This is a genomic window from Stenotrophomonas sp. 22692, from assembly GCF_052045015.1.
GTDB lineage: Bacteria > Pseudomonadota > Gammaproteobacteria > Xanthomonadales > Xanthomonadaceae > Stenotrophomonas > Stenotrophomonas geniculata.
Map to the genome: position 1 here is coordinate 56777 of NZ_JBQEMR010000006.1, position 57671 is coordinate 114447.

The following is a 57671-nucleotide window of genomic DNA, read 5'->3' on the forward strand; positions in this document are numbered from 1 at the left end:
CTTCACTTTCCTGCCGGGCAAGTGGTCGAACCTGGGCGTGCAGCTGAACTACACCTGGGTCGAATCGAAGATCCAGTACATCAACTCGGCTGGCCAGCCGGTGATGAAGAACGATCTGCTGGGCCTGTCCAAATCGTCATGGAACGCAACGCTGTTCTACGAAGGCGAGACCTTCGCTGGCCGCGTCTCCGCCACCAACCGCGATGACTACCTCACCCAGGTGCCCGGTCAGGAAACCGGCTTCAACCTGGACGGCTACCACGGCATGACCGGCACCACGGTCATTGATGCGTCCATCCGCTACAAGATCAGCGACCAGCTGGAACTGAGCCTGGAAGGCATCAACCTGACCAACGAAGCCTCGGATGAATGGGTGTACTCGCCCGCCACCGGCCGCCTGCCACTCCAGTACACCGAAACCGGCCGCCAGTTCCTGCTGGGCGTGCGCTACAAGTTCTGAGCAACGCCGGCGGCGCGTACCGATACGCGCCGCGGTTCGCCATGACCGCTGCTGCGCCGCAAGGTGCCGCTGCGGCGTGGCCTTGCTACGGTCCGGCGGCCCGCCGCCGGCCGTCGCCCGTTGAAAGGAAATGTCTCCATGCCGCACCGCACGACCGTGTCCCGCTGCCTGCTGCTGGCAGTGGCCCTGGCTGCAGGCCCCGCGACGGCCGCCGCCGATGTCCCCACCCTGCTCTTCGATGTGGATGCCAATCACGGCCTGCAGGCCGTGACCGCTCACGGTGAGGCCGTAGCGAACTTTCGCGACAAGGTCGCGGTGGTCGACGACGGCGAGCATGGCAAGGCCATCCAATGGGAAGACGACGGCGTGCTTGCCTGGGACGCGCCGGGCAACATCCTGGCCCAGCGCGGCACGCTGGCCTTCGACTGGCGTTCACGCTATGCGGTGGGTGAAGCGCCGTTCGTGATCTTCCGCGTCGGCTACGCCGACCACAGCAGCTGGGACATGGCCTGGCTGCGCATCGACTGGAACGGGCACGGCTTCGATGCCTTCGTCACCGATGCCAACTTGGCACGCACACGCGTGTCGTTCCGCATGGATGCACTGCCGCGTCCCGACCAGTGGTTGCACCTGGCCTTCGCCTGGGATGAGGACCACGGCGTGCGCCTGTTCATCGATGGCCGCGAAGTGGCGCGTGCACAAGCCACAGGCGATTACGATGCGGCGCTGGACCAGCTCGGCCTGGCCGGGCGGGTGATGGCGCCCTACCAGGTGCAGAGCCGCTACAACTTCCTGCGTGGCAGCGACTTCCAGCACATCCGGGTGTACGACCGCATGCTCGACGCCCCCGCCGTGCAGGCACTGGCAGGCGGCAAGGCGCCGGCCAGCGCGGTGGCGCCGGCCAGCGACGAGCGCGCGTGGCGCCATCGCTTCGGGTGGGAAGGCGCGGCACCGCCTGCGCTGGCGTCGGCCGGCACCCGCATCCGCAAGATCGAATTCGCCGACACCCGCGACCTGAAGGCGTGGATGTGGAAGGCCACCGATGGCATCGCCGAAACCACCTGGCCGGGCGTGTACAACCGCTCGCGCCTGCCCGGCCGCAATGACTACTTCCAGCTTCCGGACTGGAACACCTATGTGGAAGGCGGCCAGCACCTGGACCTGACCCTGCCGGCCACCGAAACGGTGAACCGGGTGGAGATCCGTGGTGCGGCCTTCGGCACCCTTTCCCACGGGCCCGACGCCGAACATGCCACCGACGTGCTGGTCACGCGCCCGCGCGGCGTGGTGCGCAGCGTCGACGACATTGCCGCGCAGCGCGGCGGCGTGCTGCGTTTCAGCAACGTCGAGCAGGAAACACCGATCCAGGAAATCTGGGCCTACCACGTGAGCAAGGGCACCGAGCCGGAAGGCACGGTGAAGCAGACCTACATCATCGACAGCCGGGCGCTGCCCGACTACACCAACCTGGACGCATTGCGCCGCTACATCGACGGACGTTTCCCGGCCGCCGAACGCAGCACGGTGATGGCGCTGCCGAAGGGCGCCGGTTCCCGCCGCCGGGATGCCGGCACCCTGCCCGCACATCCGCAGCCGATCGTGCACGTGCTGATTCCTTCCGGGGTGGGTGACGCGCCGGCCAACCAGCCGCTGATCCGCAGCTGGGCCTACAGCTGGGAGAACATGCACGACGGCCTGGACGGCGTGGCCATCGACCTTCCCGCGCTGGACCTGCCGCCCACCCACGATGGACTGATCCCGCTGAACATCCGCATCAAGGATCCGATCTGGCCGGCGCGCGACATGATCGATGTATCGGTGTCGGTGCCGCCACGGCAGGCGCGCACGCTGTGGCTGGACCTGCGCGATCGCATCCTCACCCCGGACAGCCTGTGGCTGAGCATCGCCTCGGCCGCACCAGGCTTCGATGCCGATGCCCTCGACGGTGCGCAGGTCCGGCTGGTGTTCAAGCCGCGTGCCGACGCGCTGAAGGAGCACGTGGCCGACCGCTTCAACCAAGTCCGCGACAACTGGGGCTTCCTGGTGGAAGAGCACACCACGTCCAAGCGCCAGCGCCTGTACGCGCGCGTGTACGCGGACCTGAGCGACCTGCTGCGGGTGGACCCGGACCATGAACTCGGCCGCCTGTACTGGAACTACATCAGCTACAACAGCCAGGGCCGCCCGCCCTACACGGCGCCTGCCGTGCCCAGGGGCGTGCCGGCGTGGGCATTCAACCAGGTGCAGGACCTGGCGCAGGTGCGGCAGTTCGTCGACTGGTGGATCGACGAACGGCAGGGGGCCTACGGTGACTTCGGTGGTGGCATTTCGGACGATTCCGACCTGACCCAGCAGTGGCCGGGGCTGGCCCTGATGGGCGTGCAGCCGGATCGATTGAACGCCTCGCTGACCGCGCTGTCCGACGCGGTGTACCGCAACGGCATGTTCAGCAACGGCTTGAGTACCATCGAGACCGACGAGCTGCATTCCTATGAGGAAGGCATCAACACCAACAGCGCCATGCTCTACCTCAACTGGGGCGATCCGCTGACGCTGGAACGCCTGATGGAAACGGTGAAGGCCTTCGACGAGCGCATCATCCTGCGCAACCCGCAGGGCCACCTGCTGTTCTCCAGCAACTGGTTCGGTGGCAACAAGGTCTACCGCGAACCGAACTGGCAGTGGCAGAAGCCGTATTCGTTCCCGGTGCTGCACCCGGCGTTCCTGCTGGGCCAGTACAACGCCGACCCCACCGGCCGCGGGCTGGTGATCGGCCTGGCCGATGGCTATCTGGCCCACGCAGGCAAGGACGACAAGGGACGCTTCACCCTGCCCAACGAGATCAACTGGGCCAGCGGTGCCACCCGCGGCGGCGAGTTGAACAACGGCTCCGGCAGTGGCGACACGATGCACACCTTCTGGGCGGCGTGGCGCTGGAGCGGCGATGCGAAGTACCTGCAGGCACTGGACTACCGCGTGGCCCGTGGCGGTCCGGGCGCACTGGCCAACCTGGGCGAGAACGTCGTGGACGTACTGGGCCGGCAACAGGACTGGTATCCGCTGCTGCGCGCCGAGGCTGACGCGGGAAAAACCGGCTTCGCCAGCCTGATGGCCTGGCAGGCCAGCGGCGACAGGTCATACATCGCCGCCCTGCATGCCGACGGCCTGCAGGCGAAAGTGCAGCGCGCGTACATGAACACCGAGGGCCACTGGTGGTCCGACCGCGTGGAAGCGCCCAGTGAATTCCTCCAGCGCGCACGCCTGGGTGGGATCGCGCTGAAGCGCAACCAGAGTTGGCCCGGCCACACCGTCAGCTGGCGCTTCGACCGCGATGGAGCGGCCGAACAGGTCGCCCTGCTGGTGCATGCGCCGTCGCGTGAACGTTTCACCGTTACCAGCTACAACCTGGGCACGCGCACCATCGGCGCCGACATGACCGGCTGGAACGTGGCCAGCGGGACCTGGCGGATACGCAGCGGCGTGGATGCCGATGGCGATGGCCACATCGACGGCACGCCCGCCGAACGCCGCGTACAGCTGGAAACCAGCGCTTCGGTGGCGCTGCAGTTCCGTCCCGGGCGTACCGAGGTGTTCGAGTTCGAACGCGTGTCCGAGGGAACACCGGTGGAAACACGGCCGGACCTGGGCGTGGGTCGCGGCGACGTACGCATCGACGGCAGCCAGCTGCAGGTGACCGTGCACAGCCTGGGCCATGTCGGCACCGGCGTGGCCGTAGCAATGCTGGAAGACGCGCGCGGTCGCGAGATCGCCCGCACGGACGTGCCGGCGCTGGGGGCACCCAGTGACCTGCAGCCGAAGACCGTGCAGGTCTGGCTGCCGTTGCCGGCCGGTGACCGCAGCGGCCTGCGCGTGCGCGTGGCGCTGGCCGACGGTGGCGAGGAAGTGACCCGGCTCAACAACGTGGTCGGCGTGCCGCGATGATGCCTGCATTACGCCGGGCGTGATCCGGCGTGGGTCAGGACGCCTCGGTCTCCAGCCGTTTCATCCGGCGCTGGTACCAGCCATCATCCAACGGCTCGAACACCGCGCTGCGTTCCATCACGCCCTCGTAGACATGCAGCGACACGGCCACGTCCGCTTCGCTGGCGTTGCACAGCGTGTGGTACTCGTGCGGCGGAATCAGGCTGCCGGCACTACCGCGGTGGCCGTACAGCGTGGGCTGGGCGGCAAAGCGATGACGTTCGCCATCCTGTTCAATCAGCGCATAGGGAGTGACGATGAGTTCGCCCTGCCAGACGCCTTCCACGCACCACATCGCATCGTGGTCGTGCAGCGGCGTGCCCTGGCCCGGGCCCCAGCACATGGCGATGACGCTGTAGCCCAAGGTCGGGCTGCGGTGCAGTTCACGGCGTGCGTAATGCCCTTCGACCGGGCGCCGCACGCAGGGGGGCAGCTGGATGGACGGATCGACGATGGCCTCGCGCAGCACCTGCTGCAGCGCACCGGTGATGGCCTCCGGCGTGCCCAGCATCACCGCGGCATCGATCGCAGCGAACAGCCGCTCCCGGCCGGTGAATGACGGTGGCAAGGACATCGTTCCCATGCCCCGACTCTAGCCGAGAGGGGTTAACAGAATGTTTGCACCGCGGTGTCATCACTGCGTGCCGCGCTGCACGAACGGTACTTTCGCGTACAGCGCACGTTCGCCGGCACGAGGATCGTCCACCACGCCGCTCTGGCGATCAAACAGCATGGTCTGCCGCCGGGGCAGCGCGTAGGGGGGCCATTGCGGCATTCCGCGATGATTGGGGTCGCCGTTGCGCGCGAAGGCGATCAGTGCGTCGCTCATTGTCGCCGCCAGCGTATGCGCGTCCGCGCCGCCACCGGTGCGTGCGCCGGGCAGGCCGGCGTTGTCGAACACCAGCGGGATGTCGAGCGTGTGGAAGGCGCGCAGCCGGCCTTGCTCCACCGGTGAGCCCCAGTCCAGCTGGTAGGCCCAGGTGGGCGCGGCCCCGCTGGGCTGGCGCGCACGCGCTTCCAGCTCCTCCACTGCGCCGCGCCAGGAACGTCCTGCGGTAGTGGCCGCGAAGAACACCTCCGAAGGCGTGTAATGCGGGTACAGGCGCCGGTACTCGGCGATCACCGTCTGCGGCAGCAGATCCACGAACTGCTGGCGTTGCAGCTGTGCCGGCAGCGTCTCCCAGGTCAAGGTGAAGTTGGCCGGATCGTTGCCGAGGAAGGCACGGGTCTCGTCGCGCGTATTGCCGATGACCATCGGAATGCTGGCCGACTGCCGCGGCGCCTGCGGCCAGAACGGATGCACCGGGAGGGAGACTTCGTCCAGTACCGGCCCGAAGTACAGCGACGTGCTTTCCACCCGCGATGGATCGCGGGCACGGGTGGCTGCAAGCAGATCCGTGGCCGGGAGCCGCAGCAGGGCAGACAGGTCCTTTGCACCCACTGCCTCCATTGCGATGGCAGCGCGCTGCGCGGCGGCACGCGGGCCGGCCGCGGTGACCTGCTGCCCGCTCATCGTCCACGCGCGCTGGAACAGGCCGCGTGCCGCCGGCATCGCCATCAGCGTGGCGATCTTGGCGCCGCCCCCGGACTGGCCGAACACGGTGATGTTTCCAGCGTCACCGCCGAAGATCGCCGCGTGCTCGCGCACCCACTGCAGCGCCTGTACCAGGTCGAGCTGGCCGACATTCCCCGACGCGGCGTAGCGTGCGTCGCCAAGTGCGCCCAGGTACAGGTAACCGAAGGTGTTCAGCCGATGATTGAGGGTCACCACCACCACATCGCCGCGGCGGCACAGCGCACTGCCGTCGTACAGCGGATCGCTGCCGGAGCCGTTGTTGAACCCACCCCCGTGTATGTAGACCAGCACCGGGCGGCGGCCGCCATCCCCCAGTGCGGGGGTCCAGACGTTGAGGAACAGGCAGTCTTCGCTGCCGGGGCCTTCCGCGCCGCCCTGCGGTGCGGCCGCGCCATAGTCCAGTGCATCGGCGATCCCGTTCCATGCCGCTTCCCGGCGTGGTGGCTGGAAGCGATGGGTGCCGGTATCGGCGCCGTAGCGCACGCCGCGGAATACCAGCACGCCTTGTTCATGCTGGCCGCGCAGGCGCCCCCCGCGCACGCGGACGATCGGCAGGCGTTCGTCGCGTGCACCGGGCATCGCGGCTGCCGGCAGTGCCACCAGCGTGGCCGTGGCCAGCGCCCAGCGCGCGCTGTCGCGCAGGAAACGGCGGCGCTGCAGATCGTCGGGTGCTCTCGTCATCGGCTGCCCTCCGCATCCTTTCCTGCTGTCAGCCATGCCTGCGCCAGCGCTGGCCACTGCGACAGGGTGGAGCCGGGCTGCAGGCGCATGCCGAAGCCGTGGCCGCCATGGGCGAACACATGCAGTTCGTGCTCGACACCCGCCCTGGCCAGCGCCTGCGCCATCACCTCGCTGTTGTGCACGCTGACCACGCGATCGTCGTTGGCATGGATCAGCATCGTCGGCGGCATGTCCGCATGCACGTGCTCCTGCACCGAGTACTGCGTCGCCAATGCGGGGTCAGGGCGCTCGCCCAGCAATCGCCCGCGCGAACCACTGTGCGCATGCGCGCCCATGTCGATGACCGGGTAGACCAGCACCGCCCGTGCCGGGCGCGCGCTCAGCTGATCGATCGCATCGCGTGCGGGATAGACCGGTGCATCGAAGCCGGTGGCCAGCCGCGCAGCCACGTGGCCGCCGGCGGAAAAGCCCATGACCGCCACATTGTCCGCCTCCAGGCCGCGGCGCGCGGCCTGGTCGCGCACGACCCGCAGCGCACGCTGGGCATCGGCCAGCGCCGCCTGGCGGTCCCTGCCCGGCTGCGGCAGGCGGTAGCGAAGCACGAACAGGGTGAAGCCTGCCCGCTGCACCCAGTCCGGCACCAGCGCGCTGCCCTCCTTGTCGATTACCACCCGCTGGTAGCCGCCGCCCGGAATGACCAGCACCGCCTGCCCGTTCGGACGTGGCGGCGCGTGCACGATCATGTATGGCGCATCGATCCCGTCCACGAACCGGTCCGGATGGGCCGGATCGGGGCTGCGCTCAACCACCCGCGCCTTCCGCGCCGGAGCGCTCTGGCCAGGTACCTGGCCGTCCGGCCACAGCGGCAGGCGTTCGCCCGCCACCTCCCCGGCAAGCCGCTGGCCGTCGCGCAGCGGGACGTCGCTGGCACGTGCCGGGGCAAGCGTCAACAGAACGCACAGGAACAGCACAAGAGGGGGCAGACGCATGGCGGACCGGGCTCCAGCGAAGGGTGGGCAGCGTGCCGCAGGCGCCCCGGAAGCGGGTGTGATGCGCTGCGGCTTGCGTGATGACACCGGTTTACCATATACACCTCCTGCAGACGCTGTCGATGGGCAGTGCAACAACGCAGAGGGAGACCGTTCTTGAGCAACGAACACGGCACACAGGGGCAGAGGCCGGCGCCGGACGGTGCAGCCGCCATCGCCCGCGCCTTCACCGATGCACGCCGCGCAGGCAAGGCCCTGCCCGCGTTCCCCGGAGAGATCCCCGTCGATCTGGTGGCTGCCTACCACGTGCAGGACCAGGCCATTGGCCTGTGGAGCGATACAGTGGTCGGCTGGAAGGTGGGTTACATCGCTGCCGAGCGCCGCGACGGCTCCGGCGATGAGCGCCTGCTGGGGCCGATCTTCAAACGTCAGCTCTGGAATGATACCGGTGGAACAACCGACATCCCGGTCTTCGTCGGGGGCTTCGGCGCAGTCGAAGCAGAGTACGTGCTGGAGCTGTTGGAGGACGCGCCGGCCGGACAGCTGGACTGGTCCCCGGAACAGGCCGAAGCGCTGCCTGCGCGCCTCTATATCGGCGTGGAAGTGGCCAGCAGCCCGCTGGCCACCATCAACGAACTTGGTCCGCGCGTGGTGGTGTCCGACTTTGGCAACAACAACGGCCTGGTGCTGGGCCCGGAGATCGTCGACTGGACCGCACGCGACGAAAACTCGCTGCGTGCCGAGACACTGATCGAAGGTGAGGTGGTCGGCACCGGTGGCGCCACCCGCCTGCCCGGTGGCCTGCGCGCGGCCTATGCCTTTGCGCTGTCCCGTTCGGCCCTGCGTGGCCGGCCGCTGCGCAAGGGCGACCTGATCGCCACCGGCAATGCCACCGGCATCCACGATATCGAGGCAGGACAAACGGCGCTGGTGCGCTTTGCCGGCTTCGGTGACATTGCCTGCCGGGCCGTGCCCGCGGGATGACCGCGGGGCTGCCCTGGTGAACACGCGCGGGAGGGCGCAGATGATCACACGACGTAACTTCCTGGCCGGGGGCGCTGCTGCCCTGGCCACCCCGATGCTCGCCGCCTGTGGCCGCGGGCCGGGCGGCGATATGGCCGGTGGCGCGCTGTTGACCGCCACCGACGTGCATGTGGCCGACTACCCTACCGTCACCGCGGTGAAGTGGATCGGCGAAACGCTGCAGCGCGAAACCAACGGTCGCCTGCGCCTGCGCCAGTACCACTCCGGCCAGCTGGGCCGCGAATCCGAGGCGATCGACATGGCGCGCTTCGGTGCCATCGATATCACCCGCGTGTATGCCGGTGCGCTGAACAATGCCTTTCCGCTGACCCAGGCGCTGTGCCTGCCCTACGTGTTCACGTCGGTGGCGCACCAGCGTGCCGCGTTGGATGACGGCGTGGCCGAAGCCGTGCTGCGCGGCTTCCAGGGCCGCGGCCTGGTCGGCCTGGCGATCTACGATTCCGGTGCACGCTGCTTCTACAACACCAAGCACCCCATCGTTTCGCCCAAGGACCTGCACGGCCTGAAGCTGCGCGTCGCCTCATCGGACATCTTCATCCAGCTGATGCGCCTGCTCGGCGCCAACCCGACGCCGATGTCGCTGGGCGACACGTTCTCCGGGATGGAAACCCACATGATCGACGGCGCCGAGAACAACATGCGCAGCTTCCATTCCAGCCGCCACTTCGAAGCGGCGCACTACTGGTCGCAGAGCGACCATTCGTACGCGCCGGATGTGTTGCTGATGTCGCGTGCCAGTTTCGAACGCCTGTCGCCTGACGACCGCCAGCTGCTGCTGCAGATCGCGCGCGCGTCGGTGAAGGTGATGCGCGAGCAGTGGGATGCGTCGGAGGACGCCGCACGCCGCGCCGTGCTGGCCTATGGGGTGAAAGCCAACGAGGTGGACATGCCCGCCTTCCGCACCGCCGCCCAGCCGCTGCTGCAGCAGTACCTGCAGCAGCCGGAGATCGCCGCGCTGGTCGACCGCATCCGCGCCGCCTGAGGACACTGCCATGATCGAGACGACGACGCCCGCCACCGGGCCTGGCCAGCGCCTGCTGGACCGCATCGCCGACATCGCCATCTACGGCGCCGTTGCTGCCCTGCTGGGGCTGGTGGTGGTGCAGGGCTGGCAGGTGTTCGCGCGCTACGTGATCAACGATTCGCCCAGCTGGACTGAGCCGGTCACGCTGCTGCTGCTGGCCACGGCGATGAGCCTGGGTGCCGCCTGCGGTGTGCACACCAACCGCCACTTCGGCTTCTTCCTGCTGCATGCCTACCTGGGCCCCGGCCTGCGCCGTGCGGTGGACGTGCTGGTGCAGCTGGTGGTGGCGGTGCTGGGAGGCTTCATCGCCTTCTGGTCGGGTGATCTGCTGCTCGACGGCCTGGACATCAAGACCGCCGGCGCCGATCTGCCGCAGAGCATCAACTACCTGCCACTGGCGGTGGGCGGCGGGCTGATGCTGCTGTTCGCGCTGAACCGTGCGTGGAACGCGCTGCAGGCCCGCGCCACCGGCGCCGAAGACGCTGAAGGAGATCGTTGATCCATGGGTATCACCATCCTGTTCTCCGTGTTTGCCGTGCTGCTGCTGCTCGGCGTGCCGGTGGCCTACGCGCTGGCCGCTGCCGCGCTGGCCACCCTGCTCTACCTGGATATCCCCAGCATCGTGCTGGTGCAGCAGATCTCGGCCGGTACCGGCTCGGCCTCGCTGATCGCCATTCCGTTGTTCATCTTCGCGGGCGAGATCATGATGCGCGGCGGCATCTCCGAGCGCCTGATCGCCTTGGCCTCGTCGCTGGTGGGGCGCTTGCGCGGTGGCCTCGGCCAGGTCTCGATCCTGTCCTCGCTGTTCTTCGGCGGCGTGTCCGGCTCGGCCATTGCCGACGTTTCGGCGGTCGGCGGCACGATGATCCCGCAGATGGTCAAGCGCGGCTACGACCGCGATTTCGCCGTCAACGTCAGCATCACCGCCGCGCTGGTGGCGCTGCTGGTGCCGCCGTCGCACAACCTGATCCTGTTCTCGGCCGCTGCCGGTGGGGGCCTGTCCATCGCCGATCTGTTCGCCGCCGGCATTGTCCCCGCGCTGCTGATGACGTTGGCGCTGATGGTCACCGGCTATGCGGTGGCGCGCCGCCGCGGCTATGGCGTGGAGGTCTTTCCCGGCTGGCGCGCCGTGGCCCTGCGCATCGTCTCCGCCCTGCCCGGCCTGGGCCTGGTCGCGCTGATCTTCATCGGTATCCGTGCCGGCATCTTCACCGCAGTGGAAAGCGCAGCCATCGCCGTGGTCTACGCCTTGCTGGTGACCACCGTGCTGTACCGGCAACTGCGCTGGCGCGAGTTCTTCGACACCGTCATCCACGCGGCGCGCAGCACGGGCGTGATCCTGTTCGTGATCGCCACCGCCGCCGTGTTTGGCTGGCTGCTGGCCTACCTGCAGGTGCCCGCGGCCGCCGTCGAGTTCCTGCAGTCGTTCGCGCACAGCCAGTTCATGGTGCTGCTGATGATCGTGGTGATGCTGCTGCTGCTGGGCACCTTCATGGACCTGGCGCCGATGATCCTGATCTGCACGCCGATCTTCCTGCCGGTGGCCCGCGCCTACGGCATCGATCCGATCCACTTCGGCCTGGTGCTGGTGCTCACCGGTGGCCTGGGTCTGGTCACGCCCCCGGTGGGCTCGGTGCTGTTCATCGGCACGGCCATCGGCAAGATCAGCGTGGGCCAGAGCATGCGCACGATCTGGCCGTTCTGGTTCGCCGCGCTCGCCGTGCTGCTGGTCGTGGCCTTCTTCCCCTCACTGTCGTTGTGGCTGCCCGCCGCGCTGCGCGGCTGAGCCACAAGGAGACTGCCATGCGTGCACTGTGTATCGCCGCCACCATCACTCTGCTCGTGCTGTTGCTGCCGGCACGGCCTGCACCCGCGGCGGAGCCCGCGCGCGCCCCGGCGCAGTGGGCGCGGGGGCTGGAACACCAGCGCCAGGCGGACCGGGGCGATGGCACGTTCCTCAATCCGGTGCTGGCCGGTGACCATCCGGATCCCTCGGTGCTCAAGGACGGGGACGATTACTACCTCACGCTGTCGTCGTTCGACGCCTACCCCGGGCTCCCGATCTGGCACTCGCGCGACCTGGTGAACTGGCAGCCGCTGGGACATGCGGTCACCCGCAACGTGGGGGCGATCTGGGCGCCGGACATCGTCAAGCATCGGGGGCGCTACTTCATCTACTTCCCGGCCCGCACCGGCGAGCGCCGCAGCAACTTCGTGGTCTGGGCCGATGACATCAAGGGCCCGTGGAGCGCGCCGATCGACATCGGCCTGGGTGGCTACATCGATCCCGGCCATGCAGTGGGTGAAGACGGCAAGCGCTACCTGTTCCTCAGTGGCGGTGATTACGTGCAGCTGGCCGACGACGGGTTGAGCGTGGTCGGCACGCCGAAACACGTCTATGACGGCTGGCGCTACCCGCAGGACTGGGACGTTGAGGCCTACGCGCAAGAAGGCCCGAAGATCCACGTCCGCGACGGCTGGTACTACATGACCACGGCAGTGGGCGGCACCGCCGGTCCGCCGACCGGGCACATGGTGATCACCGCGCGCTCGCGTTCGATCCACGGACCATGGGAGAACGCGCCCAACAACCCGATCACGCGCACGCAGTCGGCGGCCGAGCCCTGGTGGTCACGCGGCCACGCGACGGTGATCGAAGGGACCGATGGACGCTGGTGGATGATGTACCACGGGTACGAGAACGGCTTCTGGACGCTGGGTCGGCAGGCCCTGCTCGAACCGATCGAATGGACCGCTGACGGCTGGTTCCGGGCCACGGGCGGAGACCTTGGTCAGCCACTGCGCAAGCCGGCCGGACAGGCGCTGTCGCCGCATGGCATGGCGCTGTCGGATGATTTCCGCGGCAGCACGCTTGGCCCGCAGTGGGCGTTCTTCAACCCGGCGCAGGATGAGTACCGCCGGCTGGGTTTCAGTGGCAACGGCCTTGTCCTGCAGGGCAAGGGCAGCACGCCGCGCGACGCCTCGCCGCTGACCACCATCGCCGGCGACCGGGCCTATCAGTTCGAGGTGGAGATGGAGATCGCCCCCGGTGCCGTGGGCGGCGCGCTGCTGTTCTACAGCGACCGGCTGTACGCGGGCGTGGGCAGCAACGGCGAGTCGTTCATCATGCATCGCTACGGCGAGGAGCGCCCTGCCCGACCGGCCCCGGGCCGCGGCGGCCGGCTGTGGTTGCGGGTGACCAACAACCGCCACATCGTCACCTTCCACTCCAGCACCGACGGGCACACTTGGCAGAAGTATCCGGTTCAGATGGAAGTGTCCGGTTACCATCACAATGTCGCGGGCAGGTTCCTGGCGTTGAAGCCGGCGCTGTATGCGGCCGGCGACGGTGCGGTAACCTTCCGCAACTTCCGCTACCGCGCGCTGGACTGAGCGCGGAGCCGGAATCCCCAGACTTACCGGGTTCAAAACATGTCAGTGCGCAACAAGAACGATGCCGCTACGCCGGCATTGGCGAAGGGCAAGGCAGCCACCATCAACGACATCGCGCGACTGTCGGGTGTATCCAAGAAAACGGTTTCAAGAATCATCAACAACTCGCCACTGGTGCGCAAGGACACGCGCGACAAGGTGGAAGCGTTGATGCGTGAAGTGGGCTACACGCCCGATCCACTGGCCCGCGGGCTGGCGTTCCGCCGCTCCTTCCTGATCGGCATGGTCTACGACAACCCCACCGCGCAGTACATCGTGGACATGCAGTACGGCGCGCTGGATGCATTGCGTGGATCCAGTTTCGAGCTGGTGGTGCATCCCTGTGACAGCCGCAGCCCCGGCTACATCGAAGGCGTGCGTCGCTTCGTGCAGCAGCAGAAGCTGCACGGCGTCATCCTAGTGCCGCGTGCCTCGGAAGACCAGGCGCTGGCGGACATGCTCGATGAGATCGGCTGCCGGTTTACCCGCGTGGCAGCGCTGCCGCTGGACGAAAGCTCGCAGATGGTGGTTACCCATGACCGCGATGGTGCGGCCGAAGCCGCCGACTACCTGCTCTCGCTCGGCCACCGTGACATTGCCCTGGTGACCGGTCCCAGCGCCTACCGTTCGGCCCATGAACGTACCGCCGGCTTCATCGACGCACTGTCGCAACGCGGTATCGAGCTGCCGAAGGACCGCATCATCGAGGCCGGCTACACCTTCGAATCCGGTGTCGCCGCTGCCGAGAAACTGCTGCTGGGCAAGCGCCGCCCGACCGCCATCTTCACCGGCAACGATGAAATGGCCGCCGGTATCTACAAGGTGGCGCTGCGCGCGGGCATCAACATTCCGCGCCAGCTGTCCATTGTCGGCTATGACGACAGCCCGCTTGCCTCGCGCCTGTGGCCCTCGCTGACCTCGGTGCGCCGGCACACGCGCGATACCGGACGCACCGCCGCGGCGATGCTGATCCAGCCCGAAGGCCAGGCCGCGCTGCCCATTGCCAGCGTGCGGCCGCACCTGATCGTCCGCGATTCCTGCCAGCCGCCGGAGGATTGATCCCCAAGGATCAATCCTGCAGGTCACGACCTCTGGTCGTGACACGCCCCTGCCCCATCCACCCGATCCACCGCGCCCTGCCCGGGCCATCCCGGCATCGTGCGACGCAAAATGACACCGGTTTCCTGTCTGGCTAGAATCGACCGTGAACCGCGCCGGGGCCGACCCGTCGGCCCGCCCCCCGCTCTGGAGACGCCATGTACAGCAAGACCCATTACGCCACCCATCCCGATGCCATCCACGGTGCCAGCAACGACCAGCTGCGTGACCTGTACCTGCTCGATGGCCTGTTCAACGCCGGTGCGGTGACCCTCAAGTACACCCACTACGAGCGCTTCGTGATTGGTGGCGCCGCCCCGGTGGACGCACCGCTTGCGCTGCCGACCCAGACCGAACCCGCTTCGGCCGCAGGCCACCCGTTCCTGGAGCGCCGGGAACTGGGCGTGATCAACGTCGGCAGCGGCACTGGTACGGTCACCGTGGATGGCACCGGCTACACGCTGGGTCCGAAGGACGGTCTGTACGTGGCCATGGGCAGCAAGGAGGTCGTGTTCGCCTCGCAGGACGCCGCCAACCCCGCCCAGTTCTATCTGGCCTCGACCCCGGCCCATGCCCGCTTCGAAACCAGGCAGCTGTCCATCAAGGACGCCGTTGCACTGGACCGCGGCGCGCTGGAAACCAGCAACGAGCGCACCATCTACCAGTACATCGTGCCGGCCACCTGCCAGTCCTCGCAGCTGCTGCTGGGCCTGACCGTGCTCAAGCCGGGCAGCGTGTGGAACACCATGCCGCCGCACCTGCACGACCGTCGCAGCGAGGTCTACTTCTACTTCGACCTGGGTGACAGCGACCGCGTCTACCACTTCATGGGCGAGCCGGCCGCGCAGCGTCACATCGTGATCCAGAACAACGAAGCGGTAGTGTCGCCGCCGTGGTCGATCCACATGGGCGCCGGCACCAGCAACTACGCCTTCATCTGGGCGATGGGTGGCGAGAACCTGGACTACACCGACATGCACGTGCTGGACATCTGCCAGCTCAAGTAAGCCCGCCTGGCCGCCGCGCACCGTGTGCCGGCCGTCGACACCGCTCGTCTCTATCAAGGAACGCATACGCAATGGCTAATCCCTTCAGCCTGGAAGGCAAGGTCGCTCTGGTAACCGGTGGCAATACCGGTCTGGGCCAGGGCATCGCCGTGGCACTGGCCGCCGCTGGTGCCGACGTCGCCGTGGCCGGCATCGCCCCGCCCACCGATACCATCGAAAAGATCACCGCGCTGGGCCGCCGCTGCCTGGCCATCGAAGCCAACCTGATCAGCATCGAGCCGGTGGCGCGCGTGGTCCGCGAGACCATCGAAGGCCTGGGCGGGTTGGACATCCTGGTCAACAACGCCGGCCTGATCCGCCGCGCCGATGCGGTGGACTTCAGCGAGCAGGACTGGGACGACGTGATGAACGTCAATCTCAAGTCCGCGTTCTTCATTTCGCAGGCCGCCGGCCGCCACTTCATCGAACAGGGCCACGGCAAGATCATCAACATCGCTTCGATGCTGTCCTTCCAGGGCGGTATCCGCGTGCCGTCGTACACCGCCAGCAAGAGCGGCATCGCCGGCATCACCCGGCTGCTGGCCAACGAGTGGGCGGGCAAGGGCATCAACATCAATGCCATCGCCCCGGGCTACATGGCGACCGACAACACCGCCCAGCTGCGCGCCGACGAAGCGCGCAACAAGGCGATCCTGGAGCGCATCCCGGCCGGTCGCTGGGGCACGCCGGATGACCTGGCCGGTGCGGCGGTGTTCCTGGCCTCGTCGGCGTCGGATTACATCAACGGCGCCGTGCTGCCGGTCGATGGTGGCTGGCTGGCGCGCTGACGCGTGATCCGCGGTAGTGCCGGCCGCTGGCCGGCGTCCTGGCAATGCTTCCGCCGTTCATGAGGTTGCCGGGCAGCGGCCGGCACTACCGGAGACCGGACATGCGCACCCTGTTGCCTTTGTTGTTGCTGCTGTCGTGCACCACCGCGCAGGCGGCGCCCGTGCGGGTCTTCATTGCCGGTGACTCCACTGCGGCCGCATACGGCCCCGAGCGCGCGCCGCAGGCCGGCTGGGGCCAGGCGCTGCAGAGCTACCTGGACCCGGCGCGCTTGGAGGTGCACAACCACGCCAAGGGCGGGCGCAGCACGCGCAGTTTCATCGAGGAAGGGCGCCTGGAGGCCATCGCCGCCGAGCTGCGCCAAGGCGACGTGCTGCTGATCCAGTTCGGCCACAACGATGCGAAGTTCGAAGACCGCACGCGCTACACCGATCCGGACAGCGACTACCCACGCCTGCTGATGCGTTACGTACAGGTGGCCCGCGCAAAGGGCGCCACGCCGGTGCTGGTCACGCCGGTGGCGCGGCTGCTGTACGACTTCGGTTCACTGCTGGATACGCATGGCCGCTACACGCAGTCGATGAAGGCGTTGGCCGCGCGCGAGCAGATTGCGCTGATTGATCTGAATGACCGCAGCATGCGCTGGGTCCGCGCGCTGGGTGAGGAGGGCGCGCGACCCTACTTCCTGTTCGTGCCCGAACAGAACAAGGCCGACGGCACCCATTTCAGCGTGGCCGGCGCACATGCGGTGGCCTGCCTGGTATTGCGCGAGGCGGTGCCGCTGCTACCCGCGCTGCAGCCGGCGCTGGTGCGGGATATCGACTGCGACGTGGTGGCGGAAGGGCAGGGTAGCGACCCAGCCCTGCCCTCGCAGGTGGTGCACGAAGACAGTGTTGTGCGCACGCAAGCAGGCCCGCACGGCGGTGCCGGCCCGACCACGGCGTATCCGTTCTTCGCCGATGCCGAAGGGCTGCCGTTCGTGCTGCGCAAGCGTGTGCTGCACAAAGGCGCGGGCATCGGCCTGCATCCGCAGCACAAGGACGAGATCTATTACATCGTCAGTGGGCAGGGCAGTTATGTGCTGGATGGCAGGCAGTACGACGTGCACGCCGGGCACGCGCTGCTGACCCGCAAGGGCAGCCACCATGCGCTGCAGCAGGTGGGTGAGGAGGATCTGGTGGTGCTGCTGGTGTACCCGCGCTGATTGAAACGTAGCCGAGTATGGGCTCGGCTTTACAGAACAGCGCCGGCGTGCATGGTCATCGTCGTTCGACAGGCTCCGGGCCGAAGTGCTTCAGCCCCAACCTGGCCAGGTCTTCCGGTCGCTCGAAATAGGCTTCGTCGAAGGCGTGCAGCGCCTCCTGCTCCTGTTCGGTCATCGCGCCGTACAGGTCGGTCAGTTGCTTGACCGCCGGGTCATCTTCCAGCCGGTCGACCAGCCCGCGCATGCCGGCCAGGATCGCGTGGGTCTTCGCCGCGCCCATCGCCTGCAGCGCACGTAACGCCAGCTGGCAGGTCGGGTCGCCCCAGTTGCACAGGAACTGCATGAAGCCGCCGTTGTTGATGTCGGCCTCCATGCGCCACAGCGCCACCAGCTGCTGGTCTTCGTCGGACAGCGCATCACACGTCGCCGCCGTCCGCCCAGCCTTCACCCGTGCCGGCCTGGAACACGTGATCGTCAGCCTGCACGTCACCGGCAGGCAGGTGCGCCTGGTCGGCCAGTGCCGCGTAGATTGGGGTGAAGTCCGGCGACGTCGCCTGCATCAGCTGTTCAAAGCTGTCGATGACGAAGTAGGTCTTCTGGAAGGTGTCGATGCGGTACTTCGTTCGCATGATCCGCTGCAGGTCGAAACCGATGCGGTTGGGTGCGGCCGATTCCAGCGAGTACAGCGACTCGCCCTTGGACGACACGATGCCGGCACCGTAGATGCGCAGGCCGTCGGGCGTGTCGATCAGGCCGAACTCCACCGTGTACCAGTACAGGCGGGTGAGGTTCTGCAGCGCGTCCGGGCCGATCGCGTGGGCTTTGACGCCGCCACGGCCATAGGCCTCCATGTAGTCGGCGAACACCGGGTTCATCAGCAGCGGCACGTGGCCGAACAGGTCGTGGAACAGGTCCGGCTCGGCGATGTAGTCGATCTGGTCCGGGCGACGGATCCACCAGGTCACGGGAAAGCGGCGGTTGGCCAGGTGGTCGAAGAAATCCAGTTCCGGCAGCAGGCCTTCGACGCCGACCAGGGTCCAGCCGGTGGCCGCGCCCAGCACTTCGTTGAGCTGGTCGAAGCGCGGAATCATGTGCGCGTTCATGCCCATCTCGTCCTGCGCGTCCAGGAATTCCTGGCAGGCACGGCCGACCAGCAGCTCGCGCTGGCGCTGGTACAGCGTGCTCCAGGTGGCGTGGTCGTCGGCGCTGTAGGTGTCCCACGGCTGCTCGACGAGCGCGGTGGTGTACACCGGCACGTAGCCCTTGTCGGTCTGCTGGTGTTCGACGCGGCGGGGCTGGGCGAGGTCCATGGGGCACTCCTGGATGGGATACCCACGATGCTAGGGCAGGGTGCGCGCAACAGGGTTGCAAAAGTTGCGCCGATTGGCCTTGTTGGCGCAATATCCTTGCGTACTCACCATGTTTCGGGGCAACAATGGCCGGAGAAGTCCAGTTCGATCGCACGGATATACGTCTGCTGGCTGAAATCCAGCGGGATGGGCGCGCCACCAACGCCGAGCTCGCAACACGGGTGAACCTCTCGTCCTCGGCCTGCCTGCGCCGCCTGCAGCGGCTGGAAAGCGAGGGCGTGATCGTCGGCTATGGCGCGCGGCTGGAGCCACGGCAGCTGCGGCTGGGCCTGCAGGCCTTCGTGCGCGTGCAGCTGGAAAAGCACGACCAGGCCGCCATCGGCCACTTCGTGGACAGCGTGCAGGGCTGGGATGAAGTGGTGGCCTGCCATGCACTGACCGGCGACATGGACTATCTGCTGCACGTCTACGTGCGCGACCTGGAGCACTTCTCGCACTTCCTGCTGGACCGGCTGCTCAACGCCGGTGGCGTGGCCGATGCCAATTCCAGCTTCGTGCTGCGCACGGTGAAGGGATTCCAGGCATTGCCGCTTTCACAGCTGGAATAAGCGCGCCGCCGCGATTTGACGCAGCCGGGCGGGTAGCTGAGCATCACCGCCCTGCGCTCGCCGCAGCGTTCCTTTCCGGTTCCACGCATGTCCGAACTCCAGCACCCGGTGCCCACCACCACCTTCCTGCCGCTGCAGCGCAAGTCGCTGGCGCGCTACATCGCCCATGGCACGCCACCGCAGACCGCAGTGGAGCAGGCTGGGCTGATGGCCGCGCAGCTGTGCCGGACGCGCCTGCATCCAGCCGCCGAGATCGAGCGCCTGCTGCATGATGCCTGCGCACTGTTTGCCGGCAACGAAGGCGCGGCCGCTCAGCTGGCTGGCCCCGGTGGCGGTGGCCAGCCGGAGCTGGATGCCTGGTTGACCGCATTGGCCGCCCACGGCGTGCTGCTGGCGCCGGCGGAGATCCTGCAGGACTTCATCGTCCAGTCGCCCAGCGAGTACCCCGGCCTCGACCTGCAGCAGGCCTGCCAGGAAACCCTTGCCGAACACGAGATCCGCTTCCCGGCCGCGTTCGCCAGCGACGATGAGGACGACGTCCAGGACGAAGCCGTTGCCAGCGATGCGCGTGCGGTCGAACACCATGGCCTGTACACCTCCGAGCAGGCCCGCGTGCTGCGCGCCATCGCCGCCAACCCCGATGAACTGATCGACCTCGATGGCTATGCCGGCACCGGCAAGGGCCACCTGGTGCTGGCGCTGATGGAGGCGCGGCCGGGCCGTTACACCTACGTGGCGCCCTCGCGTGGGCAGGTGGAAGCCTTCCGCAGCCGCGTGCCGGCCAGCACCGCGGTGCGCCTGCTGACCCAGATCGAGTTCGCCAACCGCGTGGCGCAGCATGCCGCGCGCAGCGGCCACACCGGGGGCTTCGTTGCCAGCTACCGGCGCAGCACCCGCACGCCGCGCGAGATTGCCGGCCGCATCGGCCTCCAGGGCATCGGTGGGCGCAGCCCGGAGCAGGTGCTGCTGACTGCGTTCGAGGCCATCAACCGTTGGTGCGCGTCGTCGGCACCGGGCTTGGCGTTCCAGCATTTCGACCGTTCGGTGCCCGCCGCGATGCTCGACGTGTCGCCGTACATGGCGGCCGCCGAGCACGTCTGGCGCTGCATGTTCGACGCCGAACTGCAGCGGGGCACGCTGCTGAGCCTCAGCCCGGCGCACATCGGCAAGTGGCTGGCGCTGCGCGGCGTCACCCCGCCGCTGGACATGGGCATGCTGCTGGTGGACGAGGCGCATGACCTGAGCCCGTCGTGGAAGCAGTTGCTGGCCGGCCATGCGCCTGGCGTGGTCAGCCTGGGGGATCCGCACCAGTGCCTGTCCGGCACGGTGCCGCGCTGGGCCGCGTCGAAGGTGCTGGAAATGCACCAGTCGGTACGCCAGGGCAACCAGGTTGAGGGTCTGGTCAACCAGACCCTGGCGCTGGATGGGCTGGGCCAGGACAGTGGGCCGTTCGTCGGTGCCGCCGACCGCGCCACCGGTGTGCTGCATTACCGCCACTGGGCGCAGGTGCCGAGCGAGGGCCTGCGCATCCATGGCAGCGTCGCCGATCTGGCCCTGGATGCGGCACAGCTGCACGCGCTCGGGCTGCGGCCCTATCTGCATCCGGCATCGCTGCGCGCGCTGCGCAGCGTGCTGCAGCGGCCGCTGGATGCGTGGCGCCGGCGCCACGACAGCGCCTCGGACCCGGCACAGGAGCGCTTCCTGGCCACGCAGGCCGACGAAGGGCAGGGCGCGCTGGTCGAACTGTTTGCGTCTGCCGATCGGGTGCAGTCACTGCTGCAGGCGCTCGACGACCAGGACACGCCTGCTGAAGGGCGGGTGGCGCTGTGCCTGGCCGAACACGCGAAGAACCTGCAGTTCGACGTGGTCTCGCTGTCACCCGGTTGCTTCCGTGCGGGGCAGGGCGGGCGCATCTGGCACAACCCGGTGCGCGCGGTCTATCTGGCACTCACCCGTGCGCGACGCCAGCTGCATGTGCCGGCCGATGGCATGGAACAGCTGCAGCACACGGCGACACTGCAGGAGCAGGCCCGTCAGGCGCGCAGGCGCGAGCGGCAGCAGGCCAGCGGTTACCGGCCTGCGCGCTAGAACGCGCGCGTCGCTGTCTGGCAGCGACACGCTGGCTCAGGTCAGCATTTGTCCTTGCGGCCCATCAGCTTGCCCAGGCGAGAGGCTTCCTCGCACTTCGGCGCGGCCACGGGTGCCGGTGCGGCGGCCGCGGCGCGTGCACGCTGCAGCTGCTGGATCTTGGCGCGGATCTGCGGCATCGCGGCCATTGCGGCCTTTTCGCCCTCCAGGATCGCGGTGCCACGCTGGCTGAAATCGGCGGCGCCGATGTCCAGCACCTTCGGGCGGATGACGATGTCGGCGCGTGCCAGTTCCTGCTCGCCCAGGCGCTGGCCCATGATCGAGATGGACTGGTTGACGATGCCCAGCATGTCGGTCGGCGCCTTGCCGCTGGCCTTGCTGGAGATGTCCACGGCGATCACGAAGTCGGCGCCGAGCTGGCGCGCGGCATCGACCGGCACCGGGCTGACCACGCCGCCATCGATGTAGTTGCGGCCACCGATCTTCACCGGTTCGAACACGCCGGGAATGCTGCTGGAGGCGCGCACGGCCTGGCCGACGTTGCCGCGCACGAAGATCGCGCGCTCGCCTGTTTCCAGCTGGGTGGCGACGGCGGCGAACGGCTTCTTCAGGCGCTCGGCGGGGCGGTTGGCGACCTGCTCGTTGACGTAGTCCTGCAGCTTCTGGCCCTGCACCAGGCCACCGGAGAACAGGCGCACGTCGCGGATGCTGGCTTCATCCAGCGCCACTGCCTTGCTCTGCATCTGGAACGCATCCATGCCGCTGGCATACAGCGCGCCGACCACGCTGCCGGCACTGGTGCCGGACACCACGGCCGGTTCGAAGCCATTGGCCTCCAGCATCTTGATCACGCCGATGTGGGCGAAGCCCTTGGCTGCACCACCGCCGAGGGCGATACCGATCTTCACTGGCTTGGCCTGCGGCACCACGGTCGGTGCCGGCGGCGGCGTGGGGCGGACCGGGTCGCCACCGCAGCCGGCCAGCAGGCCGATCAGGGCGAGGGACAGCAGCATGCGGGGGCGGAACAGGCTCATCGGCAGTGCGCTCGCGGCGCCGGATTCGGGAAAGGGCGCCAGCATACCGAAGCGGTGGCGGGGCGGGCAGGGTGGGGGAGTGGCCTATTCAGGAAAAGGAGCGCGGGGGGGGGGGGGGGGGGGGGGGGGGAAGAGAAGGGAAGGGGGGGGGGTTTTCCTCTCTTTTTCCCCCCCCCGCCCGGGCGAGGGGCTCAGAACCGGTTGTCGCCGTCCAGCATCCGGCCCAGGCCGCCCAGCACCGAGCCTTCGCCGCGGCTCTGGCCGCCGCCCTGCGGCGCCGCCATCCACATGCGCCCGGCCAGGCGCGAGAACGGCAGCGACTGCAGCCAGACCTTGCCCGGGCCGGTCAGCGTGGCCAGGAACACGCCCTCGCCTCCGAACAGCATGCTCTTGATGCCGGTGACCCGGCGTACGTCCATGTCCACGGTCGGGTGGTAGGCCACCACGCAGCCGGTATCCACGTCCAGTCGCTCACCTGCGGCCAGCTCGCGCTCGACCACGCAGCCACCGGCGTGGATGAACACCCAGCCGTCCCCCTCCAGCTTCTGCATGATGAAGCCTTCGCCACCGAACAGGCCGGTCATGATCTTGCGCTGGAACTGCACGCCGATCTGCACGCCGCGCGCGCCGGCCAGGAAGCTGTCCTTCTGGCAGATCAGGCGGCCGCCATGCTGGTCCAGCTTCATTGCCAGTACGGTTCCGGGGTAGGGGGCGGCGAAGGCGACCTTGCCCTTGCCGTGGCCGCTCTGGGTGTAGACGGTGGCAAACAGGCTCTCGCCGGTCAGCACGCGCTTGCCGGCGGCCATCACCTTGCCCATGAAGCCGCCGCCCTGGTCGCCGTTGGCGGCGCCGAACACCGTATCCATCTGCACGGTGGCGTCCTTGAACATCAATGCGCCGGCCTCGGCAATGGCGCTCTCACCGGGGTCGAGCTCGATTTCCACGAACTGCATTTCATGGCCGACGATGCGGAACTCGATGTCGTCGGCGCGGCTGCTGGCAGCGGCGGGGACCGGCGGCGGGGTGTTCGGCATGCCCGGGGCCGCGGACTGCAGTTCGGGCACCTCGGCGATCGAGGTCCACCCGCTCATGCCCTGGCACCAGGCCAGGGAGCGCGGGTTGGCCTGGGCGTAGCGGCGCGCGGCCTCGTCATCAAGCGGGCCGATACGCTCGGCCTGGGCGGAGGCGTGGAAGTACCACTGGGTCATGGCGGCGGGTCCGTCGCGGTGGAAACCCCGAGTCTAGCGAGCGCCCGGGGGCGTCGGCGACGGGGCCATGAACGGCGGGCGTTTGCGGCGCAGGTGCTGTATTGCAACAATTATCTGGTAGCGCCGTTTTACCACCCCTCCAAACACAGCCTACCGCCATGTCCCCGACCCGTACTTCCCGTGGCCGCCTTCCGGTCGCGCGCCCCCTCGTTGCCGCTCTTTCCGCCCTGCTGCCGCTGGTAGCAGCCGCCCAGGAAACCCCCGCTGCCAAGGATCCAGTTGCCCTCGATGCCCTGCAGGTGACCGCGCAGCGCCGCGTCGAGAACGCTAAGGACGTACCGGTCGCACTGAGCGCGATCCAGGGCGAGAAGCTGGATGTGCTCGGTTCGGCCGGCGATGACATCCGCTTCCTGGCCGCGCGCGTGCCCAGCCTCAACATCGAGTCGTCCTACGGCCGTGCCTTCCCGCGCTTCTACATCCGCGGCCTGGGCAACACCGATTTCGACCTCAATGCCTCGCAGCCGGTGTCGCTGGTGTACGACGACGTGGTGCAGGAAAGCCCGCTGCTGAAGGGCTTCCCGCTGTTCGACCTGGCCAACGTGGAAGTGCTGCGTGGCCCGCAGGGCACCCTGTTCGGCCGCAACACCCCGGCCGGCGTGGTCAAGTTCGATTCGGCGCGCCCGTCGCAGGATGCCGACGGCTACGTGCGCGTGGGCTACGGCAGCTACAACAGCTGGAACGTGCAGGGTGCCTACGGCGGCCCGCTGACCGATCGCTGGTCGGCACGCGTCTCGGCCATCTACCAGCGCCGCGATGACTGGGTCGACAACACCCGCGCCGGTGCGCCGAACAGCGGTTTCGAAGGCTATGACGAAGCCGCCGGCCGCGTGCAGTTCCTGTACGAAGGCGATGACTTCGAAGCGCTGTTCAACCTGCACAAGCGCAAGCTCAACGGTACCGCCCGCCTGTTCCGCGCCAACATCATCCAGAAGGGTGGCAACGGCCTGGTCGAGAACTTCGACCGCGACAAGGTGGCCAACGACGGCGTCAACTTCTCCGATCTGGAAACCTGGGGCGGCAGCGCGCGCCTGCAGTGGAACCTCGGCTCGGTGACCCTGCACTCGATCACCGGTTATGAAACCGCTGAATCGCTCAACCGCGGCGACATCGACGGTGGCTACGGCGAGGCATCGCTGGGTGCCGGCAACTACGGCCCGGGCCTGATCCCGTTCGCGTCCGAGTCGGCCGACGGCCTGCCGCATCACCGCCAGTGGACGCAGGAGTTCCGCGTCGAATCCAACGAATGGGGCCGCTTCGACTGGCAGGCCGGCGTCTTCTATTTCGATGAAGACGTAACCATTGACAGCTTCAACTATGACTCGCTGAAGCCCGGCAACCCGCAGACCGGACATGCCGTGCAGAGCCAGCGCAACAAGGCGTGGGCGGTGTTCGCCTCGGGCGATTTCGACGTCACCGACCGCTTCAAGCTGCGCGGTGGCGTGCGCTATACCCAGGACAAGAAGGACTTCACCGCCCGGGTGCTGCAGGCCGTGCCGTTCGGCACCCCGGTCAGCGGCCCGTATCTGGCCAACACCGACGTCAATGACGTCAGCTGGGATGTCAGCGGTGTGTACAAGCTGACTGACGACATCAACGCCTACGCCCGCGTCGCCAAGGGCTTTCGTGCGCCGTCGATCCAGGGCCGCTTGGCGTTCGGCGGCGTTTCGCAGGCCGATTCGGAGAAGGTCATCTCGTATGAAGCCGGCATCAAGGCCGACCTGTTCGAGCGCCGCGCGCGCCTGGGCCTGAGCGTGTTCCGCTACAACGTTGACGGCCAGCAGCTGATCGCCGTGGGTGGCACCAACAACACCGCCACCCTGCTCAACGCCGACAAGACCATCGGCCAGGGCGTGGAACTGGACCTGGAAGCCTACCTGGCCGACAACGTCCTGCTGACCTTCGGCAGCAGCTACAACGACACCGAGATCAAGGACAAGGATCTGGCGGTGGCGGTCTGTGGTGGTGGCTGCACTGTTACCGACCCGATCACTATGATCGGCGGCAAGCCCTATGCGCTGGTCAACGGCAACCCGCTGCCGCAGGCGCCGAAGTGGATCCACAACGCCACCCTGCGCGTGGGCTTCCCGCTCAGCGACGGCAGCGAGCTGTACGCCTACACCGACTGGGCCTACCGCAGTGCGGTGAACTTCTTCATCTACGAGTCGCCGGAATTCCGCGGCCGTAGTTCGCTGGAAGGTGGCCTGCGCCTGGGCTACAACTGGGATTACGGCCAGTACGACGTGGCTGTGTTCGGCCGCAACCTGACCAACCAGACCCGCGTGGTCGGTGCAATCGACTTCAACAACCTGACCGGCTTCCTCAACGAGCCGCGGACCTGGGGCGTGGAGTTCACCGCGAAGTTCTGATGCGGTGACTGCGGTAATGCAATGAAGAAGGGCCGGCGCAATGCCGGCCCTTCTGTTTCCTGCTTCCTGTAGAGCCGAGCATGGCTCGGCTCTACAGAGGCGTGGCTTACAGCGCGCTCTGCGGGCGCACCTTCAGCACCGCATTCTCGGTGGCGCAGTCGCGGCTGGAGTGCCGACCAGCCTTGCGCGCCGCTTCGATCTCCTTGCGTGCGGCCAGCAGGTCCTTGTTGAACGCAGCGTTGTCGTGCAGGCGGGCCACGGCGGCGGCGCCCATGAAGCGGCCTTCGAGGATGTCGCTCTGCCAGTGCACGTTGCACACCAGGCGGCTCTCGCCGTAGTTGCGGCCGCGCGCCTGGATGGCATCGGCGCGATCCGGTGCGATCTCCGACAGGATCAGGGCCCAGGCCCAGCCGATCGAGGTGTGGCCAGAGGGGTAGGAGCCGTTCTTGCGCAGGCCGTCCTCGTCCTTCGGCGAGCAGGTCGGCTCACCATTGACCATGAATGGGCGCGGGCGCTGGTAGTGATTCTTGGCAGCCTTGGTCGCCGCGCTGGCGTCGATCCGGCTGCGCTCCAGCAGTCGGTACAGCGCCGGTGTCTTCACCGCATCGATGTCGATGTCGGCGGCGCAGGAGAAGTGGTTGGCGCCTTCGGGGAAGCCGAGTTCCGCATCGACACCGGCCTGGGCGAAGCGCGGGCTGCCACGCAGCGCGCGGGCTTCACGGCTGACCTGTTCGTCCAGGGCGAGGGCGGCCGAACCGGCCACCGGCGGTGCCGGCACCAGGTCGAGGCTGGCCGGTACCGCGCTCTTGTCCAGATAGCCCACCGCCTTGGTGGTGGTGTTGGCTTCGACGGCGGTCGGCTTGGCGACGGTGGCGGCACAACCGGCCAGGGCCGCGATGACGGCAAGGCCGAGCAGCGGGCGGGCAGGGTGGGAAATCAGCGACATGGACAGGCTCCGGGAGAGAAAAACAACGCGCCATGATCGCAGCCCGAATACGACACCGCAGTGGCCATCGGTCATATGGCCAGACCCGGCATGGTCATCGCAGCAGTATCAAAAGCGTCATCAAGTGACGTCAGTCTTCTGAATCCGGGCGCAGCGCACGGACTTTCACGCGACTGCGCCGCGAGCATCGGCACAACGGCACGCACCAGGAGCCGTCAGTTCCAGCCGGGTCGGGGGGATCCGCAGACAGAGGGAGAGAAGCGATGCGCAGCACCGCAACAGGAAGTACCGTCCTGGCCCTGCTCCTCGGGCTGGCAGCAACGCCGGCGCAGGCCGCCGACGTGGTCGGCGTGGCCTTCGTGCATGGCACCGGCGCGCAGACCAACGCCACCCAGGACTACTGGCAGCCGGCCATCATCGACACCGTGCGCCAGGGCCTGCCGAACAGCAGCAACTATGTGGTCATCAACTGCGACTTCACCCAGTACATGTGGAAGCCGGAGGCCGCCGGCTGCCTGGCCAACCAGCTGACCCGCTTCATCGACAGCCGCGGCATCACCCAGCTGGTGGTGATCACCCATTCCAACGGCGGCAACGTGGTGCGCTGGATCCTGTCCAACCCGACCTACGACAGCCGCTACCCGAAGATCATCCGCACGGTGCGCAAGGTCACCGCGCTGGCGCCGTCCTCGGCCGGCACGCCGCTGGCCGATGCGGTGCTCAACGGCAACACCTTCGAAACCTCGCTGGGCTGGCTGCTGGGCTACAAGAACGACGCGGTGCGCCAGCAGCAGGTGGCGAGCATGGCTACCTACAATGCGCAGAACCTGTACGGCACCGCAGGCCGTCCCGCCCTGCCCAAGCCGTTCCGTGCGGTGGTCGGCAGCGACGTGGAATCGGCGGTGTGGGACAGCAACAGCTACTGCGGTGGCTACGCCGCCAATGTCGGCCTGGAGTTCACCCAGAACTGGCTGTCGTCCTGCTCCGATGGCTTCCTGGAGTGCAGCAGCCAGAAGGCCGCCGGCACCACCTGGTTCACCGACAAGGCGCGTACCCAGGGCGCGGAACCGCTCAGCCACAACCAGAGTCGCCGCGAGTGCTTCGGCCTCGGCACCCTGCTGCGCAACGACCTGACCCAGTGAGGGAGACGACCATGACGATTCATTCCACCCTGCTGGCCGGCGCCGTCCTGGCAGTGCTGTCCCTTCCCGCAGCGCAGGCCGCGCAGCTGCTGCAGGCCGCCCGTGCAGGCGATCAGGTGCCTGCCGCCCTGGTGGCCGCGCCGCTGCCCGCCGATGAAAGCGAACACGCGCCGTTGTCCTTTGCCTGGGCGCTGGACCCGGCACAACCGCTGCAGGCGGCCACGCCGTATGCCTCGGTCAGCCGCAGCTACTGGCAGCAGGTCGATGGTACGCAGCTGCAGCGCGGCGTGGACTTGCCGCTGACCGCTGCCGATGCGGTGATCCAGCTGAGTCCGGCCGAAGGCGCGCGTGCAGTGCCGGCCAACACGTTGCAGGTGCGCGACCCGGCCGGCCGCAGCAGCGTGGCGCGCAGTGTCGACGCGCGCGCGCTGCAGCAGGCCGGCATGCCGGTGAGCGATGGCAGCAGCATGCTGCGCACCGGCGCGACCAGTGCGGCCGGTGCGTACACGCTGCAGAGCACGCAGGCACAGGGCCGCTACGTGGTGCAGGTGCTGGAGCCGAACAGCCCGCTGCGGCTGGAAGTGCAGGCCAACCAGGCGCAGGTGCTGGCCGGTGGCAACGTGCAGCTGCAGGCACGCTTGCTGGAAGACGGTGCCACCACCGCGCAGATGGCCTCGCGCCGCGGCAGCCTGGGCGGTGAAGCCCTGCTGGTCGCACCGGATGGACGCAGCTGGCCGCAGCGGTTGCTGCGCACCACTGATGGCAGCCTGCGCGCGCAGGTGCGGATCCCGGCCGACGTCGGCACCGTGCAGGGGCTGTGGGAACTGCAGGTGTTCGCCCAGGCCGATGGCGTGCTGCGCGATGGCAAGGTGGCCTTCGCGGTGGCACGGCCGACCGCGCGCTTCAGTGGCCAGGCGGTATCGGACCCGGCCAGCCGCCAGGTGGCGCTGCCGCTGCAGGTGGCTGCAGCGGGCCGCTACGAGGCGCGTGGCACGCTGTATGCCACTGCCCGCGATGGCCAGCTGAAGCCGGTTGCACAGGCGCACGCGGCGGCGTGGTTCGATGGCCCGGGCGCAGGCCAGCTGGTGCTGCCGTTCGGCCAGGCCGCATTGCCGGCTGGTTTTGGTGCGCCGTACGAGCTGCGCGACCTGCAGCTGCAGGACCAGAGCCGGATGGCACCGATCGAGTCGCGCGCGCTGGCGTTGAAGTTCTGAGCAAGGGTGCAGCGGGCCGGGTTCCGGCCCGCTGTACCGTTTTCTGTAGAGCCGAGCCTATGCTCGGCTCTACAGTGGCATGTCGATTATCCCGCGTACGCGGTCAGCCGGCCTTCCTGCTCGCATACGGTGATCGCGCCACCGAACACCGCCGACAGCGGTTCGTTGCGCAGCAGCTCGGCGCGGGTGCCATCGGCCAGCACACGGCCATCGCGCAGCAGCACCACCCGCTCGATTTCGGGAATGATCTCTTCGATGTGGTGGGTCACCAGCACCAGGGTGATGCCCTGCTGGGCCAGTACCCGCATGGTCGCCACCAGCTGTTCGCGGGCGACCAGGTCCAGCCCGGTGGACGGTTCGTCCAGCAGCAGTGCCTGTGGCCGATTGACCAGCGCGCGCGCGATCAGCACGCGGCGGGTCTCGCCGGCCGACAGCTCGGCGTAGGCACGCTCGCGCAGGGACAGCGCGCCGGTCATCGCCAGTGTCTCGCCGACGCGTGCACGCATGTCGGCGGTCACCTCGCGGAAGGCGGGCACCACGTAGCTGGCAAAGAAGCCGGACAGCACGGCCTGTTCCACGGTCAGCCCCGGCATGTCGGCCAGGTTGCTGCTGAGGTCGCCGGTGACGATGCCCAGCTGCGAGCGCAGCCGGTCCACCTGCCAGCGGTTCTGGCCCAGCACCTTCACTGCCACCGAGCCGTCGCCCTGCGCCAGCGGGTACAGCTCGCGGGTGATCAGTTTGATGAAGGTCGACTTGCCGCAGCCGTTGGGGCCGAGCAGGGCGGTGTGCTGGCCCTGTGCAATGCGCAGGCTGAGCCCGTGCAGCACCTTCACCTGGCCGCGCACCACGGTGGCGCGGTCCAGTTCGATCAAGGGGGGCAGCTCCGCGATGGGCGGGGCCGCAGTCATGGTGCTGGCGCGTGGATCAAGGCTCGACAACTCAGGTCCCCAACTGTGAACGGTGCCACGGATGGCGATGCGAAGCACCGCCGCAGGGATGCAGTTTGCAACGCAAGCGCCCATGATGTCTGCCATCCCCGCGTCGATCCGGAGCGCTGCCATGCCTGATGCCCTGATGTCCCTGTTGACCGGTGGTGTGCTCGGCCTGGGCGGGTGGGCGATGCTGGCGGTGCTGCTGGTCTTCACCCAGATCACCATCTTCTCGGTGACCCTGTACCTGCATCGCAGCCAGGCCCATCGCGGGGTCGACTTCCACCCGGCGCTGGCCCATGTGTTCCGCTTCTGGCTGTGGCTGACCACCTCGATGATCACCCGCGAATGGGTGGCCATCCACCGCAAGCACCACGCCAAGGTGGAGACCGAGGACGACCCGCACAGCCCGGTCACCCGTGGCATCGGCAAGGTGTTCTGGCATGGCGTGGAGCTGTACCGCGAAGCGCGCGGCCAGCGCGCGGACATCGAGCAGTACGGGCGCGGCACCCCGGATGATGCGATCGAGCGCCGCCTGTATACCCCGCATGCCACGCTGGGGCCGGTGCTGTTGTTCGCGATCAATACCGTGTTGTTTGGCCTGCCCGGCGTGGCCCTGTGGGCGGTCCAGATGGCGTGGATCCCGTTATGGGCAGCCGGCGTGGTCAATGGCCTGGGCCACTGGTGGGGCTACCGCAACTACGAGTCCGCCGATACCTCCACCAATCTCACGCCGTGGGGGTTCTGGATCGGTGGCGAGGAGCTGCACAACAATCACCATGCCTTCCCCAGCTCGGCGCGCTTCGCGATGCGGCGCTGGGAGTTCGACATTGGCTGGAGTGCGATCCGCCTGCTGCAGGCGCTGCGCCTGGCCAAGGTGCTTCGCGTTGCACCGGCCATGGACGTACGCCCGAACATCGCGGTGCCCGATGCCGAAACCCTGAAGGCGCTGCTGTCGCACCGCTTCCAGGCGATGACCGACTACCAGCGCAACGTGTTCATGCCGGCCCTGCGCGAGGAAGCGGCACAGGCCGGGGCCAAGCTGCGCCGCCTGCTGCCGCGCCGGCTGCGCCGTGGCCTGGTCAACGACGGTCGCTGGTTGAAGCCGGACAGTCGTGCCCAGCTCAGCGCATGGGTGGCACAGCGCCCGCGCATCCGCACCCTGGTCGAGTACCGGGGGCGCCTGGCCGCGCTGCTGGAAGCGCGCGGCCACGATGCGGCCGAGCGCCTGCATCAGCTGCAGGCCTGGTGCCACGAGGCCGAGGAAAGTGGCATCGCCGCGCTGCAGGCCTACGCCGCGCGATTGAAGGGCTACAGCCTGGTGGGCGCGTGAGGGCAAGGTACCGACTTCTGCTGGTGGCGCTGTTGCCGGGTGCGGCGCTGGCCCAGGTCACCGATACCGCCAGCTATCTGCAGCGGATGGACAGCGATGGCGACGGCCGGGTAAGTGAATCCGAGTACGTGCAGTGGATGCTGTATGCCTTCGACCGCATGGACCGCAATGGTGATGGCGTGCTGACGGCCGAGGAGCTGCCCGGTGGCAAGGGCAGGGCGATCAGCCGCGAGCAGCAGCGGCAGGTGATCGTGAAGCGCTTCCACACGCAGGATGCCAACGGTGATGGCGTCCTGGATGCCCGTGAACTGGCGGCGCCGCCACGCTGACTCTGCACCGTCGCCGGTGCCATGCCCGGCGGCTTCGCATGGCCCGGCGTAGAATCACCGCATGCCTGAACTGCCCGAAGTCGAAACCACCCGCCGCGGCCTGGCGCCGCACCTGCAGGGTCGGCGCGTGCATGGCGTGATCCTGCGCCGGGCCGATCTGCGCTGGCCGATTCCGCCGGAAGTGGCCGAGCTGCTGCCGGGCCAGCGCATCGAGGAGATCCGTCGCCGCGCCAAGTACCTGCTGCTGGACACCGCCGTCGGCAGCGCGGTGCTGCACCTGGGCATGTCCGGCAGCCTGCGCGTGCTGCCGGGCGATACCCCGCTGCGCGCCCACGACCACGTCGACATCAGCCTGGACAACGGCCGCCTGCTGCGCTTCAACGACCCGCGCCGCTTCGGCAGCCTGCTCTGGCAGCCGGCCGGCGAAGTCCACCCGCTGCTGCAGGGGCTGGGCCCGGAACCGCTGGACGACGTGTTTGACGGCGACTACCTGTTCGCCCGCAGCCGGGGCCGCAGTGCGCCGGTGAAAACCTTCCTGATGGACCAGGCGGTGGTGGTGGGCGTGGGCAACATCTACGCCGCCGAAAGCCTGTTCAAGGCCGGTATCAGCCCGCTGCGCGAGGCCGGGAAGGTCTCGCGCGAGCGCTACCAGCGGCTGGCCGACGCGGTGAAGGAGATCCTCGGCTACGCCATCACCCGTGGTGGCACCACGCTGCGCGACTTCATCAGCCCGGATGGCGCGCCGGGCTACTTCGAGCAGGAGCTGCTGGTATACGGCCGCGATGGCCTGCCGTGCCCGAACTGTGGCCGCGCGCTGAAGCACGCCACCATCGGCCAGCGCGCCAGTGTCTGGTGCAGCCACTGCCAGCGCTGAGCCGGGCGGCCAGCGGCAGCTGAACGGGCAGGGGACGTCTCCGCTGCCCGTTAACGTTTGTCTGCCTATGATGGCCGACCTTCCCTCTGTGCCTGACGCGCCTGCATGCAACGACGCGACTTCATCCGCAATGCCTCCCTCGCCCTGGCTGCATTCGGCCTGCCGTCCCTGCCCGCGTGCGCGGCCAGCAGGAGCGGCCAGATGGGCCTGCGCCGCCTCGGCCAGCCGCAGCCGTTCGACTTCGCCACCCTGAAGGGCCAGGCGCGCGCGCTGGCGCAGGCGCCCTACAAGAGCCACAAGCGGGTGCTGCCGGGCCGCCTGGAAGGCCTGGACTGGGACCAGTACCAGTCGATCGGTTACCGCCAGGACCATGCGCTGTGGGCCGACCAGCCGGGCAAGTTCCAGGCCAAGTTCTTCCATCTGGGCCTGTACTTCCACTCGCCGGTGCGCATGTTCGACGTGGTCGACGGCAAGGCGCAGGAGCTGGCCTATGACGGCGCGGCGTTCAACTACGGCAAGAGCGGGATCAAGGACGGCGAGCTGCCGGCCGATCTGGGCTTCGCCGGGTTCCGCCTGAACACGCGCAAGGACACCGACCGCGACTTCGCCGCCTTCCTCGGCGCCAGCTACTTCCGCGCCGTTGGCAAGGAGGGCCAGTACGGTCAGTCGGCGCGTGGCCTGGCGATCGACACCGGCATGGGCAAGCCGGAGGAATTCCCGGACTTCATCGCCTACTACCTGGAACAGCCGTCGGCCGATTCGGAAACGATCGTGGTCTACGGCCTGCTGGATTCGCCCAGCGTTGCCGGCGCCTATCGCTTCGCGATCACCAACGGCGACGTGCTGCTGATGGACATCGACAGTGCGCTGTACCCGCGCAAGGCGATCGAGCGGTTGGGCATCGCCCCGTGCACCAGCATGTACCAGGTGGGCGAGAACGACCGCCGCATGGCGTGGGACTGGCGCCCGGAGATCCACGACACCGACGGCCTGTCGCTGTGGACCGGTGCCGGCGAATGGATCTGGCGGCCGCTGCTGAACCCGCGCAACCTGCGCTTCAACATGTTCGTGGACCGCAATCCGCGCGGTTTCGGCCTGCTGCAGCGCGACCGCAACTTCGACCACTACCAGGACGACGGCGTGTTTTACGAGAAGCGCCCGTGCCTGTGGGTGGAGCCGAAGGGCGAGTGGGGCGAGGGTTCGGTGCAGCTGGTGGAGATTCCCACCGTGGACGAGACCTTCGACAACATCGTGGCGTTCTGGAACCCGAAGGAAAAGCCGCAGCCGGGCCAGGAGCTGCTGGTCGGCTATCGCCTGTACTGGGGCGCCGAACCGCCGGCACGGCCGCCGCTGGCGCACTGCGTGGCCAGCCGCACCGGCCTGGGCGGCGTGGTCGGCAAGAAGCGCGAGTACTTCAGCTGGCGCTTTGCGGTGGACTTCGAAGGCGGCGAACTGGCCGGGCTGATCGACAAGGGTGAGGTCGAGGCGGTGGTTGAAGCCAACCGTGGCCGGGTCGAGATCGTGTCGGCGCGCCCGCTGCGCGAGATCAACGGCTACCGCGCGATGTTCGACCTGGTGCCGCCGGAAGGCAGCACCGAGCAGATCGACATCCGCCTGTTCCTGCGCAGTGGCGGCAAGACCCTCACCGAGACCTGGCTGTACCAGTACACCCCGCCGCCGGCGGGCGCGACGGAGCGCACGCTGTACTGAACGGATGCGGCTCGGTGCCGGCCACACGCTGGCACCGTTGCTTCAAGGCTTGCTGTCGGTGGCGTGCGACTGGGTCGGCACACCCACTTCCACCGTGCCCCGGCGGATCTTCATCCAGGTTTCGTCCTGCCAGCGCTCGTACTGCTTCGGATCCCAGTACTTGGGGTCGTACAGACGGTCAGCCTTGATGGTGCGGGAGATTCCGCCGTCCATGTACACGATGTCGACGTTGTTGGACATTGAGCCGACGCGGCTGCCGGTCATCTCGCGGCGCCCCTTTCTGAGCACTTCGGCCATGCGTGGGCGCGCGACCTCGTCGCCATACTCGGCGCGCAGCGCGCTTGCCTGCGCACGCGCCGCATCATGCTGCTCCAGCGGCAGCGTGGCCCAGTACTCGTTGCGCAGCTCGACGAACAACGGATAGCCACGTTCGGCGGCCACCTCCATCCAGGCATAAGCCATGACCGGATTGCGCGGCTGCTCTACCCCGTACCAGTACATCTCGCCGAGGTAGCCCTGGGCAGGCTTGTCCGCGTACCGCGCGGCCAGCCGGAAGTTGTCCATCGCGCCGTTGACATCGTTGCGACGCAGCGCGTTGACGCCCCATTGCCGGTACATCATGTCCGGGTGGCTGTCCATGAAACCGGCGCCGATCACCGCCGCATCGTCTTCACCGGACGGGCGTTCGGCCGCGATCACCAGCGGAGGCAGCAGGAGCAGCAGCGGCAGCAGCAGGAGGGCGGAACGCATGTCGGACTTCCAGTTCGGCAGCAGGAGTGCCGCAGCCTAGGCGCGACAGCGCTTGCTTGTAAACCGCTGGAGGTCATGGCGCACCGGCGCGCCTGCTACAACGGCAGCGGGGCCTGCGCCGGATCGATACGCCCTTCACCGCGGGTGATCTTCTTGAACTCGGCGCGGCTGACCGACACGTAGCGGTCGTTGCCGCCGATCTCCACCTGCGGGCCGTCCTGTACCGCGTGGCCATGCTCGTCCACGCGCACGGTCATCGTCGCCTTCTTGCCGCTGTGGCAGATGGTCTTGATCTCCTGCATCTCGTCGGCCCAGGCCAGCAGGTACTGGCTGCCTTCGAACAGCTCGCCGCGGAAGTCGGTGCGCAGGCCGTAGCACAGCACCGGAATGCGCAGCTGGTCGACCACCTCGCTGAGCTGCCAGACCTGGGCGCGGGTCAGGAACTGCGCCTCGTCCACCAGCACACAGCCCATCGGCCCGTTCGTCGCCAGGTCCTGCTCGACCCAGCGTTGCAGGTCGGTGTCACGATCGAAGGCCATGCCCTCGGCGCGCAGGCCGATCCGCGAGGCGACCACGCCGGCGCCGGCACGATCGTCCAGGCGCGGGGTCAGGATCGCCACCCGCATGCCGCGCTCGCGGTAGTTGTGAGCGCTCTGCAGCAGGGTGGTGGTCTTGCCGGCGTTCATCGCCGAATAGTAGAAATAGAGCTTGGCCATCGGCCGATTGTACGCCGCTGCCCCGGCACGCCGAAGCCGTTCAGCATCCCCATCGGCCGGCGGCTGTGGCCGTCACCCGGGCCCGCTACAATCCCCCTCCAATGCACGGTCTCAATCCTCCCCAAGCCGCCGCCGTCCTGCACATCGAGGGCCCCCTGCTGGTGCTCGCCGGTGCAGGCAGTGGCAAGACGCGCGTGATCGTCGAGAAGATCGCTCACCTTATCGGCTGCGGGCGCTATCCCGCGCGCCGCATTGCGGCGATCACCTTCACCAACAAGTCGGCCAAGGAAATGCGCGAGCGCGTCGCCAAGCGCCTGCGCGAGCAGGATGCCGACGAGGTGACCATCTGCACCTTCCACGCCCTGGGCCTGAAGTTCCTGCAGATCGAGCACGCCGCCGTGGGCCTGAAGCGTGGATTCTCGATCTTCGATGCCGACGATGCCGCTGCGCAGATCAAGGACCTGATGTATGGGGCCAAGCCCGACGACATCGAGGACATGAAGAACCTGGTGTCGCGCGCCAAGAACGCCGGCCTGTCGCCCGAACAGGCGATGGCCGCCGCGCGCAGCAACCGCGAGAAAGAAGCGGCCAGTGTCTACGAGCGTTACCAGCTGCGCCTGACGGCGTTCAACGCGGTCGACTTCGATGACCTGATCCGTTTGCCGGTGCAGATCCTGGAGGAAAATCCGGAGATCGCGCTGGCCTGGCGTGAGCGCATCGGCTACCTGCTGGTGGACGAATGCCAGGACACCAACGACGCGCAGTACCGCCTGCTCAAGCAGCTGGCCGGTGAGAAGGGCAACTTCACCTGCGTGGGCGATGACGATCAGTCGATCTACGCCTGGCGTGGTGCCAACCCGGAAAACCTGCAGCAGATGGGGCGTGACTACCCCGCGCTGGAAATCATCAAGCTGGAGCAGAACTACCGCTGCTCCAACCGCGTGCTGCGCGCCGCCAACGCGCTGATCGCCAACAATCCGCATGAGCACCTGAAGAAGCTGTGGAGCGACCAGGCCGACGGCGAACGCATCCGCGTGTGGGAATGCCGCAACAGCGAACACGAAGCGGAAAAGGTCGCCGCCGAAATCGCCTTCGTGGCGCAGTCGCGCAACGTGCCGTGGAGTGATTTCTGCATCCTGTTCCGTGGCAACTTCCAGTCGCGCCCGCTGGAAAAGGCGATGCAGCTGCTGCGCATTCCCTACCACCTGACCGGCGGCACCATGTTCCTGGAACGCCAGGAAGTGAAGGACACGCTGGCCTGGCTGCGCCTGCTGGTGAACCCGGACGACGACACCGCGTTCATGCGGGCGGTGCAGTCGCCCAAGCGCGATGTGGGTGCCGGTACGCTGGCCAGGCTGGCCGAGCTGGCGCAGGAAAAGGACATGCCGATGGCGCATGTGGCCGAGACCATCGGCGCCCTGCAGCAGTTGCCGCCGCGCGCGGCCAACAGCCTGGCGCGCTTCACCGACATCCTGCGCGACCTGCGGGCGCAGATGCGCCAGGTGACGTCCGGCGACATGATCCGCAAGGTGGCCAAGGAATCGGGCCTGCTCAGTGAACTGCGCCAGCAGGCCAAGGAAGAGGCCAGCTATCAGCGCCGTGCCAACAACATCGAGGAGCTGGCGCAGTGGTTCGAGGGCGGCCCGCGTGGCGCCACCGCCGCCGACCTGGCCGGGCAGCTGGCGCTGCTGTCGCGCAGCGACAAGGACGAGGGGGGCAATCAGGTGCGCATGATGACCATGCACGCCTCCAAGGGCCTGGAGTTCCCGTATGTGTTCATCGTCGGCTGCGAGGACGGCGTGCTGCCGCACCAGGTCAGCCTGGACGAGGGCAACCTGCAGGAAGAACGTCGCCTGCTGTACGTGGGCATCACCCGCGCCAAGATCCAGCTGTGGATGAGTTACAGCAAGCTCACCCGCAAGTTCGGCGAGCATGTGCGGTTGAAGCCAAGCCGGTTCTTCGAGGAGATTCCGGCCGAGGAGATCCAGCGCGATGGCGCGGACCCGGTGGCGGATGCGGCGCGGAAGAAGGAGCGCGCGACGGCGGGGTTGGCCGCGATCGAGGCGCTGTTCGATTGAGGATCGGAAAGCCACTAAAGTGGTATTCCAATCCGTCCGATTGACGCTTCTGGCCTTGAGCCTGCATCGGGTTAAGGCCTAGTGTGAGCGCACCCGAAGTGCGCGCCGTGTCTTTCATCGTGTCCAACGATATCCCTGCTGTTCTCACCCGTACCTTCCTCGGGCTGGGCCTGGTCCTGCTTGTTTCAGCGCTTCTGGCCTACGTTGGGGCCAGGCGCTTCCTCGATGCGGCGGTCATTGCCGATGGCAGGATCACCCATGTGGATGCCGTCAGCGTTGATCGCGGTGGTTCGCGCACTTCAGGGGTGAAGTTCCTGTACTGGGTGGACTTCACTACCAGCAGCGGGCAAGTGATGCGGTTCTTCGCAGGTCGTACCCGCCATCGTGCCTACATGACGGGCGATCATGTAGATGTGCTGTACCTGCCGGACCGCCCGGACAAGGCCCTGGTGCGTTCGCTCTCATCACCCTGGGGCCTGAGCGTCATACTGGGAGTGACCGGCGGCCCATTCTTGCTGGGGGTGGGAATTCTGCACCTGCCGCAGGCGGCGAGGGCATGGCGGCGCAGGCAGCTCCTTCGCCACGGGACACGGGTGCAAGCCAAGGTCCGGGCGATCAAGCGCGATCGCGGAGTATTTTCGGGGGGAAGGCATCCGTTCGTCATCGTCTGCGCCTGGCGCGATCCTGAAACCACTCGATGGCATGTCTTCCACAGTGCGTATCTCTGGGCCGATCCCCGTGCACAGGTGAGTGGGCGTGAACTGGATGTCCATGTCATGCCGGGCAAACCGCGCTACTACCATGTCGATATCTCCTTCATTCGATCAGCGCCAGCACCTGCACGCTGATCGATCAACCCGGCCAGCACCATGCCCACCCTCCTCAGATGTTTTTTGCTGTTTTTCTTTGCCGTGGGCCTGCTGATCCTTCTGGCCGCCGCCTGGCTGTTCGTGGACGTCCAGCGTTTCGCGAGCAAGGCCGTTTCCGTAACCGGAACGGTGGTGGCCGTCCAGGCAGAGGATGCCCGGTCGGAAATGGAGGGGATGCCCGCACGTGACATCACCCTGCATCGCCCGGTGGTGAGGTTCCAGACCGCACAGGGGCAGATGATTCAGTTCACCGCGTCCTTTGCTACCGGGGCACCACTGTACGTGGTCGGCGAACAGGTACAGGTGCTATATCCCGGCGGCATGCCTTCCAAGGCTCGTATCCAGCACCCGGGATTGCGCTGGGGCGCACCGCTGCTGTTGGCGCTGATGGGCATGGGGTTCTGCCTGATCGCCGCATGCGTCCATCGCCTGTGCGTGCGCTACTGGCCGATCCTGTTCGGCCAGCGTGACGGGGCATGTGGCTAGGCTGGGCATCGTAGTGGCCCACGTGGCCTGAGCGTGCTGCACGGCGGGCGCTGGCGTTGCAAAATCGAGGTATTCCTTCCGGAGCCCACCCATGCATCCCATCGAAAGCGAACGCCTGCGGCTGCGCCGCCTGGAACCAGACCGGGATGCTGCGCCGATGCTGGCATTGCTCAATGATCCAGGCTTCGTGCGCTTCATCGGCGACCGCAACGTGCGCGACGAAGAACAGGCACGCGAGTACATTGCGCTGCGGGTGCTGCACAGCTATGCGTTGAATGGCTTCGGCATGTATGCCATCGAGCGGTTGTCCGATGGTGCCTGGCTGGGCAACGCCGGGCTGGTGCGGCGGGATGGCCTGCCGGGGCCGGACATCGGCTATGCGGTGCTGTCGGAATTCGCCGGGCAGGGCTATGCCGGTGAGGCGGCACGCGCGGTGTTCGCGCATGCGCGTGGAGCGCTGGGCCTGCACGATCTGTATGGCATCACCGATCTGGACAACGTGGTGTCCGGGAAGATCCTGCAGGGCCTGGGTATGCAGACGCGCGGGGTGATCCAGTTGCCGGGCGTGGACAGCCCGAGCCGGTTGTATGCAACGCCCGGTGCGGCGCAGGTCTGACCCTTGATGTTGGTAGGTGCCGACTGCTGGCCGGCACAGTAGCGGCTGATGGTAGGTGCCGACCGTTGGTCGGCACTATTCAGATGCAGTGCCGACCAACGGTCGGCACCCACCCCCTCAACCGCGCAGTTCGGCCAACTGTGCCTGCAGTTCGGCCACCGCCGCTTCCAGCTGGGCCACGCGCTCGGCCAGGCCCGGGTCGGCCGCATCGCTGCTGCCACCGCCGCTGCTGGCGTACTTCGCCGCCAGCGCCGCGCCGTCCACTTCGCCGCACAGCAGGTGCATGTAGCGGTCTTCGCGCTGGCCGCTGGCGCGCGGCAGCACCACCAGCAGCGCGCGCTGCTGCAGGCGATCGATGGCGTGGCGGGCCTCGTCGGTGTCGGCGAAGCGGTGCAGGCGTTCGCTGCGCGTGATCAGTTCGCCCAGGGTCTGCGGCCCACGCAGCAGCAGCAGCGCCAGCAGCACGGTCTGCTGCCGGGTCAGGTCCAGCGCGGCCTGCAGGCGGTGCTCGTAGCGGTCCGCGCGCGAGGAGAAGTGCTGGCGGGCCAGGCCCAGCGCCTCCAGCTGGCGCAGCGCATGTTGCACGCTGCCGGCATCGACGTTCATCACCGGCTCGCGGGCGGTCTTCTGGTTGGCGGCCGATTGGGCGGCATTGACGGTCAGCGGATAGGTGTCCGGGGTGGTCGCCTCCTTCTCCACCAGGCAGCCCAGCAGGCGGGCCTGCACGGCGTCGAGCAGGGGGACGTCGGGGGTCTGGGTGGAATCGGTCATGGCGGCCTCCGGAAGGGCAACGGGTCAACCGCCAAGCATAGCCGTCCCGGGACCGCCTTTGCCGGTAAAATGCGCCGGTATATCTGATTGCCGGTGAATCCATGCGTCGTCCCGTTTCCCTGTCCCTGACCCTGCTCGCCACTGCGGCGCTGGGCCTGTCTGCCTGCAAGCGCGTGGATGCGCCTGCCGCTGAAGCCGCTGCACCGGAGGCCCCGGCCGCCGCTGCCAAGGCGGACGGCGCGCTCGATCCCACTGCCAATGACAACCTCAATGCAGTGCTGTGGATGCAGCGTGCGCAGGAGTACAGGGCGATCACCGAGCAGACCTACCGCGCCGCCGCCGACCACCTGGACGCCGCGCTGAAGGAAGCCCACTGGGATGCGCTGGTGCCGGAAGAACGCGGCAACGAGGCCAAGGGCCTGAAGCCGGCCGTGGTGCTGGACGTGGACGAGACCGTGCTGGACAACTCGCCCTACCAGGCGCGCCTGGTGCGCGACGGCAAGGAATACGATGAGTTGAGCTGGGACCAGTGGGTGGCCGAAAAGAAGGCCAAGGCGATCCCGGGCGTGGTCGATTTCGCCAAGGCCGCCAACGCCAAGGGCGTGACCCTGCTGTACATCTCCAACCGCGCCGTGCACCTGAAGGACGCGACCCTGGCCAACCTGCGCGAGCAGGGCCTGCCGGTGGCCGACGACAGCGTGTTCCTGGGCCTGGGCACCGTGGTCGAAGGCTGCGAGCAGGCCGGCAGCGAGAAGAACTGCCGCCGCCGCCTGGCCGGGCAGAAGTACCGCGTGCTGATGCAGTTCGGCGACCAGCTGGGCGATTTCGTCGAAGTGACCGCCAACACCAACGACGGCCGTGACGCGCTGCTGCAGCAGTACCACGACTGGTTCGGCGAGCGCTGGTGGATGCTGCCGAACCCGACCTACGGCGGCTTCGAGCCGGCGCAGTTCAACAACGACTACAGCCAGTCGCGCCAGGCCCGCCACGACGCCAAGCGCGCCGCCCTGGACTACGCACCATGAACCGCGCGCCGCTGCCGCTGCGCGACGACGAGCGCCTGATCTTCGCGCTGGACGTGCCTGACCGCGTGCAGGCGCTTGAGTGGGTCGACCGCCTCGGCGACAGCGTGGCGTTCTACAAGATCGGCATGGAACTGCTCGCCTCCGGCGAGTACTTCCAGGTGCTGGACGAGCTGGCCCGCCGCGACAAGCGCGTGTTCGTCGACCTGAAGTTCTTCGACATCCCGGCCACCGCCGCGGCGGTGATCAAGCGCCTTTCGCAGTGGCCGGTCAGCTACGCCACCATCCATGGCTGGCACCCGGCCATGATGGAGGCCTGCGCGGCCGCCAACAGCGGCGACATGCGTCTGCTGGCGGTGACCGTGCTGACCTCGATGGGCCGCCCGGACCTGGCGCAGATGGGCATCGACCGTGAGCCGGTGGACGTGGTGGTCGAGCGCGCGCTGGCCGCGCAGGCGGCCGGCATCGATGGCGTGATCGCCTCGGGCCAGGAAGCCGGCCCGATCCGTGCCGCTACCGGCGCCGGCTTCTCGATCGTCTGCCCGGGCATCCGCCCCGGTGGCCCGGTCGGCGATGACCAGAAGCGTACCGTTGGCGTGGCCCAGGCGTTTGCCGATGGTGCCGATGCCATCGTGGTTGGCCGTCCGATCCGCCTGGCCACCGATCCGCAGGCCGCGGCCCGGGCCATCCAGCAGGAAATCGCGTCGGCACTGGGTGCGCGCTGAGGTTCCGTTGCGAAGGCTGCAGGCCCGAACGCCATCCCGGCCCGCGCGGGATGGCGTTTTTGCATCTGTCTACCGAGCGGTTGTGCCCGAATCGCCGCAAAACCTGCCGTAGATTTCATTGCTTCCACCCCCATCATCAGGTGGATCAATAAAATCAATAGTTTAAGGCGCACTACGTGAAGTGTTGCCTTAACTTGAGCGGCAGCGTAGGATCGCCGCCATCCGGTCCTCGGACCGGACATGTGCCACAACACTGTCCACCGGCCCCGCGCCGGCTTGAAGAGCCTGTGATCCCCGTGATCCCGGCTCTTTTTTTATTCTGATCAGTGACTTGCACAAGCAACAGCGGAAACCGTGACGTCCCGGCTTGCCGCTGTCACGTCGCAGGCCGCAAGATGCGGACCGGTCCGGGGAGTCCGAGTGCATGAGCGTGGCAGTGCGAGGAAGGTCTGCGCGTGGATGGGGGCTGGCAGCCATGCTGCTGCTGGCGGTGGCCGCGTGTCGTGAATCGGCCAACGATCCGGCCAGGCCGGCGGCCGAACCGGTTGCGGCGGTGCAGGCGATGGCCCTGCGCCTGGCCGAAGACGATCTGGTCGGCTATGCAAAGCTGTCGGTACCGCCGAGCCAGTACCAGCGCCTGCAGCAGGCTTGGGCCGAGGGCCGCAGCCAGTGGCCGCTGACCGAGCTGCCGCTGGGTGACCAGCTGCTGCCGATGCTGGCCGCGCTGCGCGCGCCCAATGCCAGCGCCGAACTGCAACGCAGCTTCGACCGCCAGCTGGCAGGCCAGGCCGGTGCCGTGCGCCAGGCCGCGCAGTCGATGGGCAACTTCGGTGTGCAGTACCTGCGCCATCAGAAGGGCTACACACCGGGCCAGCAGGCGCATTACATCGCCCTCGTCGAAACCCTCGCCAGCTGGGCGCAGGGGGCACCGATCAGTGACCGCGCCCGCGCGCGCAGCACCATCGCCGCGCTGGTCGGCGCAGCCAGCAAGGTCGGCTTCGAGGATGAGGCCGGCATGCAGGCCGCGGGCATGGAAGGCAGCCTGCAGCAGCTCGCGCCGTTCATCCACACCCTCAAGGCGGTGCTGGGCAGCTACGGGCTGGGCGTGGACGATGCGCTGCGCAGCGTGCGCGGTGAGCTGCTCTCGGTGGAGGGTGACAATGCGCTGGTACGCCTGCACTACGACCTGGCTGGCCGCGAAATGACCCTGCAGCTACCGCTGAGCCGTCGCGAGGGCCACTGGTACCTGACCCGCACCCTGGCCGACACCGACGCGTTGCTGCGCAAGGCCGATGCGGCCCGCGCTGCGGCGGCCCCCGCCCCGGTTGAAGCCCCCGCCGAGGGTGGGGAAGCGGCAACGCCGCCGCCTAAGCCATAATGGCGCCGATGTCGAAACAGAACCCGCTGCCGTTCCCCGGCGAAGAATCCCAGTCGACGCCCGCCGATACGGTGCCGGCGTCCCCCTCGACCGGTACCGGCCCGAACCCGGTACCGCCGCCCGCGCATGCGCGTCCGGCCGGCCGCCGCCCGCTGTGGGCACGGTTGCTGGGCCGCCTGGTCGAGCCGTGGCTGTCGCTGAAGATCGAGCCGGAAGACCCGGGCCAGTACAACGATGGCCGCCCGGTCATGTATGTGCTGGAAGACTACGGCCTGTCCAACGCGCTGATCCTGGACAAGGCCTGCCGCCAGGCTGGGCTGCCGTCGCCGCTGGTGCCGCTGGCCGGTGATCCGACCGGCCGCAAGCGCGCCTACCTGGCGCTGTCGCGGCGCAGCTCCAGCAACTCGCTGATCCCTGAGCAGCGCGGCGCCAAGACCCATTCCGATTCGCTGGCCAAGGTGCTGCAGGCCCATCGCGTGCGCGATGACCTGGACGTGCATCTGGTGCCGGTGTCGATCTTCGTCGGCCGCGCGCCGGACAAGCAGAGCGGCTGGTTCGCGGTGCTGTTCTCGGAAAACTGGGCGCTGGTGGGCCGCTTCCGCCGCCTGCTGGCGGTGCTGCTCAACGGCCGCAGTACCATCGTCCGCTTCGCCCCGCCGATCTCGCTGCGCAGCACCGTGGACGAAGGCCTGGAGCCGGAGCGCACGGTACGCAAGCTGCAGCGCGTGCTGCGTACCCACTTCCGCCGCATCCGTGAATCGGTGATCGGCCCTGACCTGTCGACCCGCCGCCTGCTGGTGGACCAGGTGCTGGCGGCCGAACCGGTGCGCGAAGCGATCGCCTCGCAGGCCAAGCGCGACAACTCGAAGCCGGCCGACGCCTGGAAGAAGGCGCATGCCTACGCCTGGGAAATCGCCGCGGACTACTCCAGCCCGGTGGTGCGCTCGGCCAGCTTCATGCTCAGCCACGTGTGGAACCGCATCTATGCGGGCGTGCTGGTGCACCACCTGGACAAGTTCAAGGCCGCCGCGCCGGGCCACGAAGTGGTCTACGTGCCCAGCCACCGCAGCCACATGGACTACCTGCTGCTGTCCTACCTGCTGTACGACCGTGGCATCGTGCCGCCGCACATCGTGGCCGGCATCAACCTGAACCTGCCGGTGGTCGGCACCCTGCTGCGCAAGGGCGGTGCGTTCTTCATCCGCCGCTCGATCCGCGGCAACGCGCTGTACTCGGCCGTGCTCAGTGAGTACGTCGCGCAGCTGGTGGCCGGCGGCTACTCGCTGGAGTACTTCGTCGAAGGCGGCCGCTCGCGTACCGGCCGCCTGCTGCAGCCCAAGGGCGGCATGATCTCGATGACGCTGCGTGCGTTCCTGCGCCAGCCGCGCAAGCCGGTGCTGTTCCAGCCCATCTACATCGGCTACGAGAAGCTGATGGAGGGCGGCAGCTACCTGGACGAACTGTCTGGCCGGCCGAAGGAGAAGGAATCGATCTGGTCGCTGCTGTGGGGCATCCCCAAGGTGCTCAAGCAGAACTACGGCCAGGTGGTGGTGAACTTCGGCGAGCCGATCGCGCTGAACGACGTGCTGGCCGAGAAGGCCCCGGAGTGGAAGGGCGAGGCGGTGTCCGAGGACGAGAAGCCGGCGTGGCTGTCGACCACGGTGGATACGCTGGCCGAACGCATCCAGGTGCGCATCAACGGCGCCGCCGACGTCAACCCGATCAACCTGCTGGCGCTGGCCCTGCTGTCCACGCCGAAGCACGCGATGGGTGAGGCCGACCTGATCGCGCAGATCGAGCTGTGCAAGACGCTGCTGGTCGAGATGCCGTATTCGGACCGGGTGACGGTGACCCCGCATTCGCCGGAGCGGATCATCGCCCATGCCGAGGAAATCAACGTTCTCACCCGCGTCAAGCACCCCCTGGGCGATGTGCTCAGCGTCAGCGGCGATACCGCGGTGCTGCTGAGCTACTTCCGCAACAACGTGCTGCACCTGTTCACCGCCTCGTCGTGGGTGGCCTGCTGCTTCCAGAACAACCGCCGCATGAGCCGCACCGGCCTGGTCCAGCTGGGTCGCACGGTGTACCCGTTCCTGCAGGCCGAACTGTTCCTGCCGTGGAGCGAGGACGAGTTCGCCCAGCGCATCGACCAGACCATCGACGTGTTCGTGCGCGAGGGTCTGCTGCAGAACGTCAACGATGACGACGGTGGAATCCTGGCGCGCAACACCGGGCAGACCGACGAGGTGTTCCGCCTGCGTGCGATTGGCCATTCACTGCAGCAGGCATTCGAGCGCTACTACATCGCCATTTCGGTGCTGGTGAAGAACGGCCCGGGCGTGCTGGGTGCGGCCGAGCTGGAAAGCCTGTGCCAGCAGGCGGCGCAGCGTCTGAGCCTGCTCTATGCACCGGCCGCGCCGGAGTTCTTCGACCGCACCCTGTTCCGTGGCTTCATCCAGAAGCTGCGCGAGCTGCGCCTGGTGTGGCCGGACGAGAACAGCAAGCTGCTGTTCGACGAGCGCCTGGATGCCTGGGCCAAGGACGCCAAGTTCATCCTCGGCCGCGAGCTGCGCCACACCATCGAACGGGTCAGCCCGGAAGCGGCACGCCCGGACGAGCCGGCGCCGCAGGATTGAAGGTAGCGCCGGGCATGGCCATGCCCGGCGAACGGCATGCCAACCAAGGTTGGCATCTACCAGGGGCGAAGCAGTAGATCCACGCCATGCGTGGATGGGCCACCGCTCAGGCCGGCTCGTCGGGAATCTGCAGGCTTTCCAGCCTGGCGATGCAGTCCTTCAACTGCAGCTTGCGCCGCTTCAGGCGCTTGGCTTCCAGTTCGTCCTCGCCATTGGCGGCCATGCGGGTGATCTGTTCATCCAGCAGGCGGTGCTCGGCGCGCAGGGCGGCGAGGTGCTCGACGATCTCGGCGGGGCTGTAAGTGTCCACAGCCTCCGAGCATACACAGCGATGATGACTGCCGGGAGAGGGGAATCCCGACCCCCGGCCGTGGCCGCTCCGAGCCGTTAGAATGGAACCCATGAGTGCCGTGATTTCCCTTCCCGATCCCCTGCCGCGTTCCCAGCCGCGCGCCGCCCGCGATCCGCGCGTGGCCGAGCGCGAGCAGCACAAGCTGGCCAAGCGCCTGCGCCGCCAGGTCGGTGAGGCGATTGCCGACTTCGGCATGATCGAGGCCGGTGACAAGGTCATGGTCTGCCTGTCCGGCGGCAAGGACAGCTACACCCTGCTGGACGTGCTGCTGCAGCTGCAGAAGAAGGCGCCGGTGCCGTTCGAGCTGGTGGCGGTGAACCTGGACCAGAAGCAGCCGGACTTCCCCGAGCACGTGCTGCCGGAGTACCTGGCAGGGCTGGGCGTGCCGTACCACATCATCGAACAGGACACCTATTCGGTGGTCAGCCGGGTCATTCCGGAAGGCAAGACGATGTGTTCGCTGTGCTCGCGCCTGCGTCGCGGCGCGCTGTACAACTACGCCGAAACCCACGGTTTCACCAAGATCGCGCTGGGCCACCACCGCGACGACATGGTGGCCACGTTCTTCATGAACCTGTTCCACCACGCCAAGCTGTCGGGCATGCCGCCGAAGCTGCGCAGCGATGACGGCAAGCACGTGGTGATCCGGCCGCTGGCCTACGTGCGCGAGAGTGACATCGTCGAGTACGCGCAGGCGCGCCAGTTCCCGATCATTCCCTGCAACCTGTGTGGCAGCCAGGAGAACCTGCAGCGCCGCCAGGTCGGCCTGATGCTGAAGCAGTGGGAGAAGGACCACCCGGGCCGCATCGAGCAGATCGCGCGCGCCATGAGTGAAGTCCGGCCCTCGCAGCTGGCTGACACCACCCTGTTCGATTTCATGGCGCTGGGCCGTCGCGACGACGCGCCGCTGCCCGACGCCCATGCCTGGCTGGCCGGTTCCCCGGCCGACGCCGACGCAGATCCCGAGACGCCCGCCGTTTAAGGTCGGCCGCCCTTCCTCTTTGCCATCCGGAATTCCATGTTCTTTCGCAACCTGACGTTCTTCCGTTTCCCGACCACCACCGATTTTTCCGAAGTCGACACCCTGCTGCCGCACGCCCTGCTGAAGCCGGTCGGCGCGCTGGAAATGAACTCGCGCGGTTTCATCTCGCCGTTCGGCCGCGAGGAGAAGGAGCTGCTCTCCCACCGCATCGCCGAACACCTGTGGCTGACCGTGGGCGGGGAGGACAAGATCCTGCCGGCGGCGGTGGTCAACGACCTGCTCGAGCGCAAGCTGGAGGAGATCGAGGAGAAGGAAGGCCGCCGCCCGGGTGGCCGCGAGCGCAAGCGCATGAAGGACGACCTGCTGCATGAACTGCTGCCGCGCGCCTTCGTGAAATCCTCGCGCAACGACGCCTTCATCGACCTGCAGCACGGCTACGTGGCAGTGGATACCTCCAGCCGCAAGACCGGCGAATACTTCATGTCCGACATCCGCGGCCTGCTCGGCAGCTTCCCGGCGATGCCGCTGAACGCCGAAGTCGCGCCGCGCTCGATCCTGACCGGCTGGATCGCCGGCGAGCCGCTGCCGACCGGGCTGAGCCTGGGCGAAGAGTGCGAGATGAAGGACCCGGTGGAAGGTGGCGCGGTGGTCAAGTGCCAGCACCAGGAGCTGCGCTGCGACGAGATCGACAAGCACCTGGACGCCGGCAAGCAGGTGACCAAGCTGGCGCTGATCTTCGAGGACAACCTGTCCTTCGTGATCGGCGACGACCTGATCGTGCGCAAGCTGAAGTTCCTCGACGGTGCCTTGGACCAGCTGGAGCATGCCGACGAAGATGGCCGCCGCGCCGAGTTCGACGCCCGCTTCGCCCTGCAGAGCGCCGAGATCCGCCGCCTGTTCCTGTTGCTGGAAGAAGCCTTCAAGCTCAGCAAGGCTGACTGAACAGGCAGCCCGACGGCCGCCGGTCATCCGGCGGCCCGAAGCAGCGCTATGCTGGGTGCATGAGCCGTCTGTTGCGCCGCCTGATCAGCCCGACCCCGCCCGCCACCGTACAGCGCGACACCGTTCGCCTGCGCCTGGAGGATGCCGAGATCGAGGTACTGCGCGTGCGTGATCCGCGTGCACGGCGCATCAAGCTGAGCGTGGATGAGCGCGGCGCGCGCTTGACCCTGCCGCCGCGGGCAAGCCTGGCGATGGGCGAACGCTTCCTGGAACAGCACCGCGACTGGCTTGCACTGCAGCTGCGCCAGTACCAGGGCCAGGGCCTGCCGGCGCCGCTGCAGCCCGGCGAAGACGGCGTGCTGCCCCTGCGCGGCGAACTGCTGCCACTGCGCTGGCAGGAAGGCCGCTATGCGCGCCTGGAGATCGACGCGCACGGCGCCTGCGTGCAGTGGCCCACCCGTGGTGGTGACGCCACCCTGCGCCGTCTGCTGCGCGAGTTCTACGAAGCCCAGACCCGCGCCGACGTCGGGCGCTGGCTGCCGAAGTACCTGCCCACCCTGCCGCGCGCACCCAGCCGCCTGCGGCTGAAGGTGATGTCCTCGCAATGGGGCTCACTGGCCCCCGACGGCAGCATGGCACTGGACCTGGCCCTGGTGCTGGGCCGCTCGGAAGCGTTCGAATACGTGCTGGTGCATGAACTCTGCCACCTGATCCAGCCCAACCACTCGCCCGCGTTCTGGCACGAAGTGGAACAACGCTTCCCCGCCTGGCGCGAGCAGCGCGACTACTTCCAGCTGGAAGGGCGACGCCTGAAGGCCATGCTCAGGCAACTGCTGTAGCGCCAGCGCTACAGCAGTTGCCCACGCATTCTTCTGCAACGCGCCATGGAGCTCGCGCAGCGCGCGACCCGCTCCTGCTCTTCTTTCTTTCTTCCGTGGTGGGCACACCGGAAACTGTCGAAGGACGGGATGGGTGGGATTGCGGGGGTGTCCGCGGCATGGATGCCGCGGCCAAGCCCCCAGGGACGGGTTTACGGCGTCCCCCGCAATTCCACCCATCCCGGCCAACCTCATGATCGTGCAGACCCACCGACCACGAAGCGCTCAGCCGTTGGCCGAAACCCTCACCCCGCCCGCAGCGCCGCCGCCGCCGCCCACCGCGCCGCCACCCGCGGCGCCGTAATGCACACCGCCTGATCGGTCACCGTCGTCACCGCGCGCTCCAGCAGCTGGATATCCGCCTCATGCTGGCGCGCCACGTGCGGATCCTCGAAGAAAATCGCACGCTGGCAGCGCCCCTCCAGCACCCGGTCGGCAATCTGCGCATCACCGCCCATCGGGCCGCTCTGGTAGCGCGTCACCCACGGCGTATCACGTGGCCAGCCCCGGCTCCAGGCCAGTTCGTTCAAACGCTGGCCGGTGGTGCCCGTCGCCACCCGCTCACCGAACCGGGCCAGCACATCGAAGTGCTCATCGGCGAAGGCCAGCATCGCCGGCTTCATCGCATCGTGCGCGATCAGCGCCAGCGTCTGGCCTTCGAACGCATGCAGGTCGTCGGCGCCGCCGTCTGCCGCCAGCCCGGCGTGGACGCGCTCCACTTCGACCCAGTCGCGTGCGGTGGCCACGGTCGAAATGAACGGCTTGCCGTGAATCACGCACTGGCGCTTCAGCGCCGTGGCTTCCGGAAATACCGAGGACGGATCGACCGGGTCGATCAGGTAGATCGCGCCATCCAGTGTCCGATCCGGACCCATGCCAACGACTTCGGCGACCAGCTTCATCAGGCCACCCTCGCGACCGTAGGGATAACGGTGCAGGCCCGCGTACCCGGCCAGGAAGCCCTGTCGTTCGATCGCGTCATGGGTGCGACCGACCGCATGCAGCGACACGCCCAGCTCGCGCAGGCCGGCCTCGCTGCTGCGCAGCCAACGGAACAGCGCTGCGCGCGCGTCGTGGTGATGAAGACGGTTGGCAGCCAGGCCGATGCGCATCGAACGCTCCGCAGTTACGGGTGAAGGCGGCAGTGTATGTCGGCATTCCCCTATCTGGATGCTTTTACAACTTTCTTCATTGCCGTCGGTCCGCACGTCGATAGCGTGGCAGGCAGCGGTACCGCAGCGCGGCCGTTCCTTCCGCCCGCGAGATGAGGATGCCTACCGTGAATGTCGCCGGCTTCCCGGCAGCCATTGCTGTCATGGCCAGCCTGCTGCTGCCTGCCACGGCCTCCGCCACGGGCTGCAGGACACCGCTGCGCATCGCCTGGCCTTCCGACCGCGCACCCTTGTCGTCCAGCGAACAGGGTGAGGCACGGGGGCTCGGCGCGGTGTACCTGGAGCTGTTGGGCCGGCAACGGCCACTGCAGCTGCTGCCCGTGCCGGCCGCCAGCGTGGACCGGGATGAGCTGCCGGCCGGCACCCAGGCGCTGCTGGGGTGGCCACGCTCGCAGCTGCCCGCCGGGTGGGTGGCCAGCACGCCCTACCTGCAGCTGCCACAGGTGATCGTCCGCCGGGAGGGTACGCCGCCGGTGCTGGGCCTGGAAGATCTGCGTGGACGCACCGTGGCCAGCCCCAGCCGGATGCCGCTGCAGGGGCTGCTGGCCGAGCAGGCAGCGGGTGCACAGCTGCTGCCACCGGCAGCGCTGGACGATGCGCTCCCGCTGCTGGGCACCGGATTGATCGATGCGGTCGTCGCCAACCTCGGCGACGTCGAGGCCGCGTTGCGCCGCTACCAGGGCGATGCACTGCTGATCGCTGCGCCGGCCGGTTTCGATGATGCCCTGGTGCTGGCGACCACGCCCGCCTGCGCCGATGTCATCGTCGGCTTCGAGCACGCGCTGTCGCAGCTGACCGATACCGAGCGCGAACAGATCCGCGCGGACTGGCTGCCGGACCGGCCGCGTAATTCCCCGTCATCGTCGCCCCTGCGCTGGCTGGTGCCGGCCTCGTTGATCCTGCTCGCCCTGGCGCTGGTACATGCCTACGGTTACTGGCGGGTGCATCGCGAAAGCGTGCGCCGCCGAGTAGTGGAGCAGCGCCTGCAGGAGGTGACTGCGAACCTGCCGGCGGTGGTCTACCAGGCGCGTCGGTCGGCGGGCGGCCATTACAGCTTTCCGCAGATCGCCGGTGACGTGCAGGCCCTGTTCGGAATCAGCGTGGAGACCGCGCGGATCGATCACCAGCGGTTGTTGGCCGCGGTCCATCCGGATGACCGCAGCCAGGTGATGGCCTGTGTCGAGACGGCTGCATTGGCGCGTGGCCCGATCGACGTCACTTTCCGCACCCGTTCGCCACAAGGGTGGCGATGGGTGCGTTCGCATGGGCGGCCGTTGCCCTGCGACGACAGCGACGTCGAGTGGAGCGGCTATTGGATCGACGTCAGCGAAGTGCAGTCACGTACCCGCGCGCTGGCCGACGCGCGCCGCCAGGCCGAACAGGCAGCACAGGCCAAGGCGCACTTCCTGGCAACGATGAGCCACGAGATCCGCACCCCGATGAGCACCTTGCTGGGCATGCTCGAACGGCTGGCGGGCAGCAGGCTGGAGGCGCGCCAGCAGCAGGTGCTGGCCACGGTCGATGATGCCGCGCGGATGTTGCGGCAGATCCTCGACGATGTCCTGCACAGCCAGCGCCTGCAGGGCGCACCACTGCAGCTGCGGCCCATCGATCTGGCGGCACTGGTGCGTGCGGTGCAGCAACTGCTGATGCCGGTGGCCGCCAGCCGCGGCCTGCACCTGCAGGTGGTGCTGGATCCGGAGATGCAGCCGGGATCGCTGGCCGACGGTCTGCGCCTGCGCCAGATCCTGTTCAACCTGGCCGGCAACGCATTGAAGTTCACCCGGCAGGGCCACGTGGAACTGCAGGTGCAGGTACTGCAGCAGCGTGACGGCGGCCAGCAGCTGCGCCTGCAGGTGAGCGACAGCGGCGTGGGCATCAGCGAGGAGCGCCAGCAGGCGGTGTTCGCCGCCTATACCCAGGCGGAGCGCTCGACCACACGGCGCTTCGGCGGCAGTGGGCTGGGCCTGGCGATCTGCCGCGAGCTGGCGACCTCGATGGGCGCGGAGCTGCAGCTGCGCAGCTCACCCGGGAAAGGCACCACGGTCTGGCTGGATCTGGACCTGGATGCCTGCGAGGCACCCGTGGCTGCACCTTCGGCGGCGGTTGCGGACGAGCGTCCATTGCCGGCGTCGCGCGTGCTGGTGGCTGAAGACCATCCCACCAACCTGCATCTGCTGGAGCAACGCCTGTGTGCGCTCGGGCTGCAGGTCCACGCCTGTACCGACGGACGGTCGGCGCTTGCAGCATGGCAGGCGCAGCCGTTCGAGCTGGTGATTACCGACTGCCACATGCCGGGCATGGACGGCTTTGCACTGGCGCGGGCGATCCGCGCCGATGCCTGCCCGGCGCGAGCGCAGGTGCCGATCATCGCGCTCACGGCCAGCGTGATGGAAAGCACCCGCGAAGCCTGTCGTGTGGCTGGCATCGACCACTTCCTGGCCAAGCCGGTGGAGCCGCACGTATTGCGGGCGCTGCTGGCGGTACTGCTGGTGCCGGACTCAGTGGGCCAGTAGCCGCACGATGCTGGCGGCGGCGTCGCGGCCCTCGGCCACGGCGGTCACTACCAGATCGGCACCGCGCACTGCGTCACCACCGGCGAACAGGCGCGGATGCGCGGTCTGGAACGGCAGGCGGTCCTTGCCGCCGGCCACGATGCGGCCGTTGGACTGGCCTTCCACGCCATGCTCGGACAGCCATGCCGGCAAGGTCGGTGAGAAGCCGAAGGCGATGATCACCACGTCCGCTTCCAGCAGCGATTCGCTGCCCTCGATCGGCACCGCGTTCTGGCGGCCGTTGGCATCCGGTTCGCCCAGCCGGGTCTCGACCACGGTCACGCCGATCACTTCGTCATCAGCACCGGCCTCGATCGACAGCGGCTGGCGGTTGAACAGGAAGCGCACGCCTTCCTCGCGTGCATTGGCCACTTCGCGCGCGCTGCCGGGCATGTTCGCTTCGTCACGGCGGTAGGCGCAGGTGACCTTGGCTGCGCCCAGCCGCACGGCGCTGCGCACGCAGTCCATGCCGGTATCGCCGCCACCGAGCACCACCACGCGCTTGCCGTTGAGATCGGGCAGGGCGATGGTGTCCTCCCAGCCGGCGATCGGCCGGCCCTCAGGGTCATCGCCACTGACGATGCGGCTGTTCTGCACCAGGAACGGCAGCGCCGGCAGCACGCCCTTCAGGTCCTGGCCGTCGAGGCCGCCATCGGTGTAGCGGTAGGCGCCGGTGCCGACGAACACGGCGTCGTGGCTGTCCAGCAGCTGCTGCACGCTGACATCGCGGCCGATCTCCACGCCGAGGCGGAACTGCACGCCCATGCCTTCGAGCACTTCGCGGCGGCGATGGATCACGTCCTTGTCCAGCTTGAAGCTGGGAATGCCGAACTGCAGCAGGCCGCCGATCTGTTCGTAGCGGTCGTAGACCACGGCGGTGATGCCAGCGCGTGCCAGGCGGTCGGCACAGGCCAGCCCGGCGGGGCCGGCGCCGATCACCGCCACGCTGTGGCCGGTCGGCTGCACCGCGCCCAGGTCCGGGCGCCAGCCGCTGGCCAGCGCGGTATCGACGATGTACTTCTCCACCGCGCCAATGGTCACCGCACCGAATTCTTCCAGCGTGCAGCTGCCTTCGCACAGCCGGTCCTGCGGGCACACCCGGCCGCACACTTCCGGCAGCGGATTGGTGCTGTGGCACAGCGTGGCCGCCTCGTGAATGCGGTTTTCCTGCACCAGCTGCAGCCACTGCGGAATGGCGTTGTGCACCGGGCACTTCCAGCTGCAGTAAGGATTGCCGCAGTCCAGGCAGCGGCCGGCCTGGTACTGGGCGTCTTCCTTGCCGAACTTGCCGTACAGCTCGCCCCAGTCGCCGGACGTGCGCAGTTCCACCGGAATGCGCTGCGGCATGGTGCGGGGCAGGTCGAGGAACTGGAAGGCGTGCTTGCGGCTCATGGCGGGCTCTGGAATGCGAGGGGGAACGTTGCCGGCCAGCGGCCGGCACTACCGGAAAACATCACGCAGCGCGTCGCAGGGTTTCGGTCAGTGACTCGATGCTGGCGGCCTTCGGTTTGACCAGCCAGAACTTGCCGATGTAATCGCGGAACTCGTCCAGGATCTGCTGCGCCCAGATGCTGCCGGTCAGCTCGCGATGGCGGCCGATCAGGCGATGCAGATGCTGGCGGTAGTTCTCGAAGCCCTCGGCGGAGACGCGATGGATGTCGATCAGCTCGTGGTTGTAGCGATCGACGAAATCGCGGTCCACGTCCAGCACGTAGGCCAGGCCACCGGTGAAGCCGGCACCGAAGTTCAGGCCGACCTTGCCCAGCACCAGCACCACGCCGTCGGTCATGTACTCGCAGCAGTGATCACCGGCGCCCTCGACCACCGCCAGCGCGCCGGAATTGCGCACCGCGAAGCGCTCGCCCGCGCGGCCGGCGGCGAACAGCTCGCCCCCGGTGGCGCCATACAGGCAGGTGTTGCCGATGATCGCGGTGCTGCGTGCCTCGAAGCGGGCGCCACGTGGCGGGCGCACCACCAGGCGGCCACCGGCCATGCCCTTGCCGACGTAGTCGTTGGCTTCGCCTTCCACTTCCAGGTGCAGGCCACCGACGTTGAACGCGCCAAAGCTCTGCCCGGCGCTGCCGCGGAAGCGCAGTTCCAGCGGCGCCTCGGCCATGCCCTGGTTGCCGTGTGCGCGCGCCACTGCACCGGCCAGGCGGGTGCCGATGCTGCGGTCGGTGTTGTGGATCAGGAAGCGGTGTTCGCCGCCGCGCTTGTGCTCGATGGCCGGGGCCAGCAGGCCATCCATCTGCGTGGCCAGGCTGTCCGGCGATTCGTACAGCCGCTGCGCGGCGCAATGGCTGCCCTCGTAGCGGCTGTCGGCCAGCAGGCGTGACAGGTCCACGCGCACGCCATCACGGGGCGCTGCCTCGATCTGTCGCAGCAGGTCGGTGCGGCCGACGATCTCTTCCAGCGAACGCGCGCCCAGGTACGACAGCCAGCCGCGCACTTCTTCGGCCAGCAGGCGGAAGAAGTTCTCCACGCGCTCGGGCTGGCCGGTGAAGTGGTTCTCGCGCAGGCGTTCGTCCTGGGTGGCCACGCCGGTGGCGCAGTTGTTGAGGTGGCAGATGCGCAGGTACTTGCAGCCCAGCACGATCATCGGCGCAGTGCCGAAGCCGAAGCTGTCGGCACCCAGCAGTGCGGCCTTGACCACGTCCAGGCCGGTCTTCAGGCCGCCGTCGGTCTGCAGCAGGGTGCGCCCACGCAGGTCGTTGGCCAGCAGCGCCTGGTGCGCTTCGGCCACGCCCAGTTCCCACGGCACGCCGGCATAGCGGATGGAGCTGACCGGCGAAGCGCCGGTGCCGCCGTCATGGCCGGAAATGGTGATCAGGTCCGCGCCGGCCTTGACCACGCCCGCGGCAATCGTGCCGACGCCGGCATGGCTGACCAGCTTTACCGAGACCAGCGCGGTTGGGTTGACCTGCTTGAGGTCGTAGATCAGCTGCGCGAGGTCTTCGATCGAATAGATGTCGTGGTGCGGCGGCGGTGAGATCAGGCCGATACCCGGCCTGGCATAGCGCAGGCGGGCGATCAGCTCGTTGACCTTGTGGCCGGGCAGCTGGCCGCCTTCGCCGGGCTTGGCGCCCTGCGCGACCTTGATCTGCAGCACCTCGGCGTTGACCAGGTACTCAGCGGTGACACCGAAGCGGCCCGAGGCCACCTGCTTGATCTTGCTGCGCTTTGCGGTGCCATAGCGGGCGGGATCCTCACCGCCTTCGCCGGAATTGCTGCGGCCACCGAGGCGGTTCATGGCAATGGCCAGCGCCTCGTGCGCTTCCGGCGACAGTGCGCCCAGGCTGATCGCAGCAGTATCGAAGCGCGGGAACAGGGTACTGGCCGGGGCGACCTCGTCCAGCGGCACGGGCGTGGCCGCTGGAACCAGTTCCAGCAGGTCGCGCAGCGCCGACGGCGGCCGTGCATGCACGGCATCGCAGTACTGCTGCCACGCACGCGGGTCGCCGCTGCGCGCCGCGCGCTGCAGGGTGGTCACCACGTCCGGGTTGTACATGTGGTACTCGCCGCCGTGCACGTACTTCAGCAGGCCGCCAACGTCCACGTCCTGCTGTGCGTCCCAGGCCTGCGCGCACAGCTCACGCGCGTCGGCGTCCAGGCGGGCGAAGCCGGCGCCGCCAATGCGCGAGGCGGTATCCGGGAAGCACAGGTCCACCACGTCCGGTTCCAGGCCGATGATCTCGAACAGCTGCGCGCCGCGGTAGCTGGCCACGGTGCAGATGCCCATCTTCGAGATGATCTTCGACAGGCCCTTGTAGACGCCCTTGCGGTAACGGCGGCCGATCTGCGACTGCTCACCGCCCTTGCTCAGCTTGAGGATGCCGCGGCGGCCCAGATCGAACAGGGTCTGGTAGGCCAGGTACGGATACACCGCGGTGGCGCCGAAGCCGAGCAGGCAGGCCATGTGGTGCGGGTCGCGCGCGGTGCCGGTCTCGACGATCAGGTTCACGTCGCAGCGCAGGCCCAGGCGCGAGAGGTGGTGGTGGATGGCGCTGGTGGCGAGCAGGGCATGCACCATCGGCCGCCCGGCCACCGGGTAGCGGTCGGACAGCAGCAGCATCACCATGCCGTCGCGTGCGGCCTGCTCGGCTTCGGCGCAGATGCGCTCGATGCCGGCACGCAGGCCCTCGTCTTCGCTGTAGGACAGGTCGAGCAGGCGATTGGCCTGCACGTACTGGTCCATCTTCAGCAGCTGGCGCAGCTTGCGCTGGCTCAGCACCGGCGAGTTGAGGATGACGTGGTTCACCGTCTCCGGGCCG

Annotated in this window: 48 protein-coding genes (2 of these 48 running past the window's edge); 32 read left to right on the forward strand and 16 right to left on the reverse strand. The window is 67.9% G+C overall.

Annotated features, from left to right (window positions below):
* On the forward strand, positions 1-460 hold the 3' portion of the coding sequence (locus ACTJJM_RS07885; protein WP_029550752.1) for a TonB-dependent receptor. It extends 2291 nt beyond the left edge of the window; only the last 460 of its 2751 coding nucleotides appear in the window; its start codon lies off the left edge, out of view; it ends in the stop codon at positions 458-460.
* A 138-nt stretch (positions 461-598) separates the two neighbouring features.
* Positions 599-4402: a LamG-like jellyroll fold domain-containing protein gene (locus tag ACTJJM_RS07890; RefSeq protein ID WP_019337396.1), complete on the forward strand. Its 3804-nt coding sequence runs from the start codon at positions 599-601 to the stop codon at positions 4400-4402.
* A gap of 34 nt (positions 4403-4436) precedes the next feature.
* Here the strand turns inward: ACTJJM_RS07890 and ACTJJM_RS07895 are convergent, their stop codons facing one another.
* From ACTJJM_RS07895 to ACTJJM_RS07905, 3 genes are read right to left on the reverse strand one after another with little or no spacing between them, the layout of a single operon-like run.
* Entirely contained in the window at positions 4437-5024 is a 588-nt protein-coding gene (locus tag ACTJJM_RS07895; protein WP_019337395.1) for a cysteine dioxygenase family protein, read from the reverse strand.
* Between the two features lie 51 nt (positions 5025-5075).
* Positions 5076-6698, reverse strand: coding sequence for a carboxylesterase/lipase family protein (locus tag ACTJJM_RS07900; RefSeq protein ID WP_019337394.1), 1623 nt, complete (start codon positions 6696-6698; stop codon positions 5076-5078).
* Positions 6695-7669, reverse strand: coding sequence for an alpha/beta hydrolase (locus tag ACTJJM_RS07905; RefSeq protein WP_049453892.1), 975 nt, complete (start codon positions 7667-7669; stop codon positions 6695-6697). The genes ACTJJM_RS07900 and ACTJJM_RS07905 overlap by 4 nt, the downstream gene beginning before the upstream one ends.
* A 174-nt stretch (positions 7670-7843) precedes the next feature.
* Here ACTJJM_RS07905 and ACTJJM_RS07910 point away from each other — a divergent pair, with 174 nt between their 5' ends.
* From ACTJJM_RS07910 to ACTJJM_RS07950, 9 genes are all read left to right on the forward strand, one after another.
* Positions 7844-8671, forward strand: coding sequence for a 2-keto-4-pentenoate hydratase (locus ACTJJM_RS07910; RefSeq protein ID WP_019337392.1), 828 nt, complete (start codon positions 7844-7846; stop codon positions 8669-8671).
* 40 nt (positions 8672-8711) lie between these two features.
* Complete coding sequence (locus ACTJJM_RS07915; RefSeq protein WP_019337391.1) at positions 8712-9713, forward strand: TRAP transporter substrate-binding protein; 1002 nt, start codon at positions 8712-8714, stop codon at positions 9711-9713.
* 10 nt (positions 9714-9723) lie between these two features.
* On the forward strand, positions 9724-10254 hold the full coding sequence (locus tag ACTJJM_RS07920; protein ID WP_019658831.1) for a TRAP transporter small permease: 531 nt from the start codon (positions 9724-9726) through the stop codon (positions 10252-10254).
* 3 nt (positions 10255-10257) lie between these two features.
* Positions 10258-11541 carry a TRAP transporter large permease gene (locus ACTJJM_RS07925; protein WP_005421133.1) on the forward strand — a complete coding sequence of 428 codons (1284 nt, stop codon included), beginning with the start codon at positions 10258-10260 and terminating at the stop codon, positions 11539-11541.
* A 17-nt stretch (positions 11542-11558) separates the two neighbouring features.
* Positions 11559-13148 carry a family 43 glycosylhydrolase gene (locus ACTJJM_RS07930; RefSeq protein WP_019337389.1) on the forward strand — a complete coding sequence of 530 codons (1590 nt, stop codon included), beginning with the start codon at positions 11559-11561 and terminating at the stop codon, positions 13146-13148.
* Between the two features lie 39 nt (positions 13149-13187).
* A complete protein-coding gene (locus ACTJJM_RS07935) occupies positions 13188-14246 on the forward strand; it encodes a LacI family DNA-binding transcriptional regulator (protein ID WP_019337388.1) in 1059 nt (352 codons plus the stop codon).
* A gap of 197 nt (positions 14247-14443) precedes the next feature.
* Positions 14444-15292 carry a 5-dehydro-4-deoxy-D-glucuronate isomerase gene (kduI, locus tag ACTJJM_RS07940; RefSeq protein ID WP_019337387.1) on the forward strand — a complete coding sequence of 283 codons (849 nt, stop codon included), beginning with the start codon at positions 14444-14446 and terminating at the stop codon, positions 15290-15292.
* A gap of 71 nt (positions 15293-15363) precedes the next feature.
* Positions 15364-16119, forward strand: a complete 756-nt coding sequence (gene kduD / locus ACTJJM_RS07945; RefSeq protein WP_005421125.1) for a 2-dehydro-3-deoxy-D-gluconate 5-dehydrogenase KduD — start codon at positions 15364-15366, stop codon at positions 16117-16119.
* A gap of 101 nt (positions 16120-16220) precedes the next feature.
* The gene (locus tag ACTJJM_RS07950; protein WP_019337386.1) at positions 16221-17321 is read left to right on the forward strand and encodes a GDSL-type esterase/lipase family protein; all 1101 of its coding nucleotides are present in this window, start codon (positions 16221-16223) and stop codon (positions 17319-17321) included.
* A 55-nt stretch (positions 17322-17376) separates the two neighbouring features.
* On the opposite strand, the gene ACTJJM_RS07955 is transcribed toward ACTJJM_RS07950, so the two are convergent.
* Both ACTJJM_RS07955 and phhA read right to left on the reverse strand, forming a co-directional pair.
* Positions 17377-17769, reverse strand: coding sequence for a DMP19 family protein (locus ACTJJM_RS07955; RefSeq protein WP_019337385.1), 393 nt, complete (start codon positions 17767-17769; stop codon positions 17377-17379).
* Positions 17738-18631 carry a phenylalanine 4-monooxygenase gene (phhA, locus tag ACTJJM_RS07960; RefSeq protein WP_019658833.1) on the reverse strand — a complete coding sequence of 298 codons (894 nt, stop codon included), beginning with the start codon at positions 18629-18631 and terminating at the stop codon, positions 17738-17740. The genes ACTJJM_RS07955 and phhA overlap by 32 nt, the downstream gene beginning before the upstream one ends.
* Before the next feature lie 125 nt (positions 18632-18756).
* On the opposite strand from phhA, the gene ACTJJM_RS07965 reads away from it, so the two are divergent.
* Positions 18757-19239, forward strand: a complete 483-nt coding sequence (locus tag ACTJJM_RS07965; RefSeq protein WP_235651339.1) for an Lrp/AsnC family transcriptional regulator — start codon at positions 18757-18759, stop codon at positions 19237-19239.
* A gap of 87 nt (positions 19240-19326) precedes the next feature.
* Positions 19327-21327, forward strand: coding sequence for a hypothetical protein (locus ACTJJM_RS07970; protein WP_423161751.1), 2001 nt, complete (start codon positions 19327-19329; stop codon positions 21325-21327).
* Between the two features lie 41 nt (positions 21328-21368).
* Here ACTJJM_RS07970 and ACTJJM_RS07975 read toward each other — a convergent pair whose 3' ends face one another.
* Both ACTJJM_RS07975 and ACTJJM_RS07980 read right to left on the reverse strand, forming a co-directional pair.
* A complete protein-coding gene (locus ACTJJM_RS07975) occupies positions 21369-22361 on the reverse strand; it encodes a patatin-like phospholipase family protein (RefSeq protein WP_197578833.1) in 993 nt (330 codons plus the stop codon).
* A 191-nt stretch (positions 22362-22552) separates the two neighbouring features.
* On the reverse strand, positions 22553-23569 hold the full coding sequence (locus ACTJJM_RS07980) for a TIGR00266 family protein (protein WP_010487363.1): 1017 nt from the start codon (positions 23567-23569) through the stop codon (positions 22553-22555).
* 158 nt (positions 23570-23727) lie between these two features.
* Between ACTJJM_RS07980 and ACTJJM_RS07985 the strand changes: the two genes are divergently transcribed.
* Positions 23728-25995, forward strand: a complete 2268-nt coding sequence (locus ACTJJM_RS07985; protein ID WP_010487361.1) for a TonB-dependent receptor — start codon at positions 23728-23730, stop codon at positions 25993-25995.
* A gap of 106 nt (positions 25996-26101) precedes the next feature.
* Here ACTJJM_RS07985 and ACTJJM_RS07990 read toward each other — a convergent pair whose 3' ends face one another.
* Complete coding sequence (locus ACTJJM_RS07990; protein ID WP_126559612.1) at positions 26102-26941, reverse strand: acid phosphatase; 840 nt, start codon at positions 26939-26941, stop codon at positions 26102-26104.
* Positions 26942-27204: 263 nt separating this feature from the next.
* On the opposite strand from ACTJJM_RS07990, the gene ACTJJM_RS07995 reads away from it, so the two are divergent.
* Positions 27205-28083: a hypothetical protein gene (locus tag ACTJJM_RS07995; RefSeq protein ID WP_010487357.1), complete on the forward strand. Its 879-nt coding sequence runs from the start codon at positions 27205-27207 to the stop codon at positions 28081-28083.
* 11 nt (positions 28084-28094) lie between these two features.
* The gene (locus ACTJJM_RS08000; protein ID WP_043397767.1) at positions 28095-29297 is read left to right on the forward strand and encodes a DUF4785 domain-containing protein; all 1203 of its coding nucleotides are present in this window, start codon (positions 28095-28097) and stop codon (positions 29295-29297) included.
* Positions 29298-29383: 86 nt separating this feature from the next.
* Here ACTJJM_RS08000 and ACTJJM_RS08005 read toward each other — a convergent pair whose 3' ends face one another.
* Positions 29384-30205 (reverse strand): ABC transporter ATP-binding protein, encoded by an 822-nt coding sequence (locus tag ACTJJM_RS08005; protein ID WP_019338123.1) that lies wholly within the window; start codon positions 30203-30205, stop codon positions 29384-29386.
* Positions 30206-30356: 151 nt separating this feature from the next.
* Between ACTJJM_RS08005 and ACTJJM_RS08010 the strand changes: the two genes are divergently transcribed.
* From ACTJJM_RS08010 to ACTJJM_RS08025, 4 genes are all read left to right on the forward strand, one after another.
* A complete protein-coding gene (locus ACTJJM_RS08010; protein ID WP_241874967.1) occupies positions 30357-31559 on the forward strand; it encodes a DesA family fatty acid desaturase in 1203 nt (400 codons plus the stop codon).
* Positions 31556-31888, forward strand: coding sequence for an EF-hand domain-containing protein (locus ACTJJM_RS08015; protein WP_019338125.1), 333 nt, complete (start codon positions 31556-31558; stop codon positions 31886-31888). Before ACTJJM_RS08010 ends, ACTJJM_RS08015 begins: the two co-directional genes overlap by 4 nt.
* Before the next feature lie 61 nt (positions 31889-31949).
* Positions 31950-32762: a bifunctional DNA-formamidopyrimidine glycosylase/DNA-(apurinic or apyrimidinic site) lyase gene (mutM, locus tag ACTJJM_RS08020; RefSeq protein WP_010487344.1), complete on the forward strand. Its 813-nt coding sequence runs from the start codon at positions 31950-31952 to the stop codon at positions 32760-32762.
* Between the two features lie 105 nt (positions 32763-32867).
* Positions 32868-34472 carry a glucan biosynthesis protein gene (locus ACTJJM_RS08025; protein WP_043397778.1) on the forward strand — a complete coding sequence of 535 codons (1605 nt, stop codon included), beginning with the start codon at positions 32868-32870 and terminating at the stop codon, positions 34470-34472.
* Between the two features lie 42 nt (positions 34473-34514).
* Here the strand turns inward: ACTJJM_RS08025 and ACTJJM_RS08030 are convergent, their stop codons facing one another.
* Both ACTJJM_RS08030 and ACTJJM_RS08035 read right to left on the reverse strand, forming a co-directional pair.
* Positions 34515-35222 carry a sel1 repeat family protein gene (locus ACTJJM_RS08030; protein WP_010487340.1) on the reverse strand — a complete coding sequence of 236 codons (708 nt, stop codon included), beginning with the start codon at positions 35220-35222 and terminating at the stop codon, positions 34515-34517.
* 95 nt (positions 35223-35317) lie between these two features.
* The gene (locus ACTJJM_RS08035; RefSeq protein ID WP_010487338.1) at positions 35318-35938 is read right to left on the reverse strand and encodes a thymidine kinase; all 621 of its coding nucleotides are present in this window, start codon (positions 35936-35938) and stop codon (positions 35318-35320) included.
* 101 nt (positions 35939-36039) lie between these two features.
* Here ACTJJM_RS08035 and ACTJJM_RS08040 point away from each other — a divergent pair, with 101 nt between their 5' ends.
* The 4 genes from ACTJJM_RS08040 (at position 36040) to ACTJJM_RS08055 (ending at position 39987) form a co-directional block, all read left to right on the forward strand.
* On the forward strand, positions 36040-38016 hold the full coding sequence (locus ACTJJM_RS08040; protein WP_241874965.1) for a UvrD-helicase domain-containing protein: 1977 nt from the start codon (positions 36040-36042) through the stop codon (positions 38014-38016).
* A gap of 83 nt (positions 38017-38099) precedes the next feature.
* Positions 38100-38864 (forward strand): DUF3592 domain-containing protein, encoded by a 765-nt coding sequence (locus ACTJJM_RS08045; protein ID WP_157805993.1) that lies wholly within the window; start codon positions 38100-38102, stop codon positions 38862-38864.
* 21 nt (positions 38865-38885) lie between these two features.
* Positions 38886-39371 (forward strand): DUF3592 domain-containing protein, encoded by a 486-nt coding sequence (locus ACTJJM_RS08050; RefSeq protein ID WP_100049978.1) that lies wholly within the window; start codon positions 38886-38888, stop codon positions 39369-39371.
* 91 nt (positions 39372-39462) lie between these two features.
* The gene (locus ACTJJM_RS08055) at positions 39463-39987 is read left to right on the forward strand and encodes a GNAT family N-acetyltransferase (RefSeq protein ID WP_100447289.1); all 525 of its coding nucleotides are present in this window, start codon (positions 39463-39465) and stop codon (positions 39985-39987) included.
* 117 nt (positions 39988-40104) lie between these two features.
* Here the strand turns inward: ACTJJM_RS08055 and ACTJJM_RS08060 are convergent, their stop codons facing one another.
* Positions 40105-40758 carry a YceH family protein gene (locus ACTJJM_RS08060; protein WP_241874964.1) on the reverse strand — a complete coding sequence of 218 codons (654 nt, stop codon included), beginning with the start codon at positions 40756-40758 and terminating at the stop codon, positions 40105-40107.
* 101 nt (positions 40759-40859) lie between these two features.
* Here ACTJJM_RS08060 and ACTJJM_RS08065 point away from each other — a divergent pair, with 101 nt between their 5' ends.
* The 4 genes from ACTJJM_RS08065 to plsB all read left to right on the forward strand — a co-directional run bounded on the left by ACTJJM_RS08065 (position 40860) and on the right by plsB (position 46519).
* Complete coding sequence (locus ACTJJM_RS08065; protein ID WP_043397789.1) at positions 40860-41783, forward strand: 5'-nucleotidase, lipoprotein e(P4) family; 924 nt, start codon at positions 40860-40862, stop codon at positions 41781-41783.
* Positions 41780-42505 (forward strand): orotidine-5'-phosphate decarboxylase, encoded by a 726-nt coding sequence (gene pyrF / locus ACTJJM_RS08070; RefSeq protein WP_197601546.1) that lies wholly within the window; start codon positions 41780-41782, stop codon positions 42503-42505. Before ACTJJM_RS08065 ends, pyrF begins: the two co-directional genes overlap by 4 nt.
* A 424-nt stretch (positions 42506-42929) precedes the next feature.
* Positions 42930-43883 carry a hypothetical protein gene (locus ACTJJM_RS08075; RefSeq protein ID WP_019338155.1) on the forward strand — a complete coding sequence of 318 codons (954 nt, stop codon included), beginning with the start codon at positions 42930-42932 and terminating at the stop codon, positions 43881-43883.
* Positions 43883-46519, forward strand: coding sequence for a glycerol-3-phosphate 1-O-acyltransferase PlsB (gene plsB / locus ACTJJM_RS08080; RefSeq protein ID WP_029380147.1), 2637 nt, complete (start codon positions 43883-43885; stop codon positions 46517-46519). The genes ACTJJM_RS08075 and plsB overlap by 1 nt, the downstream gene beginning before the upstream one ends.
* Positions 46520-46625: 106 nt before the next feature.
* Here the strand turns inward: plsB and ACTJJM_RS08085 are convergent, their stop codons facing one another.
* Positions 46626-46829: a YdcH family protein gene (locus ACTJJM_RS08085; RefSeq protein ID WP_005421068.1), complete on the reverse strand. Its 204-nt coding sequence runs from the start codon at positions 46827-46829 to the stop codon at positions 46626-46628.
* A gap of 91 nt (positions 46830-46920) precedes the next feature.
* Between ACTJJM_RS08085 and ttcA the strand changes: the two genes are divergently transcribed.
* Genes ttcA through ACTJJM_RS08100 form a run of 3 tightly spaced genes read left to right on the forward strand, consistent with a single transcriptional unit; the run spans position 46921 to position 49634 of the window.
* Positions 46921-47853, forward strand: coding sequence for a tRNA 2-thiocytidine(32) synthetase TtcA (gene ttcA, locus ACTJJM_RS08090; protein WP_010487320.1), 933 nt, complete (start codon positions 46921-46923; stop codon positions 47851-47853).
* Positions 47854-47889: 36 nt separating this feature from the next.
* Complete coding sequence (locus ACTJJM_RS08095; RefSeq protein WP_005411825.1) at positions 47890-48795, forward strand: recombination-associated protein RdgC; 906 nt, start codon at positions 47890-47892, stop codon at positions 48793-48795.
* Between the two features lie 59 nt (positions 48796-48854).
* Positions 48855-49634 carry a M48 family metallopeptidase gene (locus ACTJJM_RS08100; RefSeq protein ID WP_010487316.1) on the forward strand — a complete coding sequence of 260 codons (780 nt, stop codon included), beginning with the start codon at positions 48855-48857 and terminating at the stop codon, positions 49632-49634.
* Positions 49635-49918: 284 nt separating this feature from the next.
* Here ACTJJM_RS08100 and ACTJJM_RS08105 read toward each other — a convergent pair whose 3' ends face one another.
* Positions 49919-50785, reverse strand: a complete 867-nt coding sequence (locus ACTJJM_RS08105) for a methylglyoxal synthase (protein WP_010487313.1) — start codon at positions 50783-50785, stop codon at positions 49919-49921.
* 167 nt (positions 50786-50952) lie between these two features.
* Between ACTJJM_RS08105 and ACTJJM_RS08110 the strand changes: the two genes are divergently transcribed.
* On the forward strand, positions 50953-53361 hold the full coding sequence (locus ACTJJM_RS08110; RefSeq protein WP_057504372.1) for an ATP-binding protein: 2409 nt from the start codon (positions 50953-50955) through the stop codon (positions 53359-53361).
* Here ACTJJM_RS08110 and ACTJJM_RS08115 read toward each other — a convergent pair.
* Entirely contained in the window at positions 53347-54792 is a 1446-nt protein-coding gene (locus tag ACTJJM_RS08115) for an FAD-dependent oxidoreductase (protein WP_010487309.1), read from the reverse strand. The two genes, ACTJJM_RS08110 and ACTJJM_RS08115, sit on opposite strands and share 15 nt — an antisense overlap.
* A 61-nt stretch (positions 54793-54853) precedes the next feature.
* A protein-coding gene (gltB, locus tag ACTJJM_RS08120; protein WP_440865388.1) for a glutamate synthase large subunit crosses the window boundary here: on the reverse strand, positions 54854-57671 show its 3' portion. It continues 1637 nt past the right edge of the window; the window shows 2818 of its 4455 coding nt (coding positions 1638-4455); its start codon lies off the right edge, out of view; its stop codon occupies positions 54854-54856.

Coding starts and splice junctions, on each gene's coding strand:
- ACTJJM_RS07965 (WP_235651339.1), top strand. CDS start 18,757: ATGGCCGGAGAAGTCCAGTTCGATCGCACGGATATACGTCTGCTGGCT.
- ACTJJM_RS08105 (WP_010487313.1), bottom strand. CDS start 50,785: ATGCGCATCGGCCTGGCTGCCAACCGTCTTCATCACCACGACGCGCGC.
- ACTJJM_RS08095 (WP_005411825.1), top strand. CDS start 47,890: ATGTTCTTTCGCAACCTGACGTTCTTCCGTTTCCCGACCACCACCGAT.
- ACTJJM_RS08030 (WP_010487340.1), bottom strand. CDS start 35,222: ATGCGTTCCGCCCTCCTGCTGCTGCCGCTGCTGCTCCTGCTGCCTCCG.
- ACTJJM_RS08065 (WP_043397789.1), top strand. CDS start 40,860: ATGCGTCGTCCCGTTTCCCTGTCCCTGACCCTGCTCGCCACTGCGGCG.
- ACTJJM_RS08075 (WP_019338155.1), top strand. CDS start 42,930: ATGAGCGTGGCAGTGCGAGGAAGGTCTGCGCGTGGATGGGGGCTGGCA.
- ACTJJM_RS07930 (WP_019337389.1), top strand. CDS start 11,559: ATGCGTGCACTGTGTATCGCCGCCACCATCACTCTGCTCGTGCTGTTG.
- phhA (WP_019658833.1), bottom strand. CDS start 18,631: ATGGACCTCGCCCAGCCCCGCCGCGTCGAACACCAGCAGACCGACAAG.
- ACTJJM_RS08025 (WP_043397778.1), top strand. CDS start 32,868: ATGCAACGACGCGACTTCATCCGCAATGCCTCCCTCGCCCTGGCTGCA.
- ACTJJM_RS08115 (WP_010487309.1), bottom strand. CDS start 54,792: ATGAGCCGCAAGCACGCCTTCCAGTTCCTCGACCTGCCCCGCACCATG.
- ACTJJM_RS07970 (WP_423161751.1), top strand. CDS start 19,327: ATGTCCGAACTCCAGCACCCGGTGCCCACCACCACCTTCCTGCCGCTG.
- ACTJJM_RS07915 (WP_019337391.1), top strand. CDS start 8,712: ATGATCACACGACGTAACTTCCTGGCCGGGGGCGCTGCTGCCCTGGCC.
- ACTJJM_RS08060 (WP_241874964.1), bottom strand. CDS start 40,758: ATGACCGATTCCACCCAGACCCCCGACGTCCCCCTGCTCGACGCCGTG.
- ACTJJM_RS07900 (WP_019337394.1), bottom strand. CDS start 6,698: ATGACGAGAGCACCCGACGATCTGCAGCGCCGCCGTTTCCTGCGCGAC.
- pyrF (WP_197601546.1), top strand. CDS start 41,780: ATGAACCGCGCGCCGCTGCCGCTGCGCGACGACGAGCGCCTGATCTTC.
- ACTJJM_RS08040 (WP_241874965.1), top strand. CDS start 36,040: ATGCACGGTCTCAATCCTCCCCAAGCCGCCGCCGTCCTGCACATCGAG.
- ACTJJM_RS07890 (WP_019337396.1), top strand. CDS start 599: ATGCCGCACCGCACGACCGTGTCCCGCTGCCTGCTGCTGGCAGTGGCC.
- ACTJJM_RS07975 (WP_197578833.1), bottom strand. CDS start 22,361: ATGAGCCTGTTCCGCCCCCGCATGCTGCTGTCCCTCGCCCTGATCGGC.
- plsB (WP_029380147.1), top strand. CDS start 43,883: ATGGCGCCGATGTCGAAACAGAACCCGCTGCCGTTCCCCGGCGAAGAA.
- ACTJJM_RS07990 (WP_126559612.1), bottom strand. CDS start 26,941: ATGTCGCTGATTTCCCACCCTGCCCGCCCGCTGCTCGGCCTTGCCGTC.
- ACTJJM_RS07985 (WP_010487361.1), top strand. CDS start 23,728: ATGTCCCCGACCCGTACTTCCCGTGGCCGCCTTCCGGTCGCGCGCCCC.
- ACTJJM_RS08010 (WP_241874967.1), top strand. CDS start 30,357: ATGCCTGATGCCCTGATGTCCCTGTTGACCGGTGGTGTGCTCGGCCTG.
- kduI (WP_019337387.1), top strand. CDS start 14,444: ATGTACAGCAAGACCCATTACGCCACCCATCCCGATGCCATCCACGGT.
- ACTJJM_RS08055 (WP_100447289.1), top strand. CDS start 39,463: ATGCATCCCATCGAAAGCGAACGCCTGCGGCTGCGCCGCCTGGAACCA.
- kduD (WP_005421125.1), top strand. CDS start 15,364: ATGGCTAATCCCTTCAGCCTGGAAGGCAAGGTCGCTCTGGTAACCGGT.
- ACTJJM_RS07920 (WP_019658831.1), top strand. CDS start 9,724: ATGATCGAGACGACGACGCCCGCCACCGGGCCTGGCCAGCGCCTGCTG.
- ACTJJM_RS07980 (WP_010487363.1), bottom strand. CDS start 23,569: ATGACCCAGTGGTACTTCCACGCCTCCGCCCAGGCCGAGCGTATCGGC.
- mutM (WP_010487344.1), top strand. CDS start 31,950: ATGCCTGAACTGCCCGAAGTCGAAACCACCCGCCGCGGCCTGGCGCCG.
- ACTJJM_RS07935 (WP_019337388.1), top strand. CDS start 13,188: ATGTCAGTGCGCAACAAGAACGATGCCGCTACGCCGGCATTGGCGAAG.
- ttcA (WP_010487320.1), top strand. CDS start 46,921: ATGAGTGCCGTGATTTCCCTTCCCGATCCCCTGCCGCGTTCCCAGCCG.
- ACTJJM_RS08100 (WP_010487316.1), top strand. CDS start 48,855: ATGAGCCGTCTGTTGCGCCGCCTGATCAGCCCGACCCCGCCCGCCACC.
- ACTJJM_RS07995 (WP_010487357.1), top strand. CDS start 27,205: ATGCGCAGCACCGCAACAGGAAGTACCGTCCTGGCCCTGCTCCTCGGG.
- ACTJJM_RS08035 (WP_010487338.1), bottom strand. CDS start 35,938: ATGGCCAAGCTCTATTTCTACTATTCGGCGATGAACGCCGGCAAGACC.
- ACTJJM_RS07925 (WP_005421133.1), top strand. CDS start 10,258: ATGGGTATCACCATCCTGTTCTCCGTGTTTGCCGTGCTGCTGCTGCTC.
- ACTJJM_RS07950 (WP_019337386.1), top strand. CDS start 16,221: ATGCGCACCCTGTTGCCTTTGTTGTTGCTGCTGTCGTGCACCACCGCG.
- ACTJJM_RS08000 (WP_043397767.1), top strand. CDS start 28,095: ATGACGATTCATTCCACCCTGCTGGCCGGCGCCGTCCTGGCAGTGCTG.
- ACTJJM_RS08005 (WP_019338123.1), bottom strand. CDS start 30,205: ATGACTGCGGCCCCGCCCATCGCGGAGCTGCCCCCCTTGATCGAACTG.
- ACTJJM_RS07895 (WP_019337395.1), bottom strand. CDS start 5,024: ATGGGAACGATGTCCTTGCCACCGTCATTCACCGGCCGGGAGCGGCTG.
- ACTJJM_RS08050 (WP_100049978.1), top strand. CDS start 38,886: ATGCCCACCCTCCTCAGATGTTTTTTGCTGTTTTTCTTTGCCGTGGGC.